The sequence below is a fragment of the Campylobacter concisus genome, from assembly GCF_003048405.1.
In the GTDB taxonomy this organism is placed as follows: domain Bacteria; phylum Campylobacterota; class Campylobacteria; order Campylobacterales; family Campylobacteraceae; genus Campylobacter_A; species Campylobacter_A concisus_Q.
Map to the genome: position 1 here is coordinate 57,672 of NZ_PIQS01000002.1, position 57,230 is coordinate 114,901.

General features: G+C 36.9%; 63 protein-coding genes and 1 tRNA gene (2 of these 64 cut by a window edge). 31 read left to right on the forward strand and 33 right to left on the reverse strand.

Going from position 1 to position 57,230, the window contains the following annotated elements:
* The 11 genes from CVT18_RS05660 to CVT18_RS10795 form a co-directional block, all read left to right on the forward strand.
* Positions 1–536 carry the final stretch of a C4-dicarboxylate ABC transporter gene (locus CVT18_RS05660; protein ID WP_103628226.1) on the forward strand. Its footprint begins 985 nt before the window's first position, so only the last 536 of its 1,521 coding nucleotides appear in the window; its start codon lies beyond the left edge, outside the window; its stop codon occupies positions 534–536.
* Entirely contained in the window at positions 533–1,180 is a 648-nt protein-coding gene (locus tag CVT18_RS05665; protein ID WP_103628227.1) for a pilus assembly protein PilO, read from the forward strand. The genes CVT18_RS05660 and CVT18_RS05665 overlap by 4 nt, the downstream gene beginning before the upstream one ends.
* Complete coding sequence (locus CVT18_RS05670; RefSeq protein WP_180999661.1) at positions 1,180–1,593, forward strand: hypothetical protein; 414 nt, start codon at positions 1,180–1,182, stop codon at positions 1,591–1,593. Before CVT18_RS05665 ends, CVT18_RS05670 begins: the two co-directional genes overlap by 1 nt.
* On the forward strand, positions 1,571–3,091 hold the full coding sequence (mshL, locus tag CVT18_RS05675; RefSeq protein WP_087577174.1) for a pilus (MSHA type) biogenesis protein MshL: 1,521 nt from the start codon (positions 1,571–1,573) through the stop codon (positions 3,089–3,091). Before CVT18_RS05670 ends, mshL begins: the two co-directional genes overlap by 23 nt.
* Positions 3,084–3,911, forward strand: a complete 828-nt coding sequence (locus CVT18_RS05680; RefSeq protein WP_103628228.1) for an ATP-binding protein — start codon at positions 3,084–3,086, stop codon at positions 3,909–3,911. The genes mshL and CVT18_RS05680 overlap by 8 nt, the downstream gene beginning before the upstream one ends.
* Complete coding sequence (locus CVT18_RS05685) at positions 3,904–4,782, forward strand: transformation system protein (RefSeq protein WP_103628229.1); 879 nt, start codon at positions 3,904–3,906, stop codon at positions 4,780–4,782. Before CVT18_RS05680 ends, CVT18_RS05685 begins: the two co-directional genes overlap by 8 nt.
* On the forward strand, positions 4,779–5,318 hold the full coding sequence (locus CVT18_RS05690) for a hypothetical protein (protein WP_103628230.1): 540 nt from the start codon (positions 4,779–4,781) through the stop codon (positions 5,316–5,318). Before CVT18_RS05685 ends, CVT18_RS05690 begins: the two co-directional genes overlap by 4 nt.
* A gap of 9 nt (positions 5,319–5,327) precedes the next feature.
* Positions 5,328–7,079 (forward strand): GspE/PulE family protein, encoded by a 1,752-nt coding sequence (locus CVT18_RS05695; protein WP_103628231.1) that lies wholly within the window; start codon positions 5,328–5,330, stop codon positions 7,077–7,079.
* A complete protein-coding gene (locus CVT18_RS05700) occupies positions 7,076–8,314 on the forward strand; it encodes a type II secretion system F family protein (RefSeq protein ID WP_103628232.1) in 1,239 nt (412 codons plus the stop codon). Before CVT18_RS05695 ends, CVT18_RS05700 begins: the two co-directional genes overlap by 4 nt.
* Positions 8,315–8,335: 21 nt before the next feature.
* A complete protein-coding gene (locus CVT18_RS05705) occupies positions 8,336–8,836 on the forward strand; it encodes a PAS domain-containing protein (protein WP_085657368.1) in 501 nt (166 codons plus the stop codon).
* Positions 8,837–9,330: 494 nt separating this feature from the next.
* Positions 9,331–10,098, forward strand: coding sequence for a methyl-accepting chemotaxis protein (locus CVT18_RS10795; protein WP_413784330.1), 768 nt, complete (start codon positions 9,331–9,333; stop codon positions 10,096–10,098).
* Between the two features lie 9 nt (positions 10,099–10,107).
* Here the strand turns inward: CVT18_RS10795 and CVT18_RS05715 are convergent, their stop codons facing one another.
* The 3 genes from CVT18_RS05715 to CVT18_RS05725 form a co-directional block, all read right to left on the reverse strand.
* A complete protein-coding gene (locus tag CVT18_RS05715; RefSeq protein WP_103628234.1) occupies positions 10,108–10,602 on the reverse strand; it encodes a SixA phosphatase family protein in 495 nt (164 codons plus the stop codon).
* Complete coding sequence (locus CVT18_RS05720; RefSeq protein ID WP_103628235.1) at positions 10,602–11,411, reverse strand: ferritin-like domain-containing protein; 810 nt, start codon at positions 11,409–11,411, stop codon at positions 10,602–10,604. The genes CVT18_RS05715 and CVT18_RS05720 overlap by 1 nt, the downstream gene beginning before the upstream one ends.
* 108 nt (positions 11,412–11,519) lie before the next feature.
* Positions 11,520–12,200: an NlpC/P60 family protein gene (locus tag CVT18_RS05725; RefSeq protein WP_103628236.1), complete on the reverse strand. Its 681-nt coding sequence runs from the start codon at positions 12,198–12,200 to the stop codon at positions 11,520–11,522.
* Positions 12,201–12,339: 139 nt separating this feature from the next.
* Between CVT18_RS05725 and murA the strand changes: the two genes are divergently transcribed.
* The 15 genes from murA (at position 12,340) to CVT18_RS05800 (ending at position 25,231) form a co-directional block, all read left to right on the forward strand.
* Positions 12,340–13,608 carry a UDP-N-acetylglucosamine 1-carboxyvinyltransferase gene (murA, locus tag CVT18_RS05730; RefSeq protein WP_103628237.1) on the forward strand — a complete coding sequence of 423 codons (1,269 nt, stop codon included), beginning with the start codon at positions 12,340–12,342 and terminating at the stop codon, positions 13,606–13,608.
* Between the two features lie 2 nt (positions 13,609–13,610).
* Positions 13,611–14,771 carry a molybdopterin molybdotransferase MoeA gene (locus tag CVT18_RS05735; RefSeq protein WP_103628238.1) on the forward strand — a complete coding sequence of 387 codons (1,161 nt, stop codon included), beginning with the start codon at positions 13,611–13,613 and terminating at the stop codon, positions 14,769–14,771.
* 50 nt (positions 14,772–14,821) lie between these two features.
* Positions 14,822–14,896: transfer RNA gene (locus tag CVT18_RS05740), tRNA-Gly, on the forward strand.
* Between the two features lie 65 nt (positions 14,897–14,961).
* Complete coding sequence (gene flgA / locus CVT18_RS05745; RefSeq protein WP_107824328.1) at positions 14,962–15,768, forward strand: flagellar basal body P-ring formation chaperone FlgA; 807 nt, start codon at positions 14,962–14,964, stop codon at positions 15,766–15,768.
* Complete coding sequence (locus CVT18_RS05750; RefSeq protein WP_107824329.1) at positions 15,765–16,316, forward strand: UbiX family flavin prenyltransferase; 552 nt, start codon at positions 15,765–15,767, stop codon at positions 16,314–16,316. The genes flgA and CVT18_RS05750 overlap by 4 nt, the downstream gene beginning before the upstream one ends.
* The gene (coaD, locus tag CVT18_RS05755; protein ID WP_021089128.1) at positions 16,313–16,783 is read left to right on the forward strand and encodes a pantetheine-phosphate adenylyltransferase; all 471 of its coding nucleotides are present in this window, start codon (positions 16,313–16,315) and stop codon (positions 16,781–16,783) included. Before CVT18_RS05750 ends, coaD begins: the two co-directional genes overlap by 4 nt.
* Position 16,784: 1 nt before the next feature.
* Positions 16,785–17,372: a dTMP kinase gene (tmk, locus tag CVT18_RS05760; protein WP_107824330.1), complete on the forward strand. Its 588-nt coding sequence runs from the start codon at positions 16,785–16,787 to the stop codon at positions 17,370–17,372.
* 28 nt (positions 17,373–17,400) lie between these two features.
* Entirely contained in the window at positions 17,401–18,627 is a 1,227-nt protein-coding gene (gene hisS, locus CVT18_RS05765) for a histidine--tRNA ligase (RefSeq protein WP_107824331.1), read from the forward strand.
* Positions 18,624–20,459, forward strand: coding sequence for a biosynthetic arginine decarboxylase (gene speA / locus CVT18_RS05770; RefSeq protein WP_103628243.1), 1,836 nt, complete (start codon positions 18,624–18,626; stop codon positions 20,457–20,459). The genes hisS and speA overlap by 4 nt, the downstream gene beginning before the upstream one ends.
* An 11-nt stretch (positions 20,460–20,470) precedes the next feature.
* Complete coding sequence (locus CVT18_RS05775) at positions 20,471–21,649, forward strand: pyridoxal phosphate-dependent aminotransferase (RefSeq protein ID WP_103628244.1); 1,179 nt, start codon at positions 20,471–20,473, stop codon at positions 21,647–21,649.
* On the forward strand, positions 21,649–21,852 hold the full coding sequence (thiS, locus tag CVT18_RS05780) for a sulfur carrier protein ThiS (RefSeq protein WP_103628245.1): 204 nt from the start codon (positions 21,649–21,651) through the stop codon (positions 21,850–21,852). The genes CVT18_RS05775 and thiS overlap by 1 nt, the downstream gene beginning before the upstream one ends.
* 7 nt (positions 21,853–21,859) lie before the next feature.
* Complete coding sequence (gene thiF / locus CVT18_RS05785) at positions 21,860–22,711, forward strand: sulfur carrier protein ThiS adenylyltransferase ThiF (RefSeq protein WP_021092352.1); 852 nt, start codon at positions 21,860–21,862, stop codon at positions 22,709–22,711.
* Entirely contained in the window at positions 22,712–23,476 is a 765-nt protein-coding gene (locus CVT18_RS05790) for a thiazole synthase (RefSeq protein ID WP_021084623.1), read from the forward strand.
* Positions 23,476–24,630, forward strand: coding sequence for a 2-iminoacetate synthase ThiH (thiH, locus tag CVT18_RS05795; RefSeq protein ID WP_103628246.1), 1,155 nt, complete (start codon positions 23,476–23,478; stop codon positions 24,628–24,630). The genes CVT18_RS05790 and thiH overlap by 1 nt, the downstream gene beginning before the upstream one ends.
* Positions 24,617–25,231, forward strand: coding sequence for a thiamine phosphate synthase (locus tag CVT18_RS05800; RefSeq protein WP_234410292.1), 615 nt, complete (start codon positions 24,617–24,619; stop codon positions 25,229–25,231). Before thiH ends, CVT18_RS05800 begins: the two co-directional genes overlap by 14 nt.
* Before the next feature lie 29 nt (positions 25,232–25,260).
* Here the strand turns inward: CVT18_RS05800 and CVT18_RS05805 are convergent, their stop codons facing one another.
* The 11 genes from CVT18_RS05805 to CVT18_RS05855 form a co-directional block, all read right to left on the reverse strand.
* Positions 25,261–25,821, reverse strand: a complete 561-nt coding sequence (locus CVT18_RS05805; protein ID WP_103560356.1) for a nitrogen fixation protein NifR — start codon at positions 25,819–25,821, stop codon at positions 25,261–25,263.
* Positions 25,822–26,361 (reverse strand): molybdopterin adenylyltransferase, encoded by a 540-nt coding sequence (mog, locus tag CVT18_RS05810; RefSeq protein WP_103580346.1) that lies wholly within the window; start codon positions 26,359–26,361, stop codon positions 25,822–25,824.
* Between the two features lie 10 nt (positions 26,362–26,371).
* Positions 26,372–28,024: an ATP-dependent metallopeptidase FtsH/Yme1/Tma family protein gene (locus CVT18_RS05815; RefSeq protein WP_107824359.1), complete on the reverse strand. Its 1,653-nt coding sequence runs from the start codon at positions 28,022–28,024 to the stop codon at positions 26,372–26,374.
* On the reverse strand, positions 28,011–29,249 hold the full coding sequence (mtaB, locus tag CVT18_RS05820) for a tRNA (N(6)-L-threonylcarbamoyladenosine(37)-C(2))-methylthiotransferase MtaB (protein WP_107824332.1): 1,239 nt from the start codon (positions 29,247–29,249) through the stop codon (positions 28,011–28,013). Before mtaB ends, CVT18_RS05815 begins: the two co-directional genes overlap by 14 nt.
* Positions 29,249–30,838 carry a mechanosensitive ion channel domain-containing protein gene (locus tag CVT18_RS05825; RefSeq protein ID WP_103628248.1) on the reverse strand — a complete coding sequence of 530 codons (1,590 nt, stop codon included), beginning with the start codon at positions 30,836–30,838 and terminating at the stop codon, positions 29,249–29,251. The genes mtaB and CVT18_RS05825 overlap by 1 nt, the downstream gene beginning before the upstream one ends.
* Entirely contained in the window at positions 30,835–31,872 is a 1,038-nt protein-coding gene (gene aroB / locus CVT18_RS05830; protein WP_103628249.1) for a 3-dehydroquinate synthase, read from the reverse strand. The genes CVT18_RS05825 and aroB overlap by 4 nt, the downstream gene beginning before the upstream one ends.
* A 2-nt stretch (positions 31,873–31,874) precedes the next feature.
* Positions 31,875–33,293 carry a COG3400 family protein gene (locus CVT18_RS05835; RefSeq protein WP_103628250.1) on the reverse strand — a complete coding sequence of 473 codons (1,419 nt, stop codon included), beginning with the start codon at positions 33,291–33,293 and terminating at the stop codon, positions 31,875–31,877.
* A 93-nt stretch (positions 33,294–33,386) separates the two neighbouring features.
* A complete protein-coding gene (locus CVT18_RS05840) occupies positions 33,387–33,947 on the reverse strand; it encodes an ABC-type transport auxiliary lipoprotein family protein (protein ID WP_103628251.1) in 561 nt (186 codons plus the stop codon).
* A complete protein-coding gene (locus tag CVT18_RS05845) occupies positions 33,944–34,876 on the reverse strand; it encodes an MlaD family protein (protein WP_103628252.1) in 933 nt (310 codons plus the stop codon). Before CVT18_RS05845 ends, CVT18_RS05840 begins: the two co-directional genes overlap by 4 nt.
* The gene (locus CVT18_RS05850) at positions 34,877–35,617 is read right to left on the reverse strand and encodes an ABC transporter ATP-binding protein (RefSeq protein ID WP_103628253.1); all 741 of its coding nucleotides are present in this window, start codon (positions 35,615–35,617) and stop codon (positions 34,877–34,879) included. It lies immediately after the preceding gene.
* Entirely contained in the window at positions 35,614–36,720 is a 1,107-nt protein-coding gene (locus CVT18_RS05855) for an MlaE family ABC transporter permease (protein ID WP_103628254.1), read from the reverse strand. The genes CVT18_RS05850 and CVT18_RS05855 overlap by 4 nt, the downstream gene beginning before the upstream one ends.
* Positions 36,721–36,799: 79 nt before the next feature.
* Between CVT18_RS05855 and tgt the strand changes: the two genes are divergently transcribed.
* Together tgt and CVT18_RS05865 are read left to right on the forward strand one after the other, a co-directional pair.
* A complete protein-coding gene (tgt, locus tag CVT18_RS05860) occupies positions 36,800–37,930 on the forward strand; it encodes a tRNA guanosine(34) transglycosylase Tgt (RefSeq protein ID WP_103628255.1) in 1,131 nt (376 codons plus the stop codon).
* Entirely contained in the window at positions 37,920–38,618 is a 699-nt protein-coding gene (locus CVT18_RS05865; RefSeq protein ID WP_107824333.1) for a CorA family divalent cation transporter, read from the forward strand. Before tgt ends, CVT18_RS05865 begins: the two co-directional genes overlap by 11 nt.
* 201 nt (positions 38,619–38,819) lie before the next feature.
* On the opposite strand, the gene rplS is transcribed toward CVT18_RS05865, so the two are convergent.
* From rplS to CVT18_RS05950, 17 genes are all read right to left on the reverse strand, one after another.
* The gene (rplS, locus tag CVT18_RS05870; RefSeq protein ID WP_021090978.1) at positions 38,820–39,176 is read right to left on the reverse strand and encodes a 50S ribosomal protein L19; all 357 of its coding nucleotides are present in this window, start codon (positions 39,174–39,176) and stop codon (positions 38,820–38,822) included.
* A gap of 8 nt (positions 39,177–39,184) precedes the next feature.
* Entirely contained in the window at positions 39,185–39,877 is a 693-nt protein-coding gene (gene trmD, locus CVT18_RS05875; protein ID WP_103628257.1) for a tRNA (guanosine(37)-N1)-methyltransferase TrmD, read from the reverse strand.
* Positions 39,874–40,404 (reverse strand): ribosome maturation factor RimM, encoded by a 531-nt coding sequence (gene rimM / locus CVT18_RS05880; protein WP_103576740.1) that lies wholly within the window; start codon positions 40,402–40,404, stop codon positions 39,874–39,876. The genes trmD and rimM overlap by 4 nt, the downstream gene beginning before the upstream one ends.
* Complete coding sequence (locus CVT18_RS05885; protein WP_072594183.1) at positions 40,397–40,639, reverse strand: KH domain-containing protein; 243 nt, start codon at positions 40,637–40,639, stop codon at positions 40,397–40,399. The genes rimM and CVT18_RS05885 overlap by 8 nt, the downstream gene beginning before the upstream one ends.
* Positions 40,639–40,866, reverse strand: a complete 228-nt coding sequence (gene rpsP / locus CVT18_RS05890) for a 30S ribosomal protein S16 (RefSeq protein ID WP_009293992.1) — start codon at positions 40,864–40,866, stop codon at positions 40,639–40,641. Before rpsP ends, CVT18_RS05885 begins: the two co-directional genes overlap by 1 nt.
* Positions 40,867–40,938: 72 nt before the next feature.
* Positions 40,939–42,279 (reverse strand): signal recognition particle protein, encoded by a 1,341-nt coding sequence (gene ffh / locus CVT18_RS05895; protein ID WP_103628258.1) that lies wholly within the window; start codon positions 42,277–42,279, stop codon positions 40,939–40,941.
* A gap of 62 nt (positions 42,280–42,341) precedes the next feature.
* Complete coding sequence (locus CVT18_RS05900; protein ID WP_103628259.1) at positions 42,342–43,100, reverse strand: RluA family pseudouridine synthase; 759 nt, start codon at positions 43,098–43,100, stop codon at positions 42,342–42,344.
* Positions 43,097–44,233 carry a lipid IV(A) 3-deoxy-D-manno-octulosonic acid transferase gene (gene waaA, locus CVT18_RS05905; protein ID WP_103628260.1) on the reverse strand — a complete coding sequence of 379 codons (1,137 nt, stop codon included), beginning with the start codon at positions 44,231–44,233 and terminating at the stop codon, positions 43,097–43,099. Before waaA ends, CVT18_RS05900 begins: the two co-directional genes overlap by 4 nt.
* 8 nt (positions 44,234–44,241) lie before the next feature.
* Entirely contained in the window at positions 44,242–44,949 is a 708-nt protein-coding gene (locus CVT18_RS05910) for a zinc ribbon domain-containing protein (RefSeq protein ID WP_103628261.1), read from the reverse strand.
* A 16-nt stretch (positions 44,950–44,965) separates the two neighbouring features.
* A complete protein-coding gene (locus CVT18_RS05915; RefSeq protein ID WP_103628262.1) occupies positions 44,966–45,688 on the reverse strand; it encodes a Nif3-like dinuclear metal center hexameric protein in 723 nt (240 codons plus the stop codon).
* Positions 45,689–45,694: 6 nt separating this feature from the next.
* Positions 45,695–46,555 (reverse strand): glycine--tRNA ligase subunit alpha, encoded by an 861-nt coding sequence (gene glyQ / locus CVT18_RS05920; protein ID WP_107824334.1) that lies wholly within the window; start codon positions 46,553–46,555, stop codon positions 45,695–45,697.
* 18 nt (positions 46,556–46,573) lie between these two features.
* The gene (locus CVT18_RS05925; protein WP_107824335.1) at positions 46,574–48,112 is read right to left on the reverse strand and encodes an AbgT family transporter; all 1,539 of its coding nucleotides are present in this window, start codon (positions 48,110–48,112) and stop codon (positions 46,574–46,576) included.
* Positions 48,113–48,117: 5 nt separating this feature from the next.
* Positions 48,118–48,537: a GyrI-like domain-containing protein gene (locus tag CVT18_RS05930; RefSeq protein WP_103628265.1), complete on the reverse strand. Its 420-nt coding sequence runs from the start codon at positions 48,535–48,537 to the stop codon at positions 48,118–48,120.
* A gap of 3 nt (positions 48,538–48,540) precedes the next feature.
* The gene (locus CVT18_RS05935; protein WP_103628266.1) at positions 48,541–49,014 is read right to left on the reverse strand and encodes a DUF3972 domain-containing protein; all 474 of its coding nucleotides are present in this window, start codon (positions 49,012–49,014) and stop codon (positions 48,541–48,543) included.
* A 12-nt stretch (positions 49,015–49,026) separates the two neighbouring features.
* Positions 49,027–49,521, reverse strand: coding sequence for a 5-(carboxyamino)imidazole ribonucleotide mutase (gene purE / locus CVT18_RS05940; protein ID WP_087585835.1), 495 nt, complete (start codon positions 49,519–49,521; stop codon positions 49,027–49,029).
* The gene (locus tag CVT18_RS05945; protein WP_103589369.1) at positions 49,518–50,777 is read right to left on the reverse strand and encodes a peptidase U32 family protein; all 1,260 of its coding nucleotides are present in this window, start codon (positions 50,775–50,777) and stop codon (positions 49,518–49,520) included. Before CVT18_RS05945 ends, purE begins: the two co-directional genes overlap by 4 nt.
* Positions 50,777–51,535, reverse strand: a complete 759-nt coding sequence (locus CVT18_RS05950) for a chemotaxis protein (RefSeq protein WP_087576988.1) — start codon at positions 51,533–51,535, stop codon at positions 50,777–50,779. Before CVT18_RS05950 ends, CVT18_RS05945 begins: the two co-directional genes overlap by 1 nt.
* A gap of 135 nt (positions 51,536–51,670) precedes the next feature.
* On the opposite strand from CVT18_RS05950, the gene CVT18_RS05955 reads away from it, so the two are divergent.
* From CVT18_RS05955 to CVT18_RS05965, 3 genes are all read left to right on the forward strand, one after another.
* Positions 51,671–52,450 carry a histidinol-phosphatase gene (locus tag CVT18_RS05955; RefSeq protein WP_103628267.1) on the forward strand — a complete coding sequence of 260 codons (780 nt, stop codon included), beginning with the start codon at positions 51,671–51,673 and terminating at the stop codon, positions 52,448–52,450.
* Positions 52,451–52,538: 88 nt separating this feature from the next.
* Entirely contained in the window at positions 52,539–53,969 is a 1,431-nt protein-coding gene (gene glnA, locus CVT18_RS05960; RefSeq protein WP_103604288.1) for a type I glutamate--ammonia ligase, read from the forward strand.
* Positions 53,970–54,285: 316 nt separating this feature from the next.
* Positions 54,286–55,923, forward strand: coding sequence for a DNA polymerase III subunit gamma/tau (locus CVT18_RS05965; protein WP_103628268.1), 1,638 nt, complete (start codon positions 54,286–54,288; stop codon positions 55,921–55,923).
* Here the strand turns inward: CVT18_RS05965 and ccoS are convergent.
* Both ccoS and CVT18_RS05975 read right to left on the reverse strand, forming a co-directional pair.
* Positions 55,910–56,152: a cbb3-type cytochrome oxidase assembly protein CcoS gene (ccoS, locus tag CVT18_RS05970; RefSeq protein ID WP_021090484.1), complete on the reverse strand. Its 243-nt coding sequence runs from the start codon at positions 56,150–56,152 to the stop codon at positions 55,910–55,912. The genes CVT18_RS05965 and ccoS overlap by 14 nt on opposite strands.
* On the reverse strand, positions 56,152–57,230 hold the end of the coding sequence (locus CVT18_RS05975; RefSeq protein ID WP_103628269.1) for a heavy metal translocating P-type ATPase. Its footprint extends 1,303 nt past the window's final position; the window shows 1,079 of its 2,382 coding nt (coding positions 1,304–2,382); its start codon lies off the right edge, out of view — the gene reads right to left on this strand; it ends in the stop codon at positions 56,152–56,154. The genes ccoS and CVT18_RS05975 overlap by 1 nt, the downstream gene beginning before the upstream one ends.

The window sequence follows — 57,230 nt, forward strand, 5'->3', positions numbered from 1 at the left end:
CAAAAAGAAAAAGTGGTAAATTTATACTGACATGTGCTGCTGCTTTTTGCCTAAGCATGTCCTATCCTCTTTATAATTATATAGCTGGCAGTATTTTAGAGGCAGATTCGCAAAGACTAAGCGATGAGCTTGATGTACTTAATACACAAGCAGCACAAATAAGAAGTACTCTTGAAAGACTAAAAAAAGATCAAAATGATATAAAGGGATTAACTGATAAAGAGGAAGAGAAGTTAAATTTTAGAAAAGGATTACTTCAAGAAATTGAAAACAAAAAAGATCACTACGTAATGAAAGGTTTAAATCTTTTTGAAATTACAGATATGATAAACAATAATAGCGTTTTTATAACAAATATTAAAAATAACGATAAAAATTTAACTGTAACGGTTGTTAGCGATAATGAAAAAAGGATTACGCAGCTGATAAAAGATATTAGCAAGATGCCTAAATATTCAGTAAATACAAAAAAAATTAAAGAAGATAAGCAAAACAACGAGTATGAAAGTAATATAAGTATAGAGATTAGGCAATGAGACAAGACGTTTTAAGTAAAATAGATAAGTATTTTGACGCAAAAAAACAAAGCGAAACAAATATAATTTTTTTGGGTTCAGCCTTAATTATTATTTATATTGTTTATATGCTTTGCTTTGATCCGTCGCAAGATTTTTATGATGAAAGATTTAATTCGCATACTAAAATTAGCAATGATCTTTCAAGAACAAGAGATTATTTAAGATCAACTAGCTCACCTAGTGGGGATAAAAATTTTAAAATAAATGAAGAGTCCAAAATACTTGAAGCGCTAAAAAGCAAATATTCTAGCGTTTTAAAATTTAATGCCCATTTTGATTCAAAGCTAAAAGAACTATCATTTTTATTATTTAACGATCAAAATTGGGCAAATTTTTTAGACAACATCGTATCTTTAGCAAAGCAAAATAATATAAAAATTTTAGAATTAAAAAGCGATATAAAAGAGCCAAATTTCCAAAAGATTGAGCAAATTTTAAATATTGACTTGACATTTTTGGGAGGTTTTAAAGATATGCTTTCATATATAAATGGTCTTGAAGAATCAAAGCTAGTAGTTGATCTTCATAAAATGGATGTAAATTCTACCCAAAAAGAGCTTGGCGCTAAGATCTCAATATCTGTTTGGGGGATGAAATACTAATGAAAATAAAAATTTTATTGGCTTTTTTATTTTTAAATATTGCTTTTGCTAATCAGCTTCAAGAAGAAATGGACTCTTATGATAAAATTTTTGAAAAAATAAAGGAAAAAAGGAGCGGTCTTAGTGATATTGAGCTTTCGAGCATAAAAAATCCTTTTAAGCAAGAACCTATCAAGACGATAACAGATCAAAATTTATCAATTATTACTCAAGCTTCAAAAGGGCTTAGTTTAAAAGCAATTTTATTAAACAAAGCAAATATTGATTCCAAATGGTATGCTGTCGGTGATATTGTTGATGGTTACAAAATAGCCAATATTACTAGAAATAGTGTTTTTTTAGTAAAAGGCGATGAAAAACAAGAGCTAATTTTAAAAAATGGAAGTAAAAATGTTGAGATTAAGATTAAATAAAATATTAATAATAGGTGCACTAATTTGTTTAAATATGAATTATGCTAGTGCCAACGAAAGTAGTTGTTTAAGCAAGAATTTTAATATGAAAATTTCAGATGATGTTGCGCTAGTAGATGTGTTAAATCAGCTTTCAGAGATGTGTAACTTTAGTATTGTTGCAAAGGATACTTATAGTAAAACGGAGCTAAAAGATAAAGTTTTTGGCGTTAATATCAGAAATATGAGTCTTAGCGAAGTTTTTGACCTGCTTTTAAGTGAGAAAAATTTAAGCTACGAGTTTTCAAATAATGTATTAAAAATTTCATCTTTAAAAACTCAAATTTTTAAACTAGATTATATAACTTCTATTAGAGAAGGAACTGCTGTCACCCAAGCTTCAGTGGATGCTACTCCATCTGAAATTTCTAGTGGTTCAAGTAGCAGTGATAATTCCCAAGATGATAGCTCTCAAGGCTCAAGCAACCTTATAAAAACTACCGAAAGGTTTGACTTTTGGGAAAAACTAGATGCTGAGCTCAAAGCTATTTTAAATAATAGTAGCGAACATATCACAGCACCTGATCCTATCATAAATCAAAACGCAGGCCTTATCACTGTTACGGCCACTCCTTCTCAACTTAAGCGAGTCGAAAAATATATAGATGAAATGCAAAAAAGACTAAAAAAACAAGTAATTATTGATGTTTCTATTATTTCAGTTGAGTTAAATAATGAATACAAGCAAGGCGTTGATTGGAGTAAATTTGAACTTGGGTTTAATACATACATTGGTAATTCAAGAAACAATCCTAGCTCAAGTGCTACTTGGACAAATAAAGGAAATAGCCTAAGTGATGGATTTGGACGTACATTAAATATTGCAGCTAATTTAAATTTCAGCCTTGATGGAATGATAAATTTTCTTGAAACAAATGGAAAGACAAAGGTTATATCAAGCCCAAAAGTGACAACACTTAATAATCAACAAGCACTAATCTCAGTTGGTGATAATATAAACTACCGTGTTCAACAAAAAACTGACAATGGAAACAGCAATAGTGATAGGCTAACAACTACCTACAAGCAATACTCTGTTTTTATTGGCATATTATTAAATTTATTACCAGAAGTTTCTGATAACAACAAAATCATGCTTCGAATCAATCCATCGCTTAGTAACTTTAAATACGCTGAAGACGACACAAGACAAAATGCGTTAAGAGAGATTGCTCCAGATACGGTACAAAAGAAGCTTTCAACTGTTGTTCAAGTTGATAGCGGTGATACTATTATTCTTGGTGGATTAATAGGCCAGACAAAGGGTAAAAATAATACTTCTGTACCTCTTCTTTCCGACATTCCACTTATAGGTGGTGTCTTTAAAAGCACAAGAGACAATATAAAAACAACAGAGCTTATCTTTGTCATCACTCCTCATGTAGTTGATTTTGACAAAAAAAAGCCACTTAATCAATCATTAAAAGACTTAGGTTTTTCTAAAACGATCTATGAATAACAAGAATATTTATACAGATATAAAAGATATCTTTATCAACGAAGACGAAGTAGCTGATTTTGTTAATCTAGATAACTCAATCACTTGTTACAATAAGATCGTCTCAGCTCTAAAAAAGCCACTAAAGCTTATACTTTTTTATGGTAAGCCTGGCAGTGGAAAGACTTTTTTGTTAAACAAAATAGCCTCTGATCTTCAAAAGGATAAAAAATTAATTTTTTTCCCGCATCCTTTTTTTAGCGAGGCTACATTTATAGAAGCTCTTTGTGAAGATATATACGGAAATAAGCTTGATAATATAAATAATTTTGAAAGTTTTGTTGCATACTACTCAAAAGAATTTAAAAATAAAGATGAAATTTTACAAAACCAAATAGTCGTCATTCTGGATGAAGCACAACTTTATCCTACTGAATTGATCGAAAAAATAAGGCTGATGGCCGATACAAGATTATTTAAATTTCTATTTACGATTCATAAAACTGAAAATGAAGATGTGTTAGCAAAGGACTATTTTCAAACTAGAATTTGGGAGAGCATAGAGCTTGGAAGTGCAAACACGAATGAAATCATAGTTTATTTGCAAAGAAAAATAGGACAAAAGGGCTACGATAAATACCTAAATTTTCAGAAAAAAGACTATGACAAGGCCTATGAGCTTTGTTGCGGAAATCTACGCACACTAAATAAAATTATGTATAAATTTTATGAAATTTGTGAATATTATGAACAAAATCAGCCATCAAAATTAAGTAGCGAGGACGCAAATATTAAAATTTTGATAATGTCTGCACTTGATACAGGAATAATTCATGCTTGAATTACAAGAAATTCAAAGGTTAGAAAAGCTTTATGAAGAGTACGAAAAAAAGAATAAAAATAGCCTTTTAAAATTGTTGTCACATAAAAAGCTAGGTCTTTTAATAATTACGATCTTGCTAATTGCTTTTATCTTTGGTGCTTTTTTATTTTTCTCAAATACTAAAAACAAAAAAGAGACAACTAGTACCCCAGCCTTAATTGAGAAAAATTTGACAATACAAACAAATATAAAAGAAAAAAACATAACCTTTGCTGAAACCAATATCAGCAAAAATATTTTAGAAGATGGCAAACAAAAAAGCGAGCAGGCAAAAGAGAGATTTGAATCAGATAAAAAACAAGATGAGCTTGCTGAGAAAATAGCTAAAAAGCTAGAACAATCCATAAAACTAAATGAAGATAATAAAGAGCAGGCACCAGATAAAAAACAAAGAAGTGGTGGCGGTTGGCTAAAGCTAAATTTACCAACTGAAAATGAAAATATACAAAATGAACAGCCTCTACCAAATGAAGAGATAATAGAATTAGAACCAAAGGCAAAGCCAAAAATTGATATTCAAATTTCAAGTGAAAACAATGAAATTTCTATGCTAAAAGAAAATTTTAATAAAAGCAAAAATCCAGAAATCGCCCTTAAAATAGCAAGAAAATGCTATCAAGATAAAAGATATAGCGACACTATAAAATGGGCACTATCGGCAAATAATTTAGATAGTAGCATTGAGGAGTCTTGGGTCATGTTTGCTAAGGCAAAATATATGCTAAAACAAAAAGATGACGCATTGCGTGCATTAGAAGAATATAATAAAAATAAAAATAAGCCAGAAATAAATGAGCTAATAAATAAGATAAAAAGTGATACCTTGTGAAATTTTTACTTATTATATTTTTATCATTAAATGCCTTTGCTATTGGGACGGCTGACATCAAAAGTTATTTTGAAAAGGCTGAATATCCTAAAATTTGTAATCAAAAAATACAAGATCTTTTAAAAGATTCACAAAATGAAGAATTTCTTAATATCTTTGGTATATCTTGCTTAAAAACAAATGATATAGATAGGCTCGCTCTTCCAGCAAGCAAACTATCAAAAACACAAAGTTCAAGAGAGAATGCAGCATATTTTGCTGATATATTGCTTAAAAAAAAGCTATTGCTTCATGCTATCTTGGATGGGGCTGATATAAGCTATATTAGGCTTCCAAAGAGCGATTACATTCTTTCATTTATATTTGATAAATTTGTCAAAAAAGAATACGTTGAGGAGCTTGGCGTATTTATTTTTGAAGAGCCAAATTCAGATACAAGATATGAGCTTAGTGCAATCGCTGGCTCAAATTTTGCAAAAATAATTTTAAAAATTTTTAAAAATGACGATCTTACTTCGCAGATTGAATATAGATAAAGAGAAGAGATGAATAATTTAGAAAATTTAACGCTAAAAACATTAGAGCAACTTAATAAACTAAATAATGAGCAAATTTTAAAGATTATAGAGATAAAAAAGATAAACGAAAAAAGTCTTTTGGCTATTTTGCTTGAAGAAAATATGCTAGAAGAAGAGATTTTTTTTGAAATTCTATCTGATATTTATAGAAGAGGACACACTGACATTGATGAAATTTCGACTAGTCTTCAGATAGATCAAAAGCGCTTTATTCAATATGTATGTTATAAATTTAAAATCACATTTTTTGATCTTGATGATATAGATATCGACTACCGTATCAGTGAAAAACTAAGCACCTCGCAGTTAAAATCATATAACGCCATACCCGTAAAAGAAGACGAGATAAGCGTTTATGTTGCTTTTAAAAATCCTTTTGACGTGATCATTCAAGATAAAGTTCAAAATTTATTTAACAGAAAGCTATTAAAAGTAGCTTGCGCAGATCCAGCCCAGATAGAAAAGTATATAAACAAAATAGCCCTTAACGAAAGCATAAAAGACGTCGTTTCAGAGATCAGAAAAGAGCTTTCTAGCTCAACTAGCCAAGGTCAAAACACGGAAAGTTCTGGTATTTTAAAGCTTATTGAGATTATTTTAAAAACTTCCATTCAAAGTAGAGCAAGTGATATTCACATTGAGCCAACAGAGACAAACTGTATTGTAAGAAGCAGGATAGATGGTATGCTAAGCGAGACTTTTATCTTCGATAAAGATATCTATCCGCCGATGGTTAGTCGTATGAAGCTACTTTCAAACATGGACATTGCGGAGCGTCGCCGCCCACAAGATGGTAGATTTTCAGCTCAAATTTTAGACAAAGAGTACGATTTTCGTATCTCTACGCTACCTATCTTAAATGGCGAAAGCATAGTTTTAAGAATTTTGGACAAATCAAAAGTTATCATAAACATTGAAGACCTTGGTATGCATCCAGATAACTTTGCTAAATTTAAAAAGAGTATGAAAGCGCCTTATGGCATTATCCTAGTTACTGGTCCGACAGGATCAGGAAAAACGACTACACTTTACGGTGCATTAAATGATATAAAAAGTGTAAAAACTAAGATTATTACCGTTGAAGATCCGGTCGAGTATCAGCTAAATATGATCCAACAAGTACATGTCAATGAGAAGGCTGGGCTTACTTTTATCTCGGCTCTGCGCTCTATTTTGAGGCAAGATCCAGATATTATTATGATAGGCGAGATCAGAGATCAAGAGACGCTTAGAATCGCAATTCAAGCGGCACTAACTGGTCACTTAGTTTTTTCTACACTTCATACAAATGACGCTATTAGCGCTTTACCTCGTATGGTTGATATGGGCATTGAGCCATATCTAGTAAGTGGCGCACTAGTTTGCATCGAGGCTCAAAGGCTTGTAAGAAAGCTTTGTCCGTATTGCAAACAAAAAGTCACGCTATCTCAAAAAGCTCTTGATGAGATTAAGAAATTTCTTCCTGAAGATTATCAATTTTATAAAAGCGTAGGTTGCCAGCACTGCTCGCAAACTGGATATCTAGGGCGTGAAATGATAAGCGAAATATTATCTATCAGCGATCATATAGCAAGTATCGTAGCAAATAACGCTTCAAAAGAAGAGCTTAAAAAGGCTGCCTATGACGAAGGCTTTATAGATATGTTCCATGATGGCGTTATACGCGCAGCAAATGGTGTAACAACAATCGAAGAAGTATATAGAGTTGCCAAGATATGAAATTTTACGAAATAGAATATATAAAAGATGGCAAACGCCAAAAGATGAGCCTAAAGGCCAATAGCAAAAATGATGTAAAAAATCGTGTAAATATTCAAGGCATGATAGTAAAGATAAAAGAAACTCAGGTCTCAAGTATCAACAATGATTTTTTGGACTTGCAAGAAAAATTTAACAAAATTTTCTCTTCTTCGAAAGTAAAAATTCCAGCTCTAGTTGCTACCATAAGGCAACTTAGCGTTATGACTAATGCTGGTATATCAATACATGATGGCATAAAAGAGACAGCAAATGCTACCGAGGATAAAAGGCTAAAAACAATATTTCAAACGCTAGATGAAGACCTAAATCAAGGTGCAAGTTTAACTCAAAGTATAGAAAATTTTCAAGAAGAGCTAGGCGATGTCACTGTCGCTATGGTAAGGCTTGGAGAGAGTACTGGTAATATGGCTGATGCATTATCAAAGCTAGCTTCTATCTTGCAAGAAGTCTGTGATAACCAGCAAAAATTTAAAAAAGCCATAAGGTATCCAATAACCGTAATATGCTCTATAATTTTGGCTTTTATTGTGCTCATGACATCAGTTGTTCCGCAATTTCGAGAAATTTTTAGCCAGCTTAATGCCGACCTCCCTCTTCCTACTAAAATTTTACTAAACATTGAATACATAATGAGCAATTACGGCATATATATAATAGTTGTTCTTGTCGCATTTGCTTTTTTGCTAAAAAGGCAATATTCAAATGATGAAAATTTTAGGGATAAGGTCGATAAATATCTACTAAAAGTCTATCTTGTGGGCAAGATAATATTTTTTGCAAATATGAGTAGATTTAATCTAATCTTTACAGAGCTTGTTCGCGCGGGACTTCCTATTGCTGATGCGCTAGATACTGCCGTTGTAACTGTTTCAAATCAAGACATAAGAAATAAGCTAACTGCTGTAAAAGTACTGGTTGGTCGTGGCATAAGCTTAACCGAGGCCTTTAGGCAAACTGGGCTTTATGAGGGTATGCTTATACAGATGATAGGTGCTGGCGAACAAAGTGGTAGCTTAGATGACATGACACAAAAAGTTACTGATTATTATAGAGTGAAATTTAATGATATTATTGATAATATTTCAAACTATATTGAGCCGATACTACTAATATTTATCGCAGCTATGGTGCTTTTGCTCGCCCTTGGTATATTTATGCCAATGTGGGATATGGCAAAAGCTGTTAAAAATTAAATCTATATTTAAAGGAGTAAAATGTCTATAGAAAAAGAATATGGCGTTGATGAGAACGCATTTTTAGTTTCAAAAACGGATACAAAAGGAAGGATTACTTATTGTAATGAGCCTTTTTTAAATATCGTAGGAGTAAAACAAGGTGATCTCTTGGGAAAACCGCACAATATAATAAGGCACACTGATATGCCAAGAGTTATTTTCAAGCTACTTTGGGAACGTATACAAAATAAAGAGGAAATTTTTGCCTTTATTAAAAATAAAACTCTCAATGGTGGATTTTACTGGGTATTTGGCAATATCACAGCCTCGCTTGATCAGCAAGATAATATCGTTGGATACTATTCTGTTAGACGCAAGCCAAATGCAAAAGCGATAGAGACCATAAAACCACTTTATGCAAAATTACTTGAGCTAGAACGAGATGGCGGTATTGAAGCATCTAAAAAATATTTATTAAAATTCTTAGAAGAAAAATCAACAAGCTATGATGAATTTATAAACAACTTACAAAGGTTCTAGATATGTTTAAGAAAAAATCAAATGCAATAAATGAGATTTTAAGTGTTGTCAAATCGGCAAGCAATGGCATACTAGAGCCTCGTATTGTAAATGTTGGAGAAAAGGACGAGATGTATGAAGTCGCCCTTGGCATAAATGATCTATTAGATCAGGTTGAGGCGCTTCAACGTGAAATTTCAACCTCAGTCCAAGCTGCACAAAACTCAAAAACATATAGAAATATATTTGTAGAAGGGTTTAGGGGTTTATTTAAACGAAATGCCATATCTATGAGCAAGGGTGTCACAGGTATAAAAGACGGCCAAAAAAGCAAGGTTAGAGGTCTTCTATCAAGCGAGCTTGACAAACTTGGAAACGGTATAAATGGTATAAATTATGTAAGAGATGATCTAAACGAAAGTATCAAAAATTTAAGCCAAACGGCAACAGATGCTAGACAAACTGCACAAATAGCAAGAGAAAATATGTCAAACATCGTCGAACTTAGTCAAAACATGGGAGAGCTTGATGGTCTAGTACAAAGCTGCTCAAATGCTACTGGTATGCTAAGCACTAGGGCTTCTGAAATAAGCTCTGTTTTAAATTTAATAAAAGATATTGCCGATCAGACAAATCTACTTGCTCTTAACGCTGCCATTGAAGCTGCTCGTGCAGGAGAGCATGGACGTGGTTTTGCGGTAGTCGCTGATGAGGTAAGGAAGCTAGCTGAAAACACACAAAAAGCCGCAAGCGACATAGAAGTCAATATAAAAACACTTCAGCAAGAGGTAAATGATATCGATGAAAATTCTAAAAAAATTGATGAAATTTCTAAACTAACGACACAAAATGTAGAAAATTTCAAAAAGGTATTGAGTGAGTTTAATGCAAACGCACAAAATACTGCTCAAACATCAAAATATGTCGAAAATAAAACCTTTGCCATAATCGCAAAAATTTCGCAAATCGCTTACAAAACTAAAGTGTACTCTGATCTTATAAACGAACAAGGATATAGTGAAGAAATACGTAATTTAGCACAAAGTCTGCTAGATTGGTATGAGAACGAGAGTATAAGCGAACACAAACAAAACAAAAATTTTGATAAGTCAAAAGAGCTTACAGCATCACTAAATAATGAAATCAAACTCTTGCTAGAGAAGTCAGCCTCTGGCTATAATGAACAAAATTTAAATTATTTTGTTGATAAGTCTAAAAAAATAGAAGATCTAAGCGAGCAAATTTTTACTTCGTATAACGAAATTTTTAAAGATAAGAACTAAAGTATTAAATTATCTTTGATGTTTTTTGGGGTGGTCAAAAAATAATGCTTTTGCACCACCCTCTTTCAAATCACTAAATTTACATCTAAACTCAACACAAAATATTCCAGAAGTTGGGATATTGTCTATTGACGAATCGCTTAAATACTCACAAATTTCAGTTATACTTGGATTGTGCGTGATGATAAAAATTTCATCCAAACTCTCATCTATATTTTTAACAAATTTTAAAAGATCTTCAAAGCTTATATCATAAAGCTCATTTATAAGATCGATCTCTTCTTTAAATTTTAAAGTTTTGGCGATAATCTTTGCCGTTTGTTCGCACCTTTTAGCACTGCTTGAAAAGATGGTTCCTGGCATCACATCATACATTTTTAGCCTATTTGCCATAAATTTAGCGTCCTCTTTGCCTTTTTGGCTAAGCTCCCTTAAGGCATCTTTAGCTCCGTCCTTATTCTCATCAACTGCTTTTGAATGTCTTATGAAATAAATTTTACTCACTATCTCTCCTTTGAGAAATTCTTTATCAAGCAAAGCTCTTCTTTACTAAATCCAGCTTTTAAGCGATCTTGCTCATTGATCTCTCTAACATTTTTAAATGAATTTGGATACAAACTTAAGATAATGTCAAAGTAGCTATTTTCGTCAATACCCTCTTTTTTGCAAGCAAACTTAAACCACTTATCGCCTTTATAAACATGAGAGACCTCCTCCTTTAAGATGACTTTTAGGCACTCTATCAGCTCTTCGTTGCCACCTTCACCTTCAAGCCTTTTTATAATATGAGCGTTTGCATCAAGCCCATTTGCCTCCATGTATCTTGGCAGTAATGCCATACGACTAGTTAGACTACTTGAAGTCTTTTGAAGTGCGATAAAAAGCCCATCATGCACACTTAGCTCGCCGTATCTACCGCCTTGTTTTAAGAGCAAATTTTCTATCATACAAAAATGTCTGATCTCATCTTCAGCCACTTCTAACCAGTCTTCATAAAATTCTCTTGGCAAATTTCTAAATCTATAACAAGCATCAAGCGCGATGTCAATAGCACTAAATTCAATATGAGCTACCGAATGGATAAAATTTAAATTTTTATCCTTTGGCTTTACTTTTTTGTTTAGCTCTTTCATGCTAACTACTTCACAAAATTTTGCGTAGCTTGGTGCTATTAGCTCGTTTGGTTTAGAGCTTTCACAAAAATTTATATTAAAATCTCGTTTAAATTTCTCATAAAATAGCTCAAATTTTAAAAATTTAAGCCCAATCTCGCCTTCATTTAAAATTTCCCAAATTTCATCAAAAAAATTCATATTTTCTCTTTATATAAATCTGTATTTACGAGTGTAAATTTATATAAATAATGCTTAAAATTTGAGCCTAGTATTTGTTTTAAAAGGTTTTTAGTAAAAATTTCTGATTTATTTTGCTTTGCCATATCCAGCAAATCTATTTGCTGCCAAGCAACTTGAGTTTGAACATCTTACAAGGTAACTATTTATCTCTTGATTTCCTTTTAGATGCACATTTTTTTGTTTTAGATTCATATAGCTATGAATTATCTTTCCGCCAGAATTATGTATAAATTTTACTGTCTCATCGCCAAGGATAGCCGTAACTATGCCAACATGAGTGATATTTTTCTTATCTTTATTTTTCTGAACACCCTTGCCAAGAGTATTTGAGAAAAATACAAGATCGCCTATTTTTGGATTTTTATGAGTAATTAAATTTTTACTTTCATAAAAATTATAGATCGCTTTTGACTTTCTACCGCCATTATCGTAGTAGCGATTTATTATCTTTTCATCAAAATACATATTTTGATACTTTGCATTTACGATAGAAACGAACCCAGAACAATCACCGCCCGCTCTTGTATTTAGGTATTTTTTAAAAAAAGAACCAAATTTTTTATCTTCTCTATCGTTGTCTTCATCTATGATTTCACCAATCATTTGCTCGCTAAAATCAACGCTTGAAGTTACGGTTTGATTTGTTTCATTTTGCGGAGTTGTCGGTTGATTAGAGGTAAAAGAACAACCTGTAAAAAATATAATGCTAAATATAAAAAAGATTTTTTTATTTATTGAATTTGACATATTTATATCCAAAATTTTAGTATTTGCAATTTTAACTTTTAAACGTAAATGAACCGGAAATAGTGCTTTGCTTTCTTTATTCTAAGTTAAAAAGCAATATAATATCGGCAAAAAACATATTTTCTTAAGGCAAAAAGCAATGATGCATTATTTAAAGATAAAAGGAAATGCAAAACTAAGTGGCGAAGTAAAAATAAGCGGTGCTAAAAATGCTGCTCTACCGATCATCGCCCTAACCTTACTTGCAAAAAAAAGTGTAAATTTAACAAATATCCCAAATGTCGCTGATATAAAAACGCTTTGCCAACTGCTAACTAATCTAGGAGCAAAGTGTGAATTTAAAGACGAAAACTCGCTAAGTATCGACACTAGCAGTGTAAATTCGACAACGGCAAACTACGACATTGTTAGAAAGATGCGCGCTTCTATCTTAACACTTGGTCCGCTTCTAGCGCGCTTTGGACACTGCGAAGTGAGCCTACCTGGAGGATGTGCGATCGGACAAAGACCTATTGATCTGCATCTAAATGCACTCGAAAAAATGGGAGCAAATATCGAAATAAAGCAAGGCTATGTCGTCGCAACAGCACCAAATGGACTAAAAGGTGCAAAGATCGTTTTTGACAAGATCACTGTAACTGGTAGCGAAAACATCATCATGGCAGCAGCCCTAGCTCACGGTACAACAGAACTTTTTAACGTAGCACTTGAGCCTGAAGTGGTGCAAATTTGTGAAATTTTAGCAAATAGTGGCGTTAAAATAGAAGGCATTGGCACAAGCAAGCTAAAGATCACTGGCAGCGGTCAAAAGTTACTTGAAATTTGCAATATCGAGGTCATCCCTGATAGGATCGAAGCTGGCACATACCTTTGTGCTGGAGCTATAACAAATAGCAAAATTTCAGTCACAAAGGCAAATGCAACCCATATGACAGCCATTTTAAATAAATTTGAAGAGATGGGCTTTGGTATCGAAGTAGACGGCGATAAGATCACGATATTGCCAGCAAAAGAGATAAAACCAGTAGAGATAAGAACCACCGAGTATCCGGGCTTTCCAACAGATATGCAAGCTCAATTTATGGCGCTTTGCCTTGCAGCAAATGGCGTTAGCACGATAGATGAGAGACTTTTTGAAAACCGCTTTATGCACGTTAGTGAGCTTGCTAGAATGGGAGCGGATATTAAATTAAATGGACATATTGCAAGTGTTTATGCCCCTGCAAATTTAAATGCAGCCGATGTGATGGCAACAGATCTTAGAGCAAGCTCAGCACTGATACTAGCTGCTCTTATAGCAAATGGTGAAAGCTTGGTGCATAGAATTTACCACCTTGATAGAGGCTATGAGAGGCTTGAGGAGAAATTTAAAAGCCTTGGAGCAAAAATCGTTAGGCTTGAGGAGTAAAAATGCTAGTAAATGAGGCACTTGAAGCTTTAAAAGCTAAATTTAAACCAAAAAATGAGAGTGAAATTTTACCTCTTAGTGAGGCTCTTGGTAAAACATTAGCAAATGACGTGATGGCCGTCAAAGACTTGCCTTGCTTTGACAACTCAGCACTTGATGGATTTGCGGTCAAATTTGATGAAAAAGATAAACCTTATAAGATCATCGCAAGCGCCTTTGCAGGCGACAAAGAGCAGCTAAGCATCGGCAAAAATGAGTGCGTGAAGATAATGACAGGTGCTAAGATGCCAAAGGGTGCTGACACGGTCATGAGGTTTGAAGACTGCATCGTTGAGGGCGAGTTTGTAAAAGCGCCAGAGAAGCTTAAAAAAGGTGATGCCTACCGCTTTAAAGGCGAAGAGGCGAAAATAGGCGAAACTCTCCTAAAAAGTGGTGATATTTTAAATACAAGAAGCGTGATGATGTTAGCGGCTCAGGGCATAAGCTTTATAGATGTAAAAAAGCAGCCAAGCATTGCAGTTTACTCAAGCGGAAATGAGATCATTGATCCTTGGCAAAGAGCGAGCGAAGATGAAATTTACAACGCAAATGCCTTTGGCATAACCGCACTTTTAAGCTCCATAAGTCAAAAAAGCTCATATATTGGCATCATAAAAGATGAACTTAGCGCCGTAAAAGAGGCATTTTTAAACGCTGCGAACTACGATATTGTTATCTGCTCTGGCGGAGCAAGCGCTGGTGAGGCCGACTTTATGAAAATAGCTCTGAGTGAGCTTGGATACAGCGAAATTTTCTCACATCTTGACATAAGACCTGGCAGACCTTGTAAGGCTTATGAAAAAGATGACAAGCTTGTCTTTGTGCTCCCTGGAAATCCAATGGCAGCATATCTATGCCTAATGATGCTTGTTTTACCACTTTTAAAAGACGAATGTTTTGTGACGCAAAAAGCAGTAAATGGTGAAAATTTAAAGGTAAAATCTGGCAGAGCAAATGCGGTATTTGGTAATGTAACTGATGGTAAATTTATAGCAACTGATGGCGGAAAATATGGCTCAGGTATGATAAAGCATATATTAAAGAGTGATTTTGTCTTGATAACCAGCCCAGATCAAAGTGAAATTTTAAAAAATGATGAAATTTCACTAATAAAACTTCCATAATCCTTGACAAATGAAAAACAATCTGTTAAAATGCGGACTTCATTTTGATTGCGGGAATAGCTCAGGGGTAGAGCACAACCTTGCCAAGGTTGGGGTCGCGAGTTCGAATCTCGTTTCCCGCTCCATCTTTTTTATACTCATTTTTTTATTTTCCACAAAACTTTTTGCAAATGAAGTCAGCATATATCCGATGTATTGTGTCGTAAATGATCAAATTTCACTTAGTACTTTTGGCTTTGAAGGCGAAGACAATGAAATTTTAAACTTAGAGGGCAAAAGAGCTGCCAAGATAGATAGCAAAAAGCTCTATGAAATTCTAACAGCAAATTTTAAAACATATAATGACAAAAGCGGTGGAAGCGTTGCTTTTGTAAAAAACTGCTCTATCATGGATGAGATTCAAATGCAATTTTTAAGATCAATTAGTGATGAATATCCCGGTATCAGCATAAGTGATCTTAGCATCAGTCCACAAAATAAACTTCCAGCAAATTTCAAAGAGCTCGTCCTAAAAAATATCTTTTTAGGTGATCAAAATAGTCAAAAAGGTACATTTAGAGCTTCATTTGAGGATTTTGATCTGAGCCTAAAAAGTATCTATTTTAAATTTAGCTTTAACGCTAAGATGCCAGCCTTCATAGCGATAAATTCAATGAATACAAACCACATTTTAAGCCTGCTTGACTATCAGCCAACGATGATTGAGTTTGGCAAATGGCCAAAAGATGCACTTTCTAACTCAAATAGCTTAGCTCTTATAACAAAAGTGAAGATAAAAAGTGGTGAAATTTTAACCAAGCGTCAGTTTAACGCCATAAATTTAGTAAAAAAAGGTCAAATGCTAAATGCAGTTTTGAGCGAGGATGGCGTTAAGATAATAGCTGAAGTAAAGGCACTTGAGGATGGAAATTTAGGTGATATGATAAAGATAAGAACAAAAGATAATAAAATTTTACAGGCCACAGTTTCAGGTAAAGATGAGGCAGTGATAAGATGAAAAAGATAGTGTTTGCAGCCACTGGAGCAAGTGGGGCTGGACTCTTTTTAAAGCTTGTCAAGGCTGCCAAAGATAGTTGCGAGGCGCACGTCATAGTTAGTAAAAATGCCATGAAAGTCTTGGAAGCTGAGGAAAATTTAAAGCTAAATTTAGATAATCTTGGCGTGAAAATTTATGATGATTTGGATCTTGGCGCAGGTCCAGCTTCTGGCTCGTTTGGCACGGATGCTATGATCATAGTGCCCTGCTCTACTAATACTTTGGCAAAGGTCGCAAACGGCATAAGTGACACGCTCATCACAAGGGCCGCAAGTGTCGCGCTAAAAGAGAGACAAGCCCTAGTTTTGGGCGTTAGAGAGATGCCGTTTTCCACGATCACACTCTCTCAGATGCAGCTGCTCTCATCTCTTGGAGCTACCATCGCTCCGCCAGTTTTAGGCTACTACGCAGGCATAAAGAGCCTTTCTGATATGGAAAATTTCATCATCGGCAAGTGGCTTGATGCCTTAAAAATCCAAAATAATCTTTACAAAAGGTGGCAAATTTGAAAAAATCCTGCATCTATCCAGGGACATTTGATCCCATAACAAATGGCCATTTAGACGTTATCATAAGGGCTACAAAAATTTTTGATAAAGTCATAGTCGCAGTTGCAAAAAGTGATAGCAAACAGCCGATGTTTGCACATGAAAAACGCATCGAGATGGCAAAAGAGGCAGTTTGTGAGCTTGGCAATGTAAGTGTGCTTGGTTTTGATAACTTACTTGTTGATTTTGCTAAATCGCACGGCATAAACACCGTCATCAGGGGACTTCGCGCGGTTAGTGACTTTGAGTATGAGCTACAAATCGGCTACGCAAATGCTGCACTTTGGGACGAATTTGAGACAGTTTATCTTATGCCAAGCTTAAATAACGCCTTCATCTCAAGCTCGATAGTTCGCTCAGTTTTGCGCCACGACGGCGACGTGAGCAACCTAGTGCCAGCAAAAATTCTAAAAAATTTAAAGGCGTAAAATGTATGTTTTATTTGAAGGAATTGACGGCGTTGGTAAGAGCACGCAAATAGAAATTTTAGCCTCTAAATTTAGTGATGCCATCGTCACAAAAGAGCCTGGTGGCACGCAGCTAGGTGAAAATCTGCGAGAAATTTTGCTTAGTTCAAACATAAAAATAGGCAAAAGAGCTGAAATTTTACTCTTTTTAGCTGATAGAGCTGAGCATTTTGAAAAGCTAGTCGCTCCAAATTTAGGTAGGCTTATTTTAAGCGACAGAGGCTTTATCTCTGGCATCGCCTATGCTTTGGCAAATGATGAAAACTTAGATGAAAACTTGCTTTTGGGGCTTAATAAATTTGCGCTAAATGATAAATTTGCAGACAAAATAGTCTTTTTTGAAGCAAGTGCTGAGCTAATAAGCTCGCGCCTAAAAAATAGAGGCACAAGCGATAAGATCGAGGCTCGTGGGCTAGAATATCTTTTGAAAGTGCAAAGCCTAATGAAGCAAATTCTTATCAAAAATAGCTTTGAAACGCTTTTTATAGACGCATCTAAAAGCATAGAGCTAATTTCAAAAGAGATAGAAAATTTTATAAATTTTAAGTAAAATCACAAAAAATAAAAAGGATAATGCGATGATAACGGCACTTCGTGGCATGAAAGATATGCTTCCAGCTCGCGCGAAACTTTACGCACAGATAATCAAAACCTGCGAGGAAGTCGCAAAAAACTACGGATATGAGCAAATTTTGACCCCGCACCTCGAGGAGACGGCGCTTTTTAAAAGAAGTGTCGGCGAGAGCAGTGACATCGTGGGCAAAGAGATGTATCAGTTTGAAGACAAGGGCGGCAACGACGTTTGTTTGCGTCCTGAAGGCACGGCTGGAGTGGTTAGAGCCTTTATCGAGGCGAAACTCGACAGGGCAAATGTGACAAAACGCTGCTTTTATCACGGCTCGATGTTTCGCTACGAGCGCCCACAAAAAGGCCGCTTGAGAGAGTTTCACCAGTTTGGCTGTGAGTGCTTTGGCGAGGGCAGCGTCTATGAGGATGCGAGCATTATCTTAATGGTGAGCGAAATTTTTAACAGACTAAATATCAAAACAACCCTAAAAATAAACTCCCTTGGCGACGAGAGCTCGATGAAGTCTTACAAAGAAAAGCTTGTCAAATTTTTAGATAAAAATGACGATAAAATTTGCGAAGACTGCAAAAGACGCAAGCTTTTAAACCCTATCCGCGTGCTTGACTGCAAGATTGAGAGCTGCCAAGAAATTTACAAAAACGCACCAGTTATCACTGATAGCCTAAGCGATGAGGCGCAGGCTGACTTTGCAAAGCTGCAAGAAATTTTAACGGCAAATGGCGTTAAATTTGAGATAGACACTAAGCTCGTTCGTGGGCTAGATTACTACTGCAAGACGGCGTTTGAGTTTATAAGCAACGAGATCGGCTCTCAAAGTGCAGTCGCAGGAGGCGGCAGATACGATAGACTAGTCGAGTACCTTGGCGGTAGAGCAAGTTATGGCGTTGGATTTGCGATGGGCGTTGAGAGGATAATGGAAATTTTAGGTGAAGCCGATGATGAGCGAGCTGGAATTTATCTTTGCGCGCTTGATGCGACGAATTTAGACTTTGTCTATGCGCTTGGCTCAAAACTTCGCAAAAAATATCAAGTTGAAATTTCTTATGAAGCTAAAAAACTTCAAAAACATCTGCAAAATGCCGACAATAAAAATGTAAAAATTTTCCTTTGTGTAGGCGAAAATGAGATGAAAGAGAATAAAATTTGGTATAAAAATTTAGAGACCAAAGACGAAAAAACAATAAATTTAGATGAGCTTGAAAAGGAGCTGGGATGAATGATTTTGGACTTAGCATTTGGGGCAATTCAAATTTTGTTATAGAAGATGGTAAAGTCTGTATAAATGCAGCCAGCAAACCAGCGATCATAGACATCGTAAAAGAGATAAGAGACGATGGCTACAGAGGGCCGCTACTGCTTCGCTTTCCGCACCTTATCCAAAAGCAGATCGAGCAGATCCACGCAAGCTTTGCAAAAGCAAAGAAAGAATTTGCCTACAAAGGCAGCTTTAATGCTGTTTTCCCGCTTAAAGTAAATCAATATCCTGGCTTTGTAAAAAACCTGGTTCGCCTTGGCAAGCCCTACAACTACGGCCTTGAAGCTGGCAGTAAGGCTGAGCTACTTTTAACTATGGCTTACAATAACGAAAAAGCTCCCATAACCGTAAATGGTTTTAAAGATAAAGAGATGATAAATATAGGCTTTATCGCCGCTGAGATGGGACACAACATCACGCTAACGATTGAGGGCTTAAATGAGCTTGAAGCGATAATCGCCATCGCAAAAGAGCGCTTCAAACCAAAACCAAAGATCGGACTTAGAGTGAGACTACACTCGACAGGATCGGGTCTTTGGGCAAAAAGTGGCGGCATACACTCTAAATTTGGACTAACATCAACAGAGCTAATAGAAGCTGTAAAGATGCTAAAAAAAGCAAATTTACTTGAAAACTTCACAATGATACACTTTCACATCGGCTCTCAAATAAGCGAGATCCACCCGCTCAAAAAGGCACTCATCGAGGCTGGCAACATCTACGCTGAGCTTAGAAAAATGGGCGCCTCAAATTTAAAAGCGATAAATTTAGGTGGTGGCCTTGCGATCGAGTACTCGCAGTTTAAAGAAGAAAGCAGCAGAAACTATACTCTAAACGAATATGCAAACGACGTTGTTTATATGCTTAAAACCATAAGCGAGCAAAAAAAAGAGATCGAACCAGATATCTTTATAGAGTCAGGTCGCTACATCGCCGCTTCTCATGCACTTTTGGTTGCTCCCGTGCTTGAGCTATTTTCTCAAGAATACACCGAAGAGAAGCTAAATTTAAAGAAAAATAATCCAAATTTGATAACCGAGCTAGTCGATCTTTATAAATCAATCAAACCTTCAAACGCCCTAGAGTACCTACACGACGCCATCCATCACACAGAGAGCATCCTTACGCTCTTTGATCTAGGCTATGTTGATCTGCAAGATAGATCAAACGCAGAGGTGCTTTTAAGGCTCATCAGCAAAAAAGCTGTCGTGATGCTTGGCAATAAGAGCAACTCAAGCGATCTAGCCAAAATTCAAAAAGAAGTGCAAGAGAGATACCTACTAAATTTCTCAATCTTTCAAAGCTTGCCAGACTTTTGGGGTCTAAAACAAAATTTCCCTATCATGCCACTTGATAGGCTCGATGAGCGCCCTACTTTGCCAGCTTCGATCTGGGACATTACCTGCGATAGCGACGGCGAGATCAGCTATGATGATGAGCAAAACCCACTGCTTTTACACGACGTGGATGTGGAGAAAGAGGACTATTTCTTAGGATTTTTCCTAGTTGGCGCATACCAAGAGGTGATCGGTATGAAGCACAACCTCTTTACTCACCCGACAGAAGCTACGATAGAGATAACAAATGATGACTACAAGATCACAAATTTACTAGAGAGCCAGTCGATCCTTGATATCATGGAGGACATGGACTACGATATCTACGAGATCCAAGATACTCTAAATGAGCGCTTAGAGAAATCAACTCTGATAAACGAAACGCAAAAGAAACAAATTTTGGGCGAACTTTATCTATTTTTAAATGATAATAGCTACTTAAAGACAATTAACTAAAAAGGACGAAAATGCAACTAGCAAACAGAATGCAAACATTAAGCGAGTCAATCACAATCGCGATCAGCACAAAGGCCAAAGAGATGAAGGCTGCTGGCATCGACGTGATCTCGCTTTCAGCTGGTGAGCCTGACTTTATGACTCCAAAAAAGATAAGAGAAACTGTAAAAAACGCACTAGATAACGATAGCAAAAGCGGCAAATATACGCCGGTACCAGGTTTGCCTGAGGTTATAGACGCCATTAGAGCAAAGCTAAAAAGAGATAACGGGCTTGACTACAAAGCAAGCCAGATCGTCACAAACATCGGCGCAAAACACTCACTTTTTAACGTATTTCAAGCACTTATAAACCCAGGCGACGAGGTCATCATCCCCTCTCCATACTGGGTAAGCTACCCTGAGATCGTTAAATTTTGTGGCGGTGTGCCTGTCTTTATCGAAGCAAACGAGAGCACAAATTTTAAGATCACAGCCGAGCAACTAAAAAAAGCGATCACACCAAAAACAAAGGTCTTTTCGCTAAATCATCCAACAAACCCAACTGGAGCTGTATATACGAAAGAGGAGATCACGGCATTTGGCGAGGTTTTAAAGGGTACTGACATCATCGTTACAAGCGATGAAATTTATGAAAAAGTGATCTACGGCAAGAAATTTCACGCAGTGGCCTCAGTGAGCGAAGATCTTTTTAAAAGAACGGTCACGATAAATGGCCTAAGCAAGTGTGGAGCGATGCCTGGCTGGAGATTTGGCTATATAGCAAGCTCGATGGACTGGCTGATTGCTGGCATCAAAAAGCTTCAAAGCCAAAGCACAAGCAACATTAGCTCGATCGTGCAAATAGGCGCTATCCCGTCGCTTCTAGGCGAAACCGACGACGATATCGAAAATATGAGAAAAGAGTACGAAAAAAGACGTGATGTGGGAGTTGAGATGATAAATGCTATCCAAGGACTTAGCGTAGTTAAGCCTGATGGCGCATTTTATCTATTTGTAAAATGTAAAGAGGTAGATAGCGACTCACTTAGATTTTGTAAAAAGATGCTTGAAGAAGCAAACGTAGCCACTGTGCCAGGTGTTGGCTTTGGCATGGAGGGATACTTTAGAATTTCCTTTGCGACTGACATCGAGAGCATAAAAAAAGCGATCGAGAGGATCGCAAATTTTGTAAAAAGCTACAAAATTTAATGATCAAATTTAGTGTAAATGGCAAAATTTTCGAGCTTGAAAACGATATAAATGTTTATGAATTTTTAGCTCAAAATGGCTATGAGCTTAAATTTATAGCCCTTGAGCGAGACGGAGAAATTTTGCCAAAAAAGCTTTGGCGTGATAGCTTTATGAGCGAGGGCAAAGCTTATGAGATCGTCACTTTAGTTGGCGGTGGATGAGGAGAAAATGATAGAGATTGTATTAAATGGCGCAAAATTTAAGGTGCCAGTAAAAAGCCTTAGCGAGCTAAAAGAGCTTGCACTTGGTGATAAAGAGAGTGAAATTTATAAATTTTTAGAGAAATTTAACGCGACAAAGCCAGATATTTTTATCGTTGATGGCTTTGCTATAAAAGAAGATAGCGAGCTAAAAGATGGCTCAAATGTCGTATTTATAAGGCGTGGCGTGATGCCTGAGCGTGAAGTTTTACGCGCGATGATCGCCTCACGAAACAGCCCTGAGCTAAATTTAGCCCTAAGTAAAGCGGTGATCGGCGTGGCTGGACTTGGCGGTCTTGGCTCAAATATCGCGCTAAGCCTAGCTAGAGTTGGCGTAAAAAAGCTAGTGCTTGCCGACTTTGACGTCGTTGAGCCAAGCAATCTAAACCGCCAGCAGTATTTCGTCCGCCACATCGGCTTAAAAAAGACGCAGGCGCTTAAAGAGCTGATAAATGACGTCAATCCCTTTGTCGAGGTCGAAACTCACGATATATTTTTAGATGAAAAAAACGTGGCTAGCGTCTTTGGCGAGTGTGAAATTTTATGCGAGGCCTTTGACAATGTCGCTGGAAAGGCGATGATACTAAATGAAGCTGGTGCCAGCCTAAAAGATAAAAAGATCATCGGCGCCTCTGGCATGGCAGGATACTTTAGCTCAAATCTCATAAAAACCATAAAATTTGCCAAAAATGTCTATCTTTGCGGCGACCTCACAAACGAGGCAAAGATCGGTCAAGGACTCATGGCGCCGCGCGTCGCAGTCTGTGCAAACCATGAGGCAAATTTAGCCATTAGATTGCTTATGGGCTTGGAGGCGTAAGTGCAAAGTGATAGCCTGATCCTTGGCGGCAAGGAGTTTCAAAGCCGCTTTATCCTTGGCTCTGGCAAGTACTCACACGAGCTCATCGACTCAGCCATAAACGAGGCTGGCGCGCAAATTTTAACCCTTGCTCTTAGACGCATAAACGAGAGCAAAGAGCGAAATATACTTGACTTTATCCCAAAAGGCGTGACACTTTTGCCAAACACAAGTGGTGCTAGAAACGCCAAAGAGGCCGTTCGTATCGCTCAACTTGCACGTGAGCTTGGATGTGGTGAGCTTGTTAAGATAGAGATCATCACTGACTCTAAATTTCTCTTTCCAGACAACGCTGAAACCATAAAAGCATGCGAAGCCTTGGCAAATGACGGCTTTGTGCCGATGCCTTATATGTTTCCAGATCTAAATGCCGCAAGAGCGATGCTAAGTGCTGGGGCAAGCTGCATTATGCCTCTGGCTGCGCCCATTGGCTCAAACCAAGGGCTAGTTTTTAAAGATATTATTGAAATTTTGATAAACGAGCTTGATACGCAGATCATAGTTGATGCTGGCATAGGCAGGCCTTCACAAGCATGCGAAGCAATGGAGATGGGAGCGGCTGCAATAATGGCAAACACAGCTATCGCCTCATCAAAAAATATCCCACTCATGGCAAGAGCCTTTAAAGAGGCTATCATCGCTGGTCGCAACGCCTATCTAGCAGGCCTTGGCGCAAAGAGCAAAAGTGCAAATGCCTCATCGCCCCTCACTGGATTTTTAGACTGATGAAATTTGCAAGAACCAACCACATGCAGCTGCTACCTCACATGCAGGATGTTGGCAGCGATATCATGGATGAGATTTTAAAAGAGCGCGCGAGCTACAAGCCAGAAATTTACACCGAGGCTGATGTAAAAGCAGCTCTTAATGCAAAACACTGCTCACTTGAAAATCTAAAAGCCTTACTTTCGCCTGCTGCGGCGCCATTTTTAGAGCAAATCGCCCAGCTTGCCCAGGCAAAAACAAGGGCAAATTTTGGCTCAAACATCACGCTTTTTACCCCGCTTTATATAGCAAACTACTGCGATAACCTCTGCGTTTATTGCGGTTTTAATGCTAAAAATAATATAAAAAGGGCAAAGCTAAGCGACGAGGAGATCACAAGGGAGCTAAGAGAAATTTCAAAGAGCGGCTTAGAAGAAATTTTGATCCTAACTGGCGAGAGCGAGACCAACTCAAGTGTCGCCTACATCGCAAATGCCTGCGCTTTGGCAAAGAAATTTTTTAAAGTCGTTGGGGTTGAAATTTACCCGCTAAACTCAGACGGCTACGCTCTGCTTCACAAAAGCGGCGTGGACTATGTGACCGTCTTTCAAGAGACCTATAATCCCACAAAATACGAGAAAATTCACCTTGGTGGCAATAAAAGGATCTTCCCATACCGCATAAATGCGCAAGAGCGAGCGCTTCTTGGAGGCATGAGAGGGGTTGGCTTTGCCGCACTTCTTGGCATAGATGACTTTAGGCTTGACGCCTTCGCGACCGCACTTCACGCAAGTTTAGTTCAAAAAAAGTATCCGCACGCCGAGATCGCATTTTCATGCCCAAGGCTTCGCCCTATCATCAACAACGACCGCATCAACCCACGTGACGTGGGCGAGCGCGAGCTTTTACAAGTAATCTGCGCTTATAGAATTTTCATGCCAACAGCAAGCATTACCATCTCAACCAGAGAAAAGGCGAAATTTCGCGATAATTCTGTAAAGATCGCCACAAATAAGATAAGCGCTGGCGTAAAAGTGAGCATCGGCGCTCACGGCGAAGAGAAAAAGGGCGACGAGCAGTTTGAGATAAGCGACGACAGAAGCGTGGGCGAGATCAAGGCTATGCTAAAAGCAAACGGCCTAGAGCCACTAATGAGCGAGTATGTCTATGTTTAAAATTCTCTGCGTGGCTGACTTTGAAAGCTATGAAGGTGATGACTTTTTAAAGAGAATTCAGCTACTTTGCAAGGCTGGCGTGGATGAAATTTTACTTCGCGCAAAGGGGCTAAGCGAGGCTAATTTTTACGATCTTGCTAAGGTTGTGGCTCAAATTTGTGAAAACTACCGCAAGAAATTTATCATTAATCAATTTTTTGACGTAGCTTGCAGGCTAAAGAGCAACTTTTGGCTCACTTCAGCGCAGCTTGACTTTTTTAAAAATCACGGCATTTTTTTAGATGAATTTAGAAAAACAGCTAAAATTTACGCCCCAGCTCACGACCTAGAGCAGGCTAAAATTTCAGCCTCTATCGCTGACGTGCTAGTCGCTTCTCATATATTTGCCACCTCTTGCAAGCCAAATTTGGAGCCAAAAGGAGTCAATTTTATAAGCGAGCTAAAAAGCTTAGACAAAGAAATTTACGCACTTGGCGGACTAGACAGTGGGAACTACAAAGAGGCCATAAAAGCTGGTGCAAACGGAATTTGCCTTATGAGCCTAGCAATGAACGGCAACATAGAGCTTATAAAAAAGATAGCAGAGAGCAAAAACGGCTAAATTTAGTATAAATTACATAAAGTAAAATTTTACTCATTTTTGCTAGCGATATATGTTTTTATATCAAATATAAGTAGCGTCACAAGCGATGGCAGCATATAGGAGTTTAGCACTAAAAGCAGCGACTTTGTCAAATTTGACTTTATTAAAGTCTCTATGTCAAAGCTGCTGTTGTAGTTAAAAAAATATAGCAAGGCAAACTCGCCAACAATAACTATGCGAGAGATCTTTAGTAAGATGTCATTTCCCAGTCTTGCAAATTTATCATCGACCACAAGCGACAAAGTGATCCAGCCAAGCAGCCAAATTGAGCAGGCTAAAGCATAAACAGTAATGCTTTCATCAAATTTTTCAAGTAGTAAAAATACCAAAGGTTGCAAAAATACAAGGCTAGCGATAAACCAAAGAAGTGAGCTAAAGGCTAGCAGGCAAACACAGCCAAAGATAGAAATGGCAGAGATAAAGCCAAAAACCTCTAACCCAAGATAGTAGGCCAGCGCATAGGATAAAAAAGAAAAAACAAGCCAAATTTTAATAACAAGCCGCCACCTATTTGCAAAGGCAGTGGCTTTTATAAAAGTCAAACCCATTTACGAGATTTTCTTTTGTTTTGGACGGAAAACTTTCATCACGTTTTCATCAGTCTCGATAAATGCACCCTCTATTAGATCGATGCAGTATGGTACCGCTGGAAAAACTGGCTCCAAGCACTCTTTTATCGCCTTTGGTTGACCTGGTAAATTTATGATGAGCGCGTGGCCTCTGATGCCTGCTGTTTGGCGTGATAGGATCGCTGTTGGGACGTATTTTAAGCTTGCTGCTCTCATCAGCTCGCCAAAGCCTGGCATCATCTTCTCACAAACTGCCTCTGTTGCCTCTGGTGTCACATCTCTAAGAGCTGGCCCAGTACCACCGGTAGTTAGCACAAGGTCGCAGCCAAGCACGTCTACCATGTGCACAAGCCTCTCTTTTATCAGCTCAAACTCATCTGGTATAACCTCGTAAAAGTATTCACGCTCGCTCACTATCCAGCTATCAAGCACATCTTTGATCGCTGGACCTGATTTGTCCTCGTATGTGCCTTCGCTTGCGCGGTCAGAAAGGGTTAATATGCCTATTTTTGCTTTCACTTTTTCTCCTTTAATAGTTTTCGTTTAAAATTTTTGCCAGCGTTTCTTTATCTACGCTCTCATATGCTAGCAGATATGAGCTTATCTTTGCGATTTGCTCATTTGTGCCTTTTAAAAAGGATGTGATCTCCTCTTTTGCTTGCTTTAAAATTTCTTCTACATCGTTTGGATTTGGCACAAAAGAGCTTCCCATGCCATATTCATAAACCATCTTTGAAGCGATCTCTTTGGCTAAATTTAGATCGCTGCTCGAGTTTGAAAATATATCGTTCTCATCTATCTCAAGCTTGCACATACCAGCTATGAGCACCTTGATACGAGATATCATCTGCGACTTTGACTCGATCTCTTGCTCTGTGGCCATAAACCTATCTTCTATAAGAGAAATTTTTTCAAATTTTACATCAAACCAGTAAGCACTTAGTGCCTTTGCTCCTTGATAGATGGCTTGAATTTTCTTCTCGTTTTCGCTGTAGCTTAGCACCTTTTTCTTGCCAAGCAAGACCTTATTTAAAACAGCCTCAAAGTCTCTCATTTTAAGCACGTTCTCGCCGTTTCTTAGGGCATTTATCGCAGCTTCATTTACAAGCGTACTAAGTGCTGCACCTGAAAAGCCAACGCTCATTTTAGCGATATCCTCAGCCGCCACTTCGCAGTTTTTATCTTTTAGATATGTATTTAAGATCGCTACCCTATCGTTAAAATCAGGCATAGAAAGAAAAATTCTCCTATCAAAACGCCCTGATCTAAGTAGCGCCTCATCGATCATCTCGATCCTATTTGTGGCAGCTATGACGATGACACCTGAATTATCTTCAAAGCCGTCCATCTCAGTTAGCAGCTGATTTAGCGTGGCTTCTCGCTCGTCGTTTCTAGTCCCACCCCTACTCTTGCCAACGGCGTCTATCTCGTCGATAAAGATGATTGAAGGCGCATAGGACTTGGCTCTACTAAAAAGCTCTCGCACTCTTTTTGCACCCATGCCAACATAAATTTGCACAAAACTTGCACCGTTTTGATAAAAAAATGGCACATTTGCCTCGCCTGCAACTGCCTTTGCCACAAGCGTTTTACCAACGCCTGGAGGGCCGATCATTAGCACGCCTTTTGGCATTTTGATACCAAAATTTCTATATTTTTGTGGATTTTTTAGAAAATCAACTATCTCACTAAGCTCGCTTTTAACCTCACTAATGCCTGCTACATCGCTAAATCTCACGTTTGAAATGACTGGCATAGTGTTTTGATTTAGCACACTTTCTATCTCAAATGCGCCATCTTTTTTGCTAAGCAAGCTCTCCTCTTTTTTCCTGATACTTCTAAAGATATAAGCATACCAAAGCACGAAGCAGACAAAGATGATAAATCCCCAGATCATGCCTGGAGTGATGTATTGCTTAGTCTTTTCGACAGGCACTTTTTTAATAAGCTCTTTTAGATCGATACCCTCTTTTATGATTGAAAAACGATTGTTTTGTGCATAAAGCACGACTTCATCATCATTGATTACAGCGCGGTCTATAAAATTTCCATCCATTAGCTGCATATATTGCGAATATGTGATATTTCGTGGCTCTTTACTAACGGCAAATAACAGCACGCTGATTAATGCGATAGCTGCGATTATTAGGATATTTTTTTTATTAAATTTAAATTTTTGCATAATTGGCATCTGGCTTAACTTCATATTCGCTTACCTCCACCCACTCTTTTGTTATATCTTTTTGGCTTAAAATTTTAGCTTTGTTGTAAAACTGATCAAAACCTTCGTAAAATTCGCCATTTTTTTGCTCGACTAAAATTTTTAAAGCCCCATAATGTTTTTTTCTAAAATTTTCATTATTTTGCAAAGTAATACCTTGTAAAATTTTTAGCCTACTTTTTGCCACATCACCGCTAACATCGCTTTTTAGTGTAGCTGAGTGCGTATCACGCCTTGGCGAATAGACAAAAGCATGCAGGTGTGTGATAGGAAATTTCTTAAAATTTTCCAAAGCCTCTGCCCATATCTCCTCACTCTCTCCTGGATGTCCCACGATGTAGTCCGTACCAAGTGCAAAGCCGAGTGAGCTAAGCTCATTAAAAAGCTCCAGATCACTAAATGCGTCATTGCGTCTTCGCATGATCTTTAGCATAGCCTGACTCGTGTGCTGAAGTGCGATGTGCAAATGACGCTCCAGCCACTCTTCTTTTAAAATTTCTCTAAAGCTCTCATCTATCTGGCTTGGCTCAATGCTTCCAAGCCTAATGCGTCTAATGCCAGAAATTTTACCTAAGTTTGCCAAAAGCTTACCAAGAGAGCTATTTGTATCTTTACCGTAACTGCCTATGTTTGTGCCAGTTAGTACGAGCTCATTATAGCCGTTTTGAGCTAAAATTCTTGCCTCTTTTAGTATCATAGCCTCATCCATGCTTCTAGCCTTGCCACGAACTGAAGGGATGATGCAGTAACTGCAGTTAAAGTTGCAGCCTTCTTGAATTTTTATAAAAGCCTTTGTGTGATTTTCATAATTTGTAACTATATTTTTATCAACTGAGTTTAAATTTCCAAGCTCAAAAAATGGCTTTTCTTGCTTTAAAAGCTCATTTAGATCGCTCTTTTTACTAGCTCCAAGTACGCCAAATATACCGCTGTTAAATAGCTCTTTGCCCTTACTAACCGCGCCACATCCAGTCAGCACTACCTTTGCCCCGCGCCTTTTTACGCCGTTTATGTAGTTTCTGACACCGCTATCAGCAGAATTTGTAACAGTGCACGAGTTTATGACCACAATATCAGCAGCATCTTCATCATTTGTGATCTCGTAGTCCTTGATGTAGCTTTTTAAAAGCTCGGTATCATAGATATTTGTGCGACATCCAAATGTTTTAAAAAATATCTTTTGCATTAAGAATTTTCACTCTCTTGCTCGCTGTGAGCGGTGTGATCGCTTGGATTTTCTTTTTTGCCTATAAACATAGTTTGTGTTGGATAAGCGATCTTTATATCATCTTGAGCTAAAAATGCTTCTATAATCTCAGCGCTAATAGTACTTCTAAGAGCCAAAGTCGCATAAGAATTTGCCATATACCAGCATGAGACATTTATACCATAAGGCTCAAAAAATGTATAAATTCTTGGCTCGACGTTTGGATTTTTGATGCTGTACTGGCTTCTTAGTTTATTCATTTGACGTTTTGCGATATCAGTGTAGCCTTTTGAGTATTTTTTAACGACATTTCTTGCTAGATACACAGCTTTTTTATGATTGCTATCAAAGCTTATAACGATATCTATACCATCCCAAACGGTCTTCATACCATAATGAGCATAGTTTGCGATGAGGTCGGTAAAGATATAGTTATTTGGTACAAAGATAATTCTACCTGCACGGCGGTTTGTCTTATAAGTCGAGTAACTAACATCCTCAAAAACAGTCAGCCTAAGCAAAGAGATATCGATCACATCGCCCACAAATTCACTGCCATCATGAAGCACTCTGATCCTGTCACCCACATGTATAGAGCCGCCAAACATGATCACCATCCAGCCAAGCATACTCATAAACATATCTTTCATCGCAATGGCGATACCAGCTGAAGCAAAACCTAGCACGGTTACTAGATATGTGACGTTTTCGATATACGAAAAGAGTAAGATTATGATGATAACGGTGATATTTAAAACGTTTAAAAATTTATTGACTGTGTAAAATCTCTCATTATCAGTAATCGTTCTTTTAACAATAAATTTAGCGATAAATGTTAGCCCGATTGTCAAAAGGATGATGATAGCTGTATAGCCCATACTTAAAAACTGAGCTTTTATATCAGAGGTGGTTAAATTTATAGCCTCATCAGCCCTTTTTTCATAGACATTATAAGTTGTATCAGCGATCTGTTTTGCCGCTTTAAAGTCACCTATTTCTTGTTTTACCAAGTTTAGGCTTTCTCTATTTTGCTCATTTTCTTCAATCAAATTTAGTCTATTTAGTAAATTCTCTTTTGTTTCAAGCTTTTCTAAAAGCGTATCAAGCTCTTTTATATGCCTTTGATACTCGATCTTATCGCTCTTTATCTTTTTGATATACGAAAAGCCAGATATAAGTGCAACAGGACTTGTTATCCTTGGTGGAGTATCCATTTCAGGAGCTGCTAGCATATTTGAAAATGGCGTTTTTTCATACTCTTTTAGTAAATTTATCTGCTCTTTTAGAGTTTGGATTCTCTTTATGATATCGCTGCCTCTTCTTGAGCTTTTGTCCAGTTTCTTTAGTTCATTTTCATTTTTTTCAAGCTCATCAATAAGTCTTTGATAAGTGTTATAGTTAGCATATCTTGTGATCCAGATATTGTTTTTTAGGGAGTTATCTAGATTTGAGATATCTTTTACAAGCTCATTATTTTGTAAATTTTGTGAGATATTTTGCTCAAGCGTAACGTTTTCTTCAGCATAAATGGCAAAACAAAAAAGTAGTAAAGCTATGATCTTTTTCATTTAAATTCTCTTAAAATTTTTAAAACGTCTTCTTTTTTGACGTCATTTTTGATAATCGCACTGCCGATTTTATCTGCAATGATAAAATTTATCTTATCATCTTTTGTCTTTTTATCCATAAAAAATGCCTCGTAAAATGCATATTCATTTTCTATTTTGTAGCTTACTGGAAGGCCAAATTTTACCAAAACCTGTTTGATATCCTCTGCCTGCGCCTCGCTCAAGAGGCCTAGTTTTACACTTAAGCGATTTGCCATATTTATGCCTATCGCCACTGCTTCGCCGTGTAAAAATTCTTTGTAATTTGTCTCATTTTCTATAACGTGAGCGAAGGTATGTCCGTAGTTTAGGATGGCCCTTAAGCCTTTTTCTTTCTCATCTTGCTCAACCACTTTTGCTTTTAGATTTACCGACTTTTCGACTAGCTTGGCTAAATTTTCATCATCTAAATTTACACTCTTTAGCCAATCAAACATCTCTTTATCAAAGGTTATCGCCATTTTTAAAGCCTCAGCCACGCCAGCTGCAAATTCTCTCTTTGGCAACGTTTTTAAGAAATTTATCTCGCAAAAAACTGCCTTAGGCTGACAAAAAGAGCCTATTAAATTTTTGCCAAATTTATTATTCACTCCAGTTTTTCCGCCCACACTCGCATCAACTTGTGCTAGAAGCGTGGTTGGGATATTTATGAAATTTATCCCCCTTTCATAGATACTCGCCGCAAAGCCAGTCATATCGCTTATGACACCACCACCAAAGGCGATTAGCGTAGATGAGCGATCAAATTTACTCACAAAAAGCTGCTCTAAAATTTGCTCTATCGTTGTTAAATTTTTATACTCCTCGCCGTCTGGAACGCTTATGATAAATTTCTCATCGCACTTTAAAACGCTAAGTAGCTTTTCAAGATGAAGCCCCGCTACTTTAGCGTTTGTGACGATGCCAACCTTGCCTTTTATCTCTAGTCTCTCAAGCTCGTTTATATAAATTTTATAGCTTGATGCTTTTTCTTTAAGATTTAAATTTATCTGCATTTTTACTCACTTACTGGTACAAAAAGCTGTGCATTTTGGCTTAGTTTTTTATAAAGCCTATTTAAATTTGTCGATAAAAAGGCAAATGCCCCACCATTTGCCACGCTTTTAGTAAACATTACAAAATGAAGCAAATCTTTTGTACTTTTTAGTTTTACAAGCGGATTTTTAAGATTGTGATTTTCTATCTTTATACGCTTAGAAAATAGCGCGCTAATGCTTTCAAAATGCTCTCTTAACGCCTCATCATCGCTATGCTTATTATCAAAATAGTAAAATTTCATCTCCAAATCAAGCTGTGCACAGCAGTCTGTTATCACAGCTGATTGATTCTCCACTTCTTGGCTTTGATCGCCTAGTATAACGCCCTCTTTTATATTTGAGAGCAAAATTTTACCCGTTTTTAGCACTGGAAGTTTTAGCTCGTAAAACAGCTTTTTAAATTTAAAAAAGTATTTATCGTCGCTTAAGATTAGGCCGATGTCGTGCTTTAAAACATCATATTTTATAGATTTGTTATCACTATTAAAATAATCCATCAAAACGATGATATTTTTCTCTTTTATCGCTTTTAAAGTATCTAAATTTTCACCTAAAGTTGGATTTATCACTCTAAAAAAAAGGCGTTTATTATTTAGCTTTGAATGCAAATACAAGCTATCCTTTATGAGCTTGCTAACACGTTCTTTATCCATTGAGATCATATCGATCAGCACATAGATGTTGCTACCAAACGGGCTTGGAAACTGCCCACTTTCACGCTTGATCGAGCGATAAACATTTTGAAGCACATTTGGATCACCAACGATTAGTAATATATCGCTTGGCTGTATCATTACATTTGGCTTTGGCAAGATGATCTCGCTGCCTCGATATATGAGAGCTATTCGCCATTTTTTTTGAGCTACCGAGCTGATGTGACGATACATATAAGAGCTACCTATTGGTACCTTAACTTCCATGATCTCACCCTCGCTAAGCCCGATATTATCGGCTAAAACTGGCAGATCTGGTAAATAGTCCATAAGCCTTGATGCTGCAATATCTCTGATATCAACTACACTTAAGTGTTTATCGCTTGCAAATATTTCTTTGCATTTTTCATCAAGCTCCCATGAGCTCATAAAAACAGTCTCGGTCTTTGTACTGATCTGTCTTAAATTTTCATAAACAGCAATCGCCTCATTTTTATCATCGCAAACTATACAAAACTGACTAAAATAGCCATCACTCACGCTTTTTAGCTTTGAGAGGCTAGTTGGGTCAAACTGGTAAAATGTAAAATTTTCATAATTTGATTTTTGGCTGTAATCCTCACTTGAAACAACGATATAGTGGTGCAAATTTGATTTTGTTTCAAGCAGTCTGTTTAAAAAATTTCTTGCGAAAGTTCCATCTGCGATTATTAAAATTTTCTTCATCAATTCTCCGTATTTTAAAGCTCACATTATAACAAAAGGTCTTTAAAATAAGCTATTTTGGCTATAAATTTAAAAATTTACAGCCAAGAAAATTTAAGAGATTATTTCAGAGATTAGCGTATCTATTGCTAAATTTGTAGCCTTATTTATCGTATCAAAAATAGTACTTGAGCTTGGATCTGGACAAAAAATTTCTTTTGTGATCATGCCAGATTTTAGCGAAGTGTTTACATTAAATAGCTCGTAAGCTAGCGAAACTTCGGCTTTGTCGCCTCTTATCTGAAGAGAGATGATGCTTACTTTTAGTCTAAGATCTTTTGCATTTGGTGAAAATATCGGCTTAGCAGCACAGTTTGAATAAAGCCCTTTTACAAGCGATTTATAGACCATTTCGCTTGGCTCAGAGACAAATTTAGCATCACTTAGGTATCTGATTTTGTTATTTTCAGCCACAATCAAAATTTTTCTAGTATCAACCATATCAAGAGCACTCACATTTTCGATAAATACATTTTTTAGCTCTTTTTGCTTATTTTCAGCCGAGCACTCTTTGTTTGAGTAGTGAATTTCATACATAGTTGCCATTGGCACGTCGGTCTTTAGCGAGCAGCCAAAAAATAAAAACGTAGCTGCTAGAAAGATTAAATTTCTCATTTTTTATCTCCTTTGTCATTTGGCACTGGATTTGTAAAGAAAAACTCGTAAGGATTATCTTCAAGCCTTTGAAGCGCACCCCTAAACTCACGAAGTGTCTTGTCAAATCCATTTAAAAACTCGCTAGCCTCTCTAAGTAGCGGAGAGAGCGTATTTCTAAGGTCATATTCGCCGTTTTTTACCTTTTGAGTTACGATATCTTGAAGCGAGCTATAGCCATTTACAGCTGAATTTGCTGAAACAAAAACTGAATTTGCACTAGCAATTAGCTTGTTTAAATTTTTAGCAAGCTCTTTTGTGTCGGTTTTGTTTAAGCTATCGGTGAAATTTTTTACATTTTTAACAATGCTATCAACCTCGCTTAGACCATTTTCATCAGTTAAAACCTGTGTAAATTTATCGATATTTCTTAGGATTGACTCGATGTGAGAGATATTTTCAGCTGAGAAAAAGCCATCAACTTTATCAAGGGTTTGATTTATCTTTAAAGTGATGTTTTCAGCGTTGTTTCCAAGCTTTGAAAGAAGACTCTCTTCAAGCTTTAAGATAGGCTTATCACCTGGTTTAAAATCCTTCGTGCCTCGACTTATATTTATACTAGCCACACCACTAATTGCCTGAACTTCGATACTTGCTATGCTATCAGCCTTTATAGGCAGATCCTCTCTTATCTTCATCGTGATGTTTATAAGAGCGTTTTTGTCATCGACAAAATTTATATCACTAACGCTTCCTGCTGGCACGCCGATAAATTTAACCGTAGAATCAACCTTTAGCCCGCTTGGCAGTTCGCTTGTGTGGATGTAATACTCCTTAAAATCAACCTTCGTGTTATTTTTGCTAGTCATCCACCAGATAAATATCGCAAAAGCTGTAAGGCATGCTATGAAAAACATGCCAACAATGGTATAAGAATTTCTATTTTCCATCTACTTTTTCCTCATTTTAAATAGCTCTTCAAGCGGGTTATTTTCAAGATGCTCAAGCTCTTTTATATCTCCCTCAAAGGCTATCTTTTTGTTATCTATTATCAAAAATCTATCCAAAATATCAAAAATGCTATCGGCATCATGCGTCACCATAACGACGGTTACACCGATGCTATCACGAAGCTCTTTTATGAGTGCATCCATCTGACGTGAGCTAACAGGATCAAGACCGCTATTTGGTTCGTCCAAAAATAGCACCCTAGGGCTTAGCACCAAGGCTCTTGCAAGCGCAGCCCTCTTTTTCATACCGCCACTTAGCTCGCTTGGATAGAGCATCGAAACCTCTTTTTTAAGCCCCACCTTTTGTATCCAAAACATCGCTATCTCATCGATCTGGCGCTTGTTAAATTTAGAGTACTCATGGAGCAAAACGCCCACGTTATCAAGGATCGTCATCGAGCTATAAAGTGCGCCAAATTGAAACATCGTCCCACTTTTTAGCTTTATCTCTTGCTGCTCATCAGAGCCGCTTTTCCACATATTGACGCCATCAAAAAATATATCGCCCTCGCTTGGCTTTTTTAGATATATCATCGTCTTCATAAGCGTCGTTTTACCAGCACCACTGCCGCCTAAAAAGCCGTAAATTTCAGCTTCTTTGACGCTCCAGCTCACATTATCGTGCATGATCTTATCGTCATAACTTGTCGTTATGTTTTTTCCAACTATTATCTCATTCATATTTTTAGCCACATAAAAATTATCGCAAAAAAGGCATCAAGCGCGATGACCCAAAATATCGCATTTACAACGCTAACAGTAGTCATCGCTCCAAGGCTTTGGGCGTTTTGACTAACACCAAACCCCCTCATGCACCCAATGATCGCTATTACCGCACCAAAAAACGGCGCTTTTATCATGCCAACAGCAAAGTGCCTAAGCTCGACCATCTCGCGAAATCTATTTAGATAGTCACTAAAGCTAATATCAAGTATCGTTTGGCAAATGATCATCTGCCCTAAAATGCTTATAGCGTCTGCTATAAAGATGATGACTGGCACGCAAAGCACCATGGCAATGATGCGTGGCAGCACCAAAAAGTTAAAGGGCTCAAAGCCCATCGTCTTCATCGCGTCTATCTCTTCAGTTAGCTTCATAGCGCCAATTTGTGCGGTAAAACTAGAGGCTGACCTGCCTGCCACAACGATAGCAGCGATGAGCGGGGCCACCTCTCTAAGAGTTAGTATACCCATGATCTCAACTATAAATATACTTGCCCCAAAGCTTGCAAGCATCGCACTACCAAGATATGCGAGCACGACGCCTATCAAAAAAGCGGTTAGCGAGACTATGAAAACGGCATTTACACCGCCATCTTTTATGTAGTTGCTAAATTCTCTAAACCTTAAATTTGCAGGATTAAATAAAATCCTCACGCTTTTTATCAAAAACTCGCCCAAAAACGAGCCAAACTCAAGCAAATTTACAAATCCCTCGCAAATTTTCTCTCCCAAGCGTGAGAAAAAATTTAGGCTATTGTCCGGTGGCATGTAGTTAAAGTCGATCTTCTCGTCATTTAAAAGATCAATCATCGCCTTTATCTTCTCATCATTCGTGATGATCTCAAATTTCTTACCATTTAGTGCATTTCTTAAAAGTATCAAAACAGCGTAATCAATGCTTTTTAGCTCACTAAAGTCAAATTTAACATTGCCGTTAAGTTTTTGGATTTTTTTAAAAATGCTTTGTAATTTTTTTGCATCTTTATAGCTAAACTCACCTATAAATTTTATAGTCTGAGCGCCATTTGCCACTACAAAAATGACATCATTTTTCTTTTGCAAAAAGTTCCTTTGCCTTAAAATTTCTAGATTATATTATAAATTTTGTTAAAATAGAAAATCAAAAAATTTAAGGATTTAGATGAAATTTGAAGTTATAAAAAAAGATGGAAATGCAAGGCGTGGTATCCTAACAACTGCCCACAGCGTGATACAAACGCCAGTTTTCATGCCAGTTGGCACGGTTGGCGCGGTTAAAAGCTTAGACGCCTTTGATATGAGTGAAATTTTAGACGCAAAGATAATTTTAGCAAACACATATCATATGTACTTGCGCCCTGGTGGCAAGGTCGTGCGTGAGTTTGGCGGACTTCATGGATTTTCTAAGTTTGAGCGCTCGTTTTTAACAGATAGCGGCGGATTTCAGGCATTTTCACTTAGATCAAACACCAAAAATGATGATGGTGGGATAAAATTTAAAAGCCATATCGACGGCAGTACGCACTATTTCACGCCAAGATCCGTCCTTGACGCGCAGTACGATCTAGGCAGCGACATTATGATGATACTTGATGATCTAGTCGCCTTGCCTGCTGAGCCAAAAAGAATCGATCTAAGTATAAAACGAACGATAAAATGGGCAAAAGAGGCGATTGATTATCACAAATTTATGCAAAGCAATGGCGTTGGCTTACAGCAAAATATCTTTGGTATCGTTCAAGGAGGCACCGACTATGAGGCGCGTAAATTTTGCGCGCAGGTGCTAAATGAGATGCCATTTGACGGCCTTGCGATAGGAGGGCTAAGCGTTGGCGAGAGCAACGAGGCGATGTATGACACTGTTGAGGCGGTTATGCCATTTATGGATGAGCTAAGACCGCGTTATCTAATGGGCGTTGGTACACCTGAAGATCTCGTGGAAAACGTAGAGCGAGGCGTTGATATGTTTGACTGCGTTATGCCAACAAGAAACGCAAGAAACGGCACACTCTTTACTAGCTTTGGCAAGATAAATATAAAATCAGCGAAATTTATAAACGACCACGCGCCAATCGACCCGCAGTGTCAGTGCTATACCTGCAAACGCTACTCAAGAGGCTATCTAAATCACCTTTTCAAGGCGAGGGAGCTCACATTTTTTAGACTAGCAAGTCTTCACAACCTGCACCACTATCTAAATTTGATGAAAGAGATGAGAGAGGCGATAGAAAGAGGCGAATTTGCCAAATTTAAGAAAAATTTTTATGCTAAAAGGGTAAAAAATGAGCTATAAAAGTTCAGTTTGTGGATATTTTTATGGCGATGAATACGACTATATTTTACTTGTTTCTTTTACGCAAAAGCAAAGCTATAAATTTTTATTTAAAAATGGCAAAATTTACAAAGAAGATTTTGATCACGAATGCGATAAAAACGAGTTTGAAGCGGCTCTTAAAAAACTATGTAATGAATATGCAAACAAAATTTTAGAACATCAAGAAGAACTAAACGAGTATGAAAAAATTTATGCTAGTCGAAAAAACTTTAATCAATTTATCAAAAGACACCACTTTTTAAAATACGAGATTAGAAAATTTCAAAACAAGATATCTCATTTTTATGAAACCCTTTCGATTTGTCAAAGCGAGCAACAAAATTTAAAAAAAGAGCTTAAAAATAGTACTCATGAGGCAAATGTTTTTAGAACAATGGCTAATGAATATGCCTGCAGAATCGATGATATTTATACATTTATACAAAGTATAAAAAACGACAAAATCAATCAAAACATTTACATTTTAACAATGATATCGGCTGTAATGCTACCACTAAATCTGATAACTGGGTTTTTTGGTATGAATACACAAGGCCTGCCATTTAATGAAACTAAAAATGCTACTATAATAGTTGTATCAATAATGTTTGGAGTAATTCTTTGTTTTGTTATTTTTTTATTTTGGTATACAAATAAGAAGAAGTAGAAAATAAATAAATTTAGTATATGAGGTATCTGAAACTTTATATAGAAATTTTTTATATATTTTAAATTTTTATAGACTAGTGGTAAAAACAATAAAAATAAATAGATTTTTTTAATATTAAAAAACAAAAAAATATTTAAAAAAATTAAATTTAAAAAGAAGATTAAAAGTCCTGAATAGACTTCAGGACAGATAGTAAGATTATTTTCTAAGTTCGCGGATTTTAGCAGCTTTACCACGAAGGTCACGTAGATAGAATAATTTAGCTCTTCTAACACGACCTTTTCTAAGAACTTTTATCTCTTCGATTGAGTCACTAAAGATTGGAAAAATTCTCTCAACGCCAACACTATTAGCGCCAATTTTTCTAATGATAAATGTTTCGCCGGTACCGCTACCACGTCTAGCTATACAAATACCTTCAAAATTTTGAATTCTAGTTTTATCGCCTTCGTGAATACGAGTAGCAACGCGTAATGTATCTCCTGCACGGAAGTCAGGAATATTTTTACTAGCAATTTGAGCATTTTCAAATGCTTCAATGTATTTATTTCTCATGTTTTTCCTTATTTATGTGGCTTAAGCTTTTGATATAAATCAGGGCGAAAGAACCTTGTTTTGCAGTGAGCCATCTTATTTTTTAAAGTGTGGATTTTAGCATGGTTACCCTTTAAAAACTCTGAAACCACAAAGATTGATCTAAAATTATCAGGCTTTGTAAAAGATGGGGCTTCAAGCAAATTATCCTCAAAACTCTCAACTTCAAGGCTCATATCGTTTCCTAAAACTCCAGGTACATTTCTTGATATTGCATCGCTCATACAAAGCGCAGGAAGCTCTCCACCAGTTAAAACAAAATCACCTATACAAAAAACTTCATCTGCCCAAAGCTCAACAACTCGTTCATCAAGGCCTTCATATCTACTGCAAACAAAACAAATGTGATCTTTTTTAGAAAGCCTCTTTGCGTCATTTTGATTAAATTTTTTACCAGCTGGCGTTAAAAATATCACATGAACATTTTTATCTTTTTCTTTTAGAAATTTGATCGACTCATCCAAAGGCTGTGGAAACATCAAAAGCCCTGCTCCACCTCCGATCATATAATCATCAACTTTATTGTGTTTATCGTTAGTAAAATTTCTTGGATTTATGAAATCAATTTCTATAAATTTATTATTAATCGCACGTTTTAAAATAGAATCACAAAAATAAGGTTTAACTAAATTTTCAAAAAGCGTAATAAATGTAAATTTCATGAATTTTCTAAAATGTCTCTAGCACCTTTTACCAAAATCTCTTCACTATTCAAATTTACACTTATAATAAAATGCTCTAAATATGGAATGTAAAAATTCTTTGGTTTACCACCCAAGGTAAGCTCTTCGTCTGTTTTTATGCATAAAAGTGAATTTGCAAAATTATCTTGGATATCTTCTACAATACCCAAAATTTCACCATTTTCTATAACTTTTAAACCAATAATATCAAACTGAAAAAATTCATTTTTTTTTAATTTGCAGTTTTTTCTAGTGAGCTCTTTTGTGGTATATATAGTTCTATTTACAAGCGTTTTAGCAAGATCTAAGTCATCAAATTTTTCAAATAAAACCAGCTCTTTTTGTCTATTGTAGTCTTTTATGGTCAGCTGATCATTGTTTTTATCAAAAAAGGTTGCACCTTTTTTAAACTGTTCTGGGAAGTCGCTCTTATTGTGAAGCTTTAAGTAGCCCTTTAAACCAACACATCTTCCGATGGTAGCGACTTCAACAATATCACTATTCAATAGCTTTTACCGTTACTCTATAACTTGTATTATCTTTGGCTTTACAACCAATAATAACGGTCTTTATAGCGTTTATCATTTTGCCATCTTTACCGATAAGTTTTCCTGTATCAACCTTATCGGCACTTATAATTATCTCAGCAAAATTTTCACCAAGTTCCTGACGATCAACACTTACTTTATCAGGAAAATCAGCAATCAACTTGGCATATTCGTATAAAAAATTTTTAACCATTATTTTGTAATTTGTGCAACTCTATCGCTAAGTTTAGCACCGACGCTTTTCCAGTAGTCTAATCTCTCTTTGTTGAAATTTATAACATTTGGCTCAACCATAGGGTTGTAATAACCAATGCTCTCTATCCAACCGCTGTCGCGTCTTTTTCTGCTATCTGTAACAACTATACGATAAAAAGGTCTTTTTTTGCGTCCCATTCTTGTTAGTCTTACTACTGTTGCCATATTATATTTCTCCTCTTATTTTTAAATAAAGCTTAAATTTAGATAACAAATATCCAAATTTAAACCCTTTTATCAAACAGGTCTTTTTAAATTTGCTTGAGAAAGCATATTTGCGAGTCCTTTTGCTCCACCTTTTCCTGAAAATTTCTTAGCAAGTTTTGAGGCATTTTCAAACTGCTTTAAAAATCGATTTACCTCTATCTGAGAAAGTCCAGAACCAGCCGCTAAACGTCTTTTTCTACTATTATTCAAAAGTTCAGGATTTTCACGCTCTTTTTGCGTCATAGAGTTTATCATAGCCTTAATATGTAAAATTTCTTTTGAATTATCAAGATCTATATCTTTTATCTGATTTGCTATGTTTGAAAGCCCAGGTATCATCCCCATCAAAGACTTCATACTGCCAAGCTTTTTAACACTTTCCATTTGATCTAAAAAGTCATTAAAGTTAAACTGACCTTTTTTTATCTTTTGATTTAGACGTTTTGCCTCTTTTTCATCAATAATAGTCGATGTCTTCTCGACCAAAGTAGCTAGGTCGCCCTCACCCATTATACGGCTTACGATACGGTCTGGTATAAAGCTCTCGATATCGGCTACTTTCTCGCCAATACCGACAAATCTAAGTGGGATATTTAGCTGTTTAGCGATACTGATAGCTACGCCGCCCTTTGAGTCAGAGTCAAATTTAGAAAGGATAACTCCAGAAATTCCTAAAATTTCATTAAAACTTGTAGCTGTTTTTACAGCATCTTGTCCACTCATAGCGTCAGCTACATAGAAAATTTCATGTGGATTTATAGCATTTTTTACATCTTTTATCTCTTGCATCAACTTTTCATCGATCGCAAGACGACCAGCGGTATCCACCAAAAGCACATCATAAAGGCCACTTTTTGCTTTTCCTAGTGCTTCTTTTGCTACTTTTATAGGATTATTTTCATTTTCTATAAAGAAAAGATCGATCTCATTTGCAACGCAGAGCTGTCTTAGCTGCTCAACTGCTGCTAATCTTTGCAAGTCACAAGCCGCAACTAAAACTTTTTTCTTTCTTAATTTTAGATAGTTTGCAAGCTTGATAGTTGTCGTTGTTTTACCACTACCTTGCAAACCAGCCATCAAAACAATGGTCGGTGCAACTGGTGCATAGACAAAGCCTTGATTGCCAGGAGCTGTTAAGATAGTCGTTAAATTTGACTTGATCGCATCCAAGAAATTCTTTTGACCAACACCAGTTTGCTTTAGTTCGCTTTCGATAGACGCGAGCAGATCTTTGGTGACTTTATGGTGAACATCAGCTTTTAAAAGAGCTTTTTTGAGCACGTCAAGTGCGTTTTTTAGAGCTTTTTCGTCATCTACAAAACGTATCTTGCTAACAGCCAATCTAAAAGACTCGCTAATTTGTTCGAACACTAATCACCTTTCTAAGTTGTTATTAAAGGGCGTATATTACTAAATAATTTCTTTATTGCTCTTTAAATTTCAAATTTATTAGATAGCTCAAATCCAAGAGTATTAAATTCTTTTGGGATCGGCGCTTTAAATTTATAGTTTAAAAGAGCGATAGAATAGGCATGCAAAAACATTCTATTTGCCCTATTTTTGCCATATTTCTCATCGCCAACGATAGGTAAATTTAAACTAGCCAAATGCACTCTTATCTGATGCGTCCTGCCTGTTTTTATGGCAACTTTTACAAGCGTTTTTTTACCTGTAACCATGAGTGGCGAAATTTCACTGATCGCTTCTTTGCCATCTTTTGATATCTTTGAAAAGGCGCCATTTTTATTTTTTATCGTTAAGATCGGCTCATTTACGACCACTTCCTCGCTCATGATACCCCTAACTGCGGCCACATAATTTTTCTCAACCTTCATCTTTTTAAACTCATTTATAGCAAGTGCTGCAAATTCGTCATTTTTTACAAGAAGCAGCACGCCACTTGTATCCTTATCGAGCCTATGAAGGAGTGGAAATTTATAAATTTGACTGATTTTTTCGCTAGTTATAGCAGCAGGCTTATTTATGGCTATTAAATTTTCATCTTCAAATATAACGCTTGGTTTTGGCATCTCTTCGACGTTAAATTTAGTATTTTCACTCATTAGCGCTCGAGCTATCATCACCTTTTGCCCCTTAGCATAGACTAGACCACTATCTATTAGCTCCTTTGCCTCATTGTTTGAGATATTTTTTTGTTTGGCTAAAATTTTATACGCTTTTTCTTCACTCATAAAGTGCTCCTTATATCTTCTATGATCGTATCAGCGCTGGCCTGTACGGCGATCTTGCTCTTTTTGGCACCACTATCTATTATGCCGCCGATCTCGCTAGCTTTTGCGATATAGATGTTTTCAACTAAGCCAAATAATGCCTTTTGGTTAAATATAAACTCGCCACTTATTATCACTGGGTTAAATTGTGCGCACTCGATTGGGTTATGCCCGCCAATATTTGGCACAAAACTGCCTCCAAGCACTACTATATCGCTAATAGCATAGACATTTACAAGCTCGCCTAAAGTATCAAGCAAATTTATCTTTGCTTCAAATTTATGCGTTTGGCTAAATTTAGCAAAGCTAAAATCATGTTTTTTAGCGTAATCGCTCGCTAGCTTTTCAACCTCTGCAAATCTCTCAGGATGGCGCGGTGCGATGATTAATAGATCATTTTCTTTTAAATTTAAATTTTCTAAAATCATCTCTTCTTCGCCAGCGTGAGTACTTGCTAGCACGATTACTCTAGCTTTTGGCTTTTCATAAACTCTACTCACACTTGGCAAAAATGCAGCTTTTATGTTACCAACGACCTCTATCTCGCCTGCTCCAAGTGACTTTAGCCGCTCTTTATCAAGCTCGCTTTGGGCGTAAATTTTATCTATAAATTTAAAAAGATATCTATAGAAAAAGCCAAATTTCAAGTAGCTTTTGTAGCTTCTGTCTGAAATTCTCGCATTTATTAATATCACACGGCTGCCTTTTAGCTTTGCCATGAAAACTAGCATAAGCCAAAGCTCAGCCTCAAAAATAACTAAAATTTTGCTCTTTTTTAGCCAAAACGGCAAAAAAATTTCAAACGGTAAAAATCTCGCGTTAGAGCAAATTTTACTTGCCGCTTCAAAGCCAGTATTTGTCACTACACTTATGGCTTTGCTGTCAAATTTTTGCATCAAAGGTTTAAGTGCTTGCACTTCACCAAACGAGCAAGCGTGAAAATGCACATCTGCATCTTGAAATTTAGGATTATTAAAGAGGAAAAAACGTGCTGGAATCGACTTATGATACTTTTTTTTAAAACTTAAAATAAATAGTAGGATAGCCCCAAAGAGATAGAGTATTGAGGCTAGAAAGTAATATATTATTATCACGAAATGTGTTATTGCTCTTGTTTATATAAGATTCTGCCACAATGCGGACATGTAACGATATCTTCGCCCTTGATAACAGCAGAGAAAGTTTTGTCGTTTATCTGCATAAAGCAACCATAACAAGCTTGTTTTTTTACAGGAACAACGGCTGTGTTGTGAGCCCATTTTCTAATTTTTTCATAAAATGCTAGAATTTTTTGATTCATAGTGGCGATAAGCTTGTCTTTTTTAGCATAAACTTCTTTACGTTCTTTTTCGATATTTTCAAGCTCAGATGAAGTTTTGCTTTTTATATTTTTTAAATTCTCTTCAAGTTCAGCTTTTTTTGAACCAAGCTCATCTTTTTGACTGTTTTTACTATCTATTAGCTTCTCAAGTCTAGCAATCTCTTCATTTGCAGCCTCAAGTTGCTCTTTTGCAATATCTTCTTCAAGACTTAGAGCTTTTATCTCCTTTTCGCTTTTTGCACTTGAGCTTTTTTTAGCTACATCTTTTATCTTTGCGCTAAACTCGGCAATATGAGCATTTGTGCCTGATTTTTGAGACTTTAAGTCATTCACCTCTTCATCTAGTCTTTCTATATTGACCGTTATGGTTTCGCACTCTTCTTCTATATTTTTATAAGCCTTTTCTATGTCTTGAATGCGTGGTATAAAGCCATCTATTTGTTTATCAAGATCAGATAATTCAACTAATTGTTGTAAGTATTTATTCATAATGTTTCCTTTTTTGTTAGCAATATGTAAATGGATTTTTGGAATTGCGTATTATAACTTCAATTTTCAGATTTTGCAAATATTTTGCTAAAAAATCACCAAAATAACGTTCACTTTCATAGTGATTTATATCGATTAAATTTAGCCCATTTTCCTTTGCATAAAGAGCTTGATGATACTTTAGATCACCAGTCAAAAAGACGTCTGCTTTGACTTCTTGGATGAGATCTGCGCCACTTCCAGTGCAGATACAAATTTTAGAAATTTCATCTTTTGCATGAACCACTCTTAAATTTTCTAATCCAAGTTTTTCTTTTACAAATTTACAAAGCTTGCTAAATTTCATCTTCACATCAGCGTAGATCAAAAAACTCTCTTTGCTTGAAATTTCAAGCCCCAAAACCTGCGTTACAAATTTTTCATTTAAAAATGCAAGGTCAGCATTTGTGTGAAGCGAGATGAGCGAGATATTTTTTATCATCATCTCTCTTATGAGTGAGCTTGGATAAAGGCTGTAGTCTAGGCTCTTTAGCCCCTTAAAAATGAGCGGATGGTGAGTGATGATGAGCGAATTTGGCAAGACATTTTGCAAAAGTTCGCTATCTAGATCAAGGCTTAGATAAATTCGCTCAAATTCACTATCAAATGAGCCAACTTGAAGGCCACTATTATCCCAAGGCTCTTGGCTCGCAAACGGGCAAATTTCATCTAAAATTTTATAAATTTCAGCTATTTTCATAAAATTTTACTTTTGCTCTAGGCTCTCTTTATAAGTTAGCGCACACTCTTTGGCCAGCTCGCGGATTTTTAAAATGTAGTCTTGCCTTTGCGTTACGCTGATGGCTCCGCGCGCGTCAAGGACATTAAAAGTATGCGCTGCTAGCATACAATAATCATACGCAGGCAGCGAAATTTTAGCCTCCAAGCAGCGTTTGCACTCGTTAAATGCATTTTCAAACTGGTTAAAAAGCATATCAACATTTGCCACTTCAAAGTTATATTTACTCCACTCAAATTCGCCCTGTTTATGCACGTCGGCGTATGTTACGATATTACCATTCCTATCGTCCCAAACGATATCGTAGACGCTATTTACATCTTGTAGATACATGGCCAAACGCTCAAGGCCGTATGTTATCTCACCAGAGATTAGCTCGCATGCGATGCCACCCACTTGTTGAAAATACGTAAACTGAGTCACTTCCATGCCATCTAGCCAGACCTCCCAGCCTAGCCCCCAAGCGCCCAGCGTCGGGCTCTCCCAGTTATCCTCGACGAAGCGGATGTCGTGATCTTTTAAATTTAACCCGAGCTTTTCAAGGCTTTTTAGATAAAGCTCTTGGATATTTTCTGGACTTGGCTTTATGAGTACTTGAAACTGATAATAAGCGCCTAGGCGGTTTGGGTTTTCGCCGTATCTGCCATCAGTTGGACGGCGGCTTGGAGCTACATATGCAGTCGCCCACGGCTTTGGTCCGAGGCTCCTTAAAAATGTCGCTTGGTGATATGTGCCCGCACCAGCTGGCATGTCGTATGGTTGAAGTATCACGCAGCCTTGCTCTTGCCAATAGTTTTGAAGGGTTAATATTATTTGTGAAAATGTCATTGCTTTCCTTTTAAAATTTTACTTTACATAGTGTATAACTGCACCAGGTCCTAGTGGTAGATCAAAAACGTACCAAAACGACATTAGCACTGTCCAAGAAATTAAAAATGCAACCGTATAAGGAAGCATAATGGAAACTACTGATCCGATTTTTAACTCTTTATTGTATTTTTGCATAAAAGCTACTATCAAAACAAAAAACGGCATCAAGGGCGTTATGATATTTGTAGTAGAGTCGCCTATTCTAAAAGCAGCCTGCGTAAGCTCTGGTGAAAGTCCAAGATTCATAAACATTGGTACAAAAATCGGAGCCATCATCGCCCACTTTGCAGAATCAACAGCTATAAATAAATTTATAAAAGCGATCAAGAAAATAAAAACTATAATAAGGCTAAGTCCAGTTAATCCGACTTCTTTTAGAAAAATAGAACCTTTTATAGAAAGCACTAGCCCAATATTTGAGGTATTAAAAAGATATGTAAACTGAGCTGCAAAAAATATCAAAACCAAAAATCCTGATAGCTCAGAAATAGATTGTTCCATAAATTTTATGGCGTCATTACTGCTTTTTATACTCCTGGCGCCTACACCGTAAGCTACGCCTACCACTATAAAAAGTAACATCATAAAAACGACAATAGAATGCATAAAAGTAGATTTCATAAAGCTTTCATTGCCTTTTGCTCCAAATAAAGAGCCTGAAGGCAAAATAGCCACAAGCAATAAAATTACAAAAACAATCAACGCTATTAGCGAAAATTTTAAGCCACGTTTTTGCTCTGCACTTATCTCACTATGCTCTTTTAGGCTAAAATCACCCAAAAAATCAAATTTACCAAGCCTAGGCTCTACGATTTTATCTGTTACAAACCAGCCAACAAAGACGATCAAAAATGTCGAAGCGATCATAAAATACCAATTTGCAGTTGCTAACACTACATAATCTGGATTTAACACGCTAGCTGCTTGCATAGAAAATGCCGCAAACATAGGGTCATTTGTACCGATTAATAAATTTGCCGACCAGCCACCGCTAACACCAGCAAAAGCAGCAGCTAATCCAGCAATTGGATGGCGACCAAATCCAGCAAATAAAATAGCTCCAAGCGGAATTAGCACGACATAGCCAACCGAGGAAGCAACATTTGACATTACTCCAAGAAAAATAACGATTGGAGTTACCCATATTTTGGAAGATTTTAAGGCAATCTTTGTCATAAGTGCTGACAAAAGTCCAGACTTGTCTGCGATACCAATACCTAGAATAATCGCAAAAACTACTCCCAAAGGATAAAAATTAGTAAAATTTTTAAGCACAGACGAAACAAAAGATCTAAGACTATCAGCAGAAAGCAAATTTATAACATTTGCATTAAGCTGTGATATTTGTCCGTCTTTGATAGCCTGATAGCTTACACCAACGCCCATCTTTTCTAACACAAACGATATTATTATCGTAATAATCGAAAGATATATAAAAAGCATAGTTGGATTTGGCAATTTGTTACCAAAATTTTCGATAAAACTTAAGATTGAACTATTGTTTTTTTTATTCATTTTTCCTAGCCTAAAATAGATATAAAAATTTTTATCTCATCGCTGCCGTAAAACTCAAAATCCGTTTCGTAGGCTCTTTTTAGATCACTACTTTCAAAATATTTCCAAATTTTACCCCAAAATTTTGCTACGTTTTGCGGCTCTCTTGCAAAACTAAAAACGGCGTATTTGCCACTTTTTATCTCTAGAATTTCATCACTTTTGTGGCTTGATCTTGTGCCGATGAAGTTATCGTAATGTCCATTAAGATCGCTTTCATAGTTGCAGTAAACGCTATAAATTTCACTCTTGCCATCATAGTATTCACTCATAAATTTAGACCATAAAGCTGGAATTTTACCCTTGCCGCCTATCTCATCTTCATTTTTAGTGCGAGTTTTTACTCCGTAAATTTCAAAGCTATCCTCTAAATTTATAATCTTCATAAACTACTTTTGCCCGTTAAAATTTTCAACCGCTTGGTTCCACATGAGTTTATATTTTCGTTTTAAAAATTCAACTTCATCTTGTGAAATTTTAAGCTGTTTTGTAAGAGTTTCTACCGTTTTTCTATCTTCGTCATAGAGCTCTTGCATAGAAATAAGCGCCTCTTTTAAAAATTTATTCTCATTTCTTAGGGTTTCAAGCGTCTCATCCTTTGCGTCAAGCACCTTTTCGTGTAAATTTAATATCGTTCCAATCGTCTTTTCAACAAAGCTGATACCATCTTGGCTTTGCGGCTGCAAGGATAAATTTTGCGAAACACTAGGCACCGCGCTCATCGTTCCTTCGCTCGCTTCTATCAAAATTTCTCCATTTTCCTCTTTGGTTTTCAAAACGCCACGATTTATCATATCTTCGATAACTTCACGCTCTAAGTGCACAAGTTTGCAAAATTCATCAACACCAAGATAGGTCTGCACCGCTTCTCCTTTTTACAGTATCACTTCAACCTTTGAAGAGTCTTCCTCTAAGGCCTTTACCTTTGCCTCTCTATCGGCTTTTAGAGCACTTGCCAGACTATCATCTTCAAGAGCTAAAATTTGCACTGCCAAATAGGCTGCATTTATCGCACCAGCCTTGCCGATAGCCAATGTCGCCACTGGCATGCCACTTGGCATTTGCACAGTTGAGTAAAGTGCATCAACGCCGCTAAGAGCTGAGCCTGCCATTGGTATGCCGATCACTGGTTTTGTTGTATTTGCGGCGATCGCACCAGCTAGGTGAGCCGCCATACCAGCAGCTGCGATAAAGACTTTTGCGCCTTTTTTTTCTGCATTTGCGACGTACTCGCTTGTTCTTTTTGGACTTCTGTGAGCTGAGCTGATTATCAGTTCATATTTTACGCCAAATTTTTCAAGAGTTTTTGCCGCCTCGCTAACGATCTCATAGTCGCTTTTACTTCCCATTATAATAGAAACAAATTTCATATTTTCTCCCTTAAAAAGCTAAATTTTGGTAGCTTAATACCAAGACTTATCTCGTTTTCATTGCCGCTATGAATTTCACTCATAACCTTGCCTTTTTTGGTAATGAGCTGCTTAAATTTGATAAATTTCTTGCCATCTTGTGAATAAACCTTTGAGATTTCATTTTCACTATCTTCTATAACCGATCCAGTAGGAGCCACGATCTCGTAGCTATTGCCTGGAAAAATTTTATATTTGCACTTAAAAAACTCGCCATCTTCGCTTATTGCATTTACCTGATGTGTGCCCTCTTCTAGGCTACTAACGTGATTTTGCGTATCGGTTCGCTCATAAGGTCTATGCACCAAGTAGCCATCCGTAAAGCCACGATTTTTCAGCGTATTTATCTCATTTTCATAAATTTGTGCATCAAATTTATCGTCCATGGCATCATCTATCGCCATTTTATAGGCTCTGGCGGTGCAAGCTGCGTAGTACTCGCTCTTTGTGCGACCTTCTATTTTTAAGCTATCTATCACTCCACTATCAACGATCTCTTTGATGTGAGAGATGAGGCAAAGATCTTTTGAGTTCATAATATGAGTGCCATTTTCATCCTCTTCTAAGCGGAAAAGCACACCACTCTCTTCGTTTTTGGCGTAGAGTTCGTATTTAAACCTGCAATCATTTGCACAACTGCCGCGATTTGACATACGTCCGCTTTGCACTGAGCTTACTAAGCACCTACCAGAGTAAGCAAAGCACATCGAGCCATGTACAAAAATTTCAATATCAAGAGTTGGAATTTCCTCTTTTATCTTTATGACATCTTTTAAGTTCATCTCGCGTGCTACGACGATACGTTTTGCACCCATATCGTGATAAATTTTTGCATCAAGCACATTCATAACGTTTGCCTGAGTTGAGAGATGTATCTCGATATCAGGAGCGATGGCTTTTGCTAGACTCATAACGCCTGGAGTTGCGATGATAAAGGCATCTGGCTTCATCGCCGAGATAGTTTGCAAGTGCCTTTTTAGTGGCTCGATCTGAGAGTTAAAAGGAAAAGCATTTATGGTCGCATAAAATTTTTTTCCCTTTGCATGTGTGTAGTCTATCGCCTCTTTGAATGTTTCAAGGTTAAACTCCCTTGCTGATCTAGTCCTTAGTGAAAAGCTAGCCACCGAGCCATAAACAGCGTCGGCTCCATACTCAAGGGCTATTTTAAGTTTTGTTAAATTTCCAGCTGGAGATAAAAGCTCAGGCCTTTTTAGCACTATTTTTTACCCAAACTTTCTATCAAGGCTTCGATATCGTCGTTGCTGACAAGATTTTCAGTCGTTGTATCACCAGCGATGTGAACAGCAGAGCTAACACGCTTATCATCGTCGATTTTACCTTCAAACAAGGTATTCATATATTTGCTAAGTGCTCTCATAACGTTGATAACACGCTCGATCTTTTGTCTATGAATGTCTTGATACTGCATCATATCCATAGCCATCATGATCTCATCTTGTCCCATTTGTAAATTTCCGATGATATTATCGATCGTGCCAAGAAGTGAGTTGTTTTTCTCTAAAGCCTCGCTAAATGCAGCGATATTTGGAAATTTCTCACTTAGCGTCGTAAATAGCTCAATATTTGAGTTTATTGTGTCTTTTAGGCTATTTGAGTCGCTCTCAGCATCCATAAAAAAGTTATTTATAGTCTCAAGCTTATCAAACATCTGAGTAGCTTTTTCTTCACTATCTCTTGTTACGTCATCAAGCTGATGAACCATTTTGTGGTCTTCAGTCGGTGGTGGTGGTGGCCAAACGCCATCTGCACTTACTCTGTAGTTTTCTGCATTCTTTGAATTACTTTCTGATTTTGACTGTGGCTCATCTTTAGTATCGATTGCTTCTGCAACTTCTGTTACCTCGTCCGTATCCTCTTTGACGTCCGCAACCTCTTGGCCAGCATCTTCTTTAGCATTATCTAACTCATCATCTAGCCCACCTGCCATAAGTGCGTCAAGTTCCTCTTGGGTCATAAAAGCTCCTAATAAAATTTGGCTTGATTATATAGGATTTAAATAAAAAGTAAGTTTAAAGGCAATGCTTTTATCTTTAAATTTATAAATTTTTAGATAGCATTTTTAAAAATAAACGACCTTAAAAGGCTAAAAATGACCGTCGATCTTCACAACCACACGCCACTTTGCAAACACGCAGTTGGCGAGCCAAGAGAGTATGTGCAAAACGCAATAAAAGCTGGCACAAAATACTTTGGCTTTAGCGATCACGCACCGATGAACTACGATAAAGCTTACAGAATGAGCTTTGATGAAATGCAGGGCTATGAAGATGAAATTTTACGTTTAAGAGATGAATTTAGCGGTGAGATAGAAATTTTGCTTGGCTATGAGATGGATTTTTTAGATGGATTTATGGATGAGCGAGTTTTTGCTAGAAAGGTCGATTATCTAATAGGCTCTGTGCATTTTTTTAATGGCTGGGCGTTTGACAACCCTGAATTTATCGGCGGATACGAGGGCAAAGACTTGGATCAAATTTGGCAAGAGTATTTTAACCACATAGAAAGATCGGCTAGGCTTGGTAAATTTGACATCATGGGGCACATTGATCTTTTAAAACTTTTTAAATTTTTGCCAAAAAAGGATGTTAGAATTTTGGCTAAAAATGCAGTAAATGCGATAAAAGAAGCAGATTTAGTTGTTGAGATAAATGCCGCTGGCTTTAGAAAACCTATCGGCGAGCAATATCCAAGTGTAAATTTACTTGAACTAATCGCTGAAAATGACATAACCATCACCTTTGGCTCAGACGCTCATGCCAAAGAAGATATCGGCAAAAACGGCGAAATTTGCGAGCAAATAGCTAGAAATTTGGGATATTCAAAGTGTGCGATATTTAAAAATAGAGATAGAGAATTAGTAAAATTTTAGTTTGGGGTCAAATAAAATATAAATTTAATCTTAAATATTAGGTTTTATGATAGAATACGAAAAATTTAAAAATTAAAAGGAGAAAAAAGTGGGAAAATTCGTCCAAAATATAGATCATTTTTTTGATTTTTGTAAAGAAAATGAAGTCAAATTTGTAGATTTTAGATTTACTGATTTAGGCGGTGCTTGGCATAGCATTAGCTACAACATAAAAGCTGTTACGAAAGAAAATTTTATAAATGGTATCCCAATGGACGCTAGTTCTATGCACGGCTGGCAACCAATTGATAAGAGCGACATGATAATGAAGCCAGAAGCTACAACCGCATTTTTAGACCCATTTACTTCTGATATTACAGTTGTTGTTTTTTGCGATATTTACGACATTTACAAGGGTCAAATTTATGAAAAATGCCCTCGCTCAATTGCCAAAAGAGCAATGCAGTACGTAAAAGATAGCGGTCTTGGTGACGAGGCGTATTTTGGCCCTGAGAATGAATTTTTTGTCTTTGACAACGTCAAAATCATCGATAGCCCAAACTGCGCGATGTATCAAGTAGATAGCGAGGAAGGCGAGTGGAACGATGCTACTGACTTCAAAGATAGCTACAACACAGGTCATCGCCCACGTAGAAAAGGCGGTTACTTGATGACTCAGCCAATCGACAGCATGGTAGATCTAAGAGCCGAGATGATGCAAGTTCTAGAGCAAGTTGGTCTTGAAGTCTTTTTAGGACACCACGAAGTCGCTCAAGGTCAAGGTGAGATCGGCGTGAAATTTGGCAATCTAGTCGAAGCCGCCGATAATGTTCAAATCTACAAATACGTCGTTCGCATGGTGGCTCACCTAAATGGCAAGACAGTTACATTTATGCCAAAACCACTTTATGGCGATAACGGAAGCGGCATGCACGTTCATCAATCAGTCTGGAAAGATGGTAAAAATTTATTCTACAAAGAGGGCAACTACGCAAATTTAAGTGACTTTGCAAGATACTATATCGGTGGCGTTTTAAAGCACGCAAGAAGCGTTGCAGCCTTTACTAACCCAAGTACGAATAGCTATAAACGCCTAATCCCTGGCTTTGAAGCGCCATCTATCCTAACCTACTCTAGTCAAAATCGTTCAGCAAGTATCCGCATACCTTATGGTTCAGGTGAAAAGTCAGTTAGAGCCGAGATGAGATTTCCAGATAGCACAGCAAACCCTTATCTGGCTTTTTCAGCGATGCTAATGGCGGGACTTGACGGCGTTAAGCACAAATATGAGCCAGTTGGTCCGATGGATGAAAATTTATTTAAACTTCACCTTGATGAGATTAGAGAGCGTGGCATAGAGCAGCTTCCACACACACTTCGTGGTAGCCTTGAAGCGCTAATTCGCGATAATGAATACTTAAAACCAATAATGACCGATCTTTTCATAGATACATATCAACACTTCAAATTTGAAACTCAAGTTTGGCCTTACGAAGCGCGCCCAACCGCTTATGAGTTTAAAACTTGCTTCTCTTGCTAATATAAAATTTTGCCTTGGCACACATGCCAAGGCTTTTCATACCAAACACAATTCATACAAAAATACAAAATATTTAACATAAAATTTTATGTATTTTTATTATAAATTTTAAATCTAATCGGTTATGGATCATTATAAAAATGGATAATTTTTTTATATTTTGAAAATACACTAGGAATTTTATGCAAACATATAAAAAATTATCCGCCCTCATTAAACTAAAATAAAAAATTTTAAAGCCAATTAAATATATAAATAATCATAAATTTATGCCTTTTTTTATAAAATCCTTGAACTTTATAAAAAGGATACCGCATTGCAAGCACTAGCTTTAAAATATCGCCCTAAAAATTTTGATGAACTTATCGGTCAAGAAGCAGTTAGTAAAAGTCTTATACACGCACTTGACGAGGGTCGTATAAGCCACGCATATCTATTTTCTGGGCTTAGAGGCAGTGGTAAAACTTCAAGTGCTAGGATATTTTCAAAAGCTTTAGTATGCGAAAAAGGACCTACCTCAAAACCATGTGAAGTATGCCCACAATGTATAATGGCAAATGAGTCAAGACATATGGACATCATCGAAATGGACGCAGCTAGCCACAGAAAGATAGATGATATAAGAGAGCTAATAGAGCAAACAAAATATGCTCCAGCAATGGCAAGATATAAAATTTTTATAATCGATGAAGTGCATATGCTAACCAAAGAGGCATTTAACGCTCTTTTAAAAACACTTGAAGAGCCACCAAGCTATGTAAAATTTATCCTAGCAACGACTGATCCATTAAAACTCCCAACAACGGTGCTTTCAAGAACACAGCATTTTAGGTTTAAGCAAATAAGCAGATACAGCATCATTAAACATCTTGAGTTTATTTTAAGCAAAGAAGGCATTAGCTACGAAAAAGAGGCACTTGAAATTTTAGCAAGAAGTGGCGGAGGGTCGCTAAGAGATACTTTGACGCTTCTTGATCAAGCTATCATTTACGGTGCAAATAATGTCACGGCAAATGGCGTAGCATCGATGTTAGGACTTCTTGATCCAGAAAAGATCGAAGAGATAATAACTCATGTTTTAAATCATGATAAAAATGCCATTAGAGTGCTTGTAAGCGAACTTGAAAGCTACGATCCAGAGATGATAATAGATGAAATTTTGGCAAATTTAAAGCAAAAATTTATAGAAAATGACTCAAAAATTTCTCTACTTGTTTATGAGAGATTTTTTAGGATTTTGGCACAAGCTAAAGGTATGCTAAATGTAAGTAGCGACAATGGCTTTGTACTAATGCTAATGCTTTTTATGATGATAGAAGCGCTAAATTTACAAGATATTGATGATGCTATAAATGAAGTGATCTCAAAAAATAGCGAAAATTTCACTCAAATCACAGAAGTCATCACTCAAAAAAGCCAAGCAGCTCCTGCTAAAATGCAAGGTCCATATGAACTCTTTTTAACAAAAATTTATGATAGAAATTACGATCTTGGCGAGTTTTTTAAAGAATTTGTAGAATTTAGCTTCTTTAATAACAATGAGCTTGGACTGATAGTAAATGCAAAAGATGAAAATCTAGAGTATTTTAAGAAAAATTGGAAAATTTTAAACGAGATATTGCGTACGCTTTTTGGACAAAATGCGAAGATAGTAAATGCAAAGAGCGATGAGCAAAAAGCACAAACTAAGACACCTAAAGCCTCTTTAGAAAACAATGAAAAAAGCGAATTAGACGAGCTTGATGAGGAAATTTCAAGACTAAATGCAAATAACGTTGAAACTAAAAATGAGCCAAAAACCGAAATAAAAAGCGAACTGCAAAACGAGAAAAATAACTTTACTTTGATGCTAAATAAAGAGCCAAAAACGCCAGAAGAGCTTCAAAGGCAAAGAGAACAAGGGGTTCTAAAAGAGGCAAATAGACTCTTTGGCGAGCCAACTATCGAGAGCTAGCCTTATCTTTGCTGCTAGCCTCTAGCCTCTTTTTTAGCGCTTCTTTTTTGCGAAGCTCTAACTCATAAGCTTCATTTAGTGCCTCTTCATCGTCCAAATTTGCTCCGTCTAAAAATTTTCGGTAGTCCTCAAATTGCTTATTTTTTATCCCCCAAAGCACGCCAAAAAGCAAAAATGCTCCCATCAAAACTGAGATAAAAACTAGCATCGCAAGTGTCGCGCTATCCATTATTTTTCCTTAAATTTTCTAACAATATAAAGCGAGTTTAAGATAACACTTAGCGAGCTAAGCGACATAAAAAGCGCAGCAAATAGCGGAATGACGTAGCCACATACGGCAAATGGCAGAGCAAGAACATTATAAAGAAGACAAAAGAGCAAATTTTGTTTTATCGTTTTGTAAGTAAATTTTGAGATTTTTATGGCCTTCGCTAGACTTTTTAAACTATCATCAAGTAGCACTACATCGCTTCTTTCTAAGCTTATTGCCGCCCCGCTTCCCATACAAATAGCAACATGAGCAAGGCTAAGTGCTGCTGCGTCGTTTATGCCATCTCCTACCATTAGCACCCTTTTGCCCTGATCTTTTAGTTCGCTTATAAATTTAGCTTTCGTTTCAGGTAACATCTCTGCTCTAAACTCGCTCACGCCAAGCTCATCTGCCACGTTTTTTACCACTTTTTGCACATCGCCACTTAAGATACACACTTTCATACCAGCGCTCTTTAGCTCGTCTATCAAGGCCTTTGCCTCGGGCTTTACACTATCTTTTAGGTAAAATTTCGCCACTAACTCACCATTAAGCCCCACAAAAAAGCTCACATTTTCTTCAGCTTCATCAAAGCTAATACCATTTTCAACTAAAAATCGCTTGCTTCCTGCATAAAATTTTTTATCCGAAATTTCAGCCTCAACACCCTTTGCCACGCTTAAATTTGTATTTTTAAGCTCTATTTTCCTTGCGCCTTTTTGCTTTAGAAATTTAGCCACTGCCACGCTTATTTGATGATTTGATATAAGAGCTAGCGAATAAATTTCATCTAAACTTATGCTCTCTTTTATAAAAAATTCACCAACTTCAAATTCTGCCTTTGTAAGCGTACCAGTTTTGTCAAAAACTGCCACGTCGCACTTTGCGAGGCTTTCAAAAAATTTAGCCTCCTTAAAAAGTACCTTGTTTTTAAAGGCCACACCAAGGGCACAGACGCTACTAACTGGCGTGGCAAGAGCAAGCGCACAAGGGCAAGCAATCACGATGACGCTTACAGCCGTGACAATAGCTTCTGAAAAGCCAAATTTAAAGTACC

What these genes read in the sequence shown, in the direction of transcription:
- CVT18_RS05805 (WP_103560356.1), bottom strand. Translation starts at nt 25,821, where the DNA reads ATGGGTTTGACTTTTATAAAAGCCACTGCCTTTGCAAATAGGTGGCGG.
- CVT18_RS05685 (WP_103628229.1), top strand. Translation starts at nt 3,904, where the DNA reads ATGCTTGAATTACAAGAAATTCAAAGGTTAGAAAAGCTTTATGAAGAG.
- CVT18_RS10795 (WP_413784330.1), top strand. Translation starts at nt 9,331, where the DNA reads ATGGGAGAGCTTGATGGTCTAGTACAAAGCTGCTCAAATGCTACTGGT.
- CVT18_RS05925 (WP_107824335.1), bottom strand. Translation starts at nt 48,112, where the DNA reads ATGAATAAAAAAAACAATAGTTCAATCTTAAGTTTTATCGAAAATTTT.
- murA (WP_103628237.1), top strand. Translation starts at nt 12,340, where the DNA reads ATGATGCATTATTTAAAGATAAAAGGAAATGCAAAACTAAGTGGCGAA.
- CVT18_RS05900 (WP_103628259.1), bottom strand. Translation starts at nt 43,100, where the DNA reads ATGAGTGAAGAAAAAGCGTATAAAATTTTAGCCAAACAAAAAAATATC.
- CVT18_RS05910 (WP_103628261.1), bottom strand. Translation starts at nt 44,949, where the DNA reads ATGAATAAATACTTACAACAATTAGTTGAATTATCTGATCTTGATAAA.
- thiS (WP_103628245.1), top strand. Translation starts at nt 21,649, where the DNA reads ATGATCAAATTTAGTGTAAATGGCAAAATTTTCGAGCTTGAAAACGAT.
- purE (WP_087585835.1), bottom strand. Translation starts at nt 49,521, where the DNA reads ATGAAATTTGTTTCTATTATAATGGGAAGTAAAAGCGACTATGAGATC.
- glyQ (WP_107824334.1), bottom strand. Translation starts at nt 46,555, where the DNA reads ATGACATTTTCACAAATAATATTAACCCTTCAAAACTATTGGCAAGAG.
- rpsP (WP_009293992.1), bottom strand. Translation starts at nt 40,866, where the DNA reads ATGGCAACAGTAGTAAGACTAACAAGAATGGGACGCAAAAAAAGACCT.
- CVT18_RS05705 (WP_085657368.1), top strand. Translation starts at nt 8,336, where the DNA reads ATGTCTATAGAAAAAGAATATGGCGTTGATGAGAACGCATTTTTAGTT.
- flgA (WP_107824328.1), top strand. Translation starts at nt 14,962, where the DNA reads ATGTATTGTGTCGTAAATGATCAAATTTCACTTAGTACTTTTGGCTTT.
- ccoS (WP_021090484.1), bottom strand. Translation starts at nt 56,152, where the DNA reads ATGGATAGCGCGACACTTGCGATGCTAGTTTTTATCTCAGTTTTGATG.
- thiF (WP_021092352.1), top strand. Translation starts at nt 21,860, where the DNA reads ATGATAGAGATTGTATTAAATGGCGCAAAATTTAAGGTGCCAGTAAAA.
- CVT18_RS05915 (WP_103628262.1), bottom strand. Translation starts at nt 45,688, where the DNA reads ATGAAAATAGCTGAAATTTATAAAATTTTAGATGAAATTTGCCCGTTT.
- CVT18_RS05845 (WP_103628252.1), bottom strand. Translation starts at nt 34,876, where the DNA reads ATGGAAAATAGAAATTCTTATACCATTGTTGGCATGTTTTTCATAGCA.
- aroB (WP_103628249.1), bottom strand. Translation starts at nt 31,872, where the DNA reads ATGCAGATAAATTTAAATCTTAAAGAAAAAGCATCAAGCTATAAAATT.
- tmk (WP_107824330.1), top strand. Translation starts at nt 16,785, where the DNA reads ATGTATGTTTTATTTGAAGGAATTGACGGCGTTGGTAAGAGCACGCAA.
- hisS (WP_107824331.1), top strand. Translation starts at nt 17,401, where the DNA reads ATGATAACGGCACTTCGTGGCATGAAAGATATGCTTCCAGCTCGCGCG.
- CVT18_RS05720 (WP_103628235.1), bottom strand. Translation starts at nt 11,411, where the DNA reads ATGAATTTTTTTGATGAAATTTGGGAAATTTTAAATGAAGGCGAGATT.
- CVT18_RS05835 (WP_103628250.1), bottom strand. Translation starts at nt 33,293, where the DNA reads ATGAAGAAAATTTTAATAATCGCAGATGGAACTTTCGCAAGAAATTTT.
- CVT18_RS05680 (WP_103628228.1), top strand. Translation starts at nt 3,084, where the DNA reads ATGAATAACAAGAATATTTATACAGATATAAAAGATATCTTTATCAAC.
- CVT18_RS05750 (WP_107824329.1), top strand. Translation starts at nt 15,765, where the DNA reads ATGAAAAAGATAGTGTTTGCAGCCACTGGAGCAAGTGGGGCTGGACTC.
- CVT18_RS05950 (WP_087576988.1), bottom strand. Translation starts at nt 51,535, where the DNA reads ATGACCCAAGAGGAACTTGACGCACTTATGGCAGGTGGGCTAGATGAT.
- CVT18_RS05850 (WP_103628253.1), bottom strand. Translation starts at nt 35,617, where the DNA reads ATGAATGAGATAATAGTTGGAAAAAACATAACGACAAGTTATGACGAT.
- CVT18_RS05840 (WP_103628251.1), bottom strand. Translation starts at nt 33,947, where the DNA reads ATGAGAAATTTAATCTTTCTAGCAGCTACGTTTTTATTTTTTGGCTGC.
- CVT18_RS05825 (WP_103628248.1), bottom strand. Translation starts at nt 30,838, where the DNA reads ATGAAAAAGATCATAGCTTTACTACTTTTTTGTTTTGCCATTTATGCT.
- CVT18_RS05885 (WP_072594183.1), bottom strand. Translation starts at nt 40,639, where the DNA reads ATGGTTAAAAATTTTTTATACGAATATGCCAAGTTGATTGCTGATTTT.
- CVT18_RS05955 (WP_103628267.1), top strand. Translation starts at nt 51,671, where the DNA reads ATGACCGTCGATCTTCACAACCACACGCCACTTTGCAAACACGCAGTT.
- CVT18_RS05865 (WP_107824333.1), top strand. Translation starts at nt 37,920, where the DNA reads ATGAGCTATAAAAGTTCAGTTTGTGGATATTTTTATGGCGATGAATAC.
- mshL (WP_087577174.1), top strand. Translation starts at nt 1,571, where the DNA reads ATGTTGAGATTAAGATTAAATAAAATATTAATAATAGGTGCACTAATT.
- trmD (WP_103628257.1), bottom strand. Translation starts at nt 39,877, where the DNA reads ATGAAATTTACATTTATTACGCTTTTTGAAAATTTAGTTAAACCTTAT.
- CVT18_RS05695 (WP_103628231.1), top strand. Translation starts at nt 5,328, where the DNA reads ATGAATAATTTAGAAAATTTAACGCTAAAAACATTAGAGCAACTTAAT.
- CVT18_RS05670 (WP_180999661.1), top strand. Translation starts at nt 1,180, where the DNA reads ATGAAAATAAAAATTTTATTGGCTTTTTTATTTTTAAATATTGCTTTT.
- CVT18_RS05735 (WP_103628238.1), top strand. Translation starts at nt 13,611, where the DNA reads ATGCTAGTAAATGAGGCACTTGAAGCTTTAAAAGCTAAATTTAAACCA.
- CVT18_RS05800 (WP_234410292.1), top strand. Translation starts at nt 24,617, where the DNA reads ATGTCTATGTTTAAAATTCTCTGCGTGGCTGACTTTGAAAGCTATGAA.
- tgt (WP_103628255.1), top strand. Translation starts at nt 36,800, where the DNA reads ATGAAATTTGAAGTTATAAAAAAAGATGGAAATGCAAGGCGTGGTATC.
- CVT18_RS05815 (WP_107824359.1), bottom strand. Translation starts at nt 28,024, where the DNA reads ATGCAAAAATTTAAATTTAATAAAAAAAATATCCTAATAATCGCAGCT.
- CVT18_RS05700 (WP_103628232.1), top strand. Translation starts at nt 7,076, where the DNA reads ATGAAATTTTACGAAATAGAATATATAAAAGATGGCAAACGCCAAAAG.
- speA (WP_103628243.1), top strand. Translation starts at nt 18,624, where the DNA reads ATGAATGATTTTGGACTTAGCATTTGGGGCAATTCAAATTTTGTTATA.
- rplS (WP_021090978.1), bottom strand. Translation starts at nt 39,176, where the DNA reads ATGAGAAATAAATACATTGAAGCATTTGAAAATGCTCAAATTGCTAGT.
- CVT18_RS05930 (WP_103628265.1), bottom strand. Translation starts at nt 48,537, where the DNA reads ATGAAGATTATAAATTTAGAGGATAGCTTTGAAATTTACGGAGTAAAA.
- thiH (WP_103628246.1), top strand. Translation starts at nt 23,476, where the DNA reads ATGAAATTTGCAAGAACCAACCACATGCAGCTGCTACCTCACATGCAG.
- mtaB (WP_107824332.1), bottom strand. Translation starts at nt 29,249, where the DNA reads ATGCAAAAGATATTTTTTAAAACATTTGGATGTCGCACAAATATCTAT.
- CVT18_RS05725 (WP_103628236.1), bottom strand. Translation starts at nt 12,200, where the DNA reads ATGTCAAATTCAATAAATAAAAAAATCTTTTTTATATTTAGCATTATA.
- CVT18_RS05775 (WP_103628244.1), top strand. Translation starts at nt 20,471, where the DNA reads ATGCAACTAGCAAACAGAATGCAAACATTAAGCGAGTCAATCACAATC.
- CVT18_RS05665 (WP_103628227.1), top strand. Translation starts at nt 533, where the DNA reads ATGAGACAAGACGTTTTAAGTAAAATAGATAAGTATTTTGACGCAAAA.